The sequence below is a fragment of the Aeromonas sp. FDAARGOS 1408 genome, assembly GCF_019048665.1.
GTDB lineage: Bacteria > Pseudomonadota > Gammaproteobacteria > Enterobacterales > Aeromonadaceae > Aeromonas > Aeromonas dhakensis.
The window spans coordinates 449905-505515 of record NZ_CP077394.1 but is presented as its reverse complement, the minus strand read 5'-3'; the positions used below and the strand labels follow the sequence as shown (position 1 = coordinate 505515).

The 55611-nt window shown below is 61.7% G+C and carries 56 protein-coding genes, 2 tRNA genes, 1 pseudogene and 1 other annotated feature (2 of these 60 cut by a window edge); of the genes and pseudogenes, 19 read left to right on the top strand and 40 right to left on the bottom strand.

Going from position 1 to position 55611, the window contains the following annotated elements; all coding sequences use genetic code 11:
* Positions 1–580 carry the 3' portion of an outer membrane protein OmpK gene (locus I6L38_RS02615; protein ID WP_005303585.1) on the top strand. It extends 263 nt beyond the left edge of the window, so 580 of the gene's 843 nt are visible here — the last part of the coding sequence; its start codon lies off the left edge, out of view; its stop codon occupies positions 578–580.
* 102 nt (positions 581–682) lie between these two features.
* Here I6L38_RS02615 and I6L38_RS02610 read toward each other — a convergent pair whose 3' ends face one another.
* Positions 683–1165 (bottom strand): YajQ family cyclic di-GMP-binding protein, encoded by a 483-nt coding sequence (locus I6L38_RS02610; protein ID WP_005303589.1) that lies wholly within the window; start codon positions 1163–1165, stop codon positions 683–685.
* 357 nt (positions 1166–1522) lie between these two features.
* Here I6L38_RS02610 and I6L38_RS02605 point away from each other — a divergent pair, with 357 nt between their 5' ends.
* Positions 1523–2470 (top strand): ketopantoate reductase family protein, encoded by a 948-nt coding sequence (locus I6L38_RS02605; protein WP_042009230.1) that lies wholly within the window; start codon positions 1523–1525, stop codon positions 2468–2470.
* Between the two features lie 33 nt (positions 2471–2503).
* Positions 2504–3082: a DJ-1 family glyoxalase III gene (locus tag I6L38_RS02600; RefSeq protein ID WP_043171096.1), complete on the top strand. Its 579-nt coding sequence runs from the start codon at positions 2504–2506 to the stop codon at positions 3080–3082.
* Positions 3083–3182: 100 nt separating this feature from the next.
* Here the strand turns inward: I6L38_RS02600 and alsS are convergent, their stop codons facing one another.
* Positions 3183–4853 (bottom strand): acetolactate synthase AlsS, encoded by a 1671-nt coding sequence (gene alsS, locus I6L38_RS02595; protein ID WP_216989123.1) that lies wholly within the window; start codon positions 4851–4853, stop codon positions 3183–3185.
* Positions 4854–4880: 27 nt separating this feature from the next.
* Complete coding sequence (gene budA / locus I6L38_RS02590) at positions 4881–5660, bottom strand: acetolactate decarboxylase (protein WP_043171093.1); 780 nt, start codon at positions 5658–5660, stop codon at positions 4881–4883.
* A gap of 109 nt (positions 5661–5769) precedes the next feature.
* Here budA and I6L38_RS02585 point away from each other — a divergent pair, with 109 nt between their 5' ends.
* Entirely contained in the window at positions 5770–6654 is an 885-nt protein-coding gene (locus tag I6L38_RS02585; RefSeq protein ID WP_065018142.1) for a LysR family transcriptional regulator, read from the top strand.
* Between the two features lie 128 nt (positions 6655–6782).
* On the opposite strand, the gene I6L38_RS02580 is transcribed toward I6L38_RS02585, so the two are convergent.
* The 10 genes and pseudogenes from I6L38_RS02580 to I6L38_RS02545 form a co-directional block, all read right to left on the bottom strand.
* Complete coding sequence (locus I6L38_RS02580) at positions 6783–7484, bottom strand: DUF2931 family protein (protein ID WP_043171091.1); 702 nt, start codon at positions 7482–7484, stop codon at positions 6783–6785.
* A 187-nt stretch (positions 7485–7671) separates the two neighbouring features.
* A complete protein-coding gene (locus tag I6L38_RS02575; RefSeq protein ID WP_043171090.1) occupies positions 7672–8370 on the bottom strand; it encodes a DUF2931 family protein in 699 nt (232 codons plus the stop codon).
* Positions 8370–10322 carry a DUF2235 domain-containing protein gene (locus I6L38_RS02570; protein ID WP_043171089.1) on the bottom strand — a complete coding sequence of 651 codons (1953 nt, stop codon included), beginning with the start codon at positions 10320–10322 and terminating at the stop codon, positions 8370–8372. The genes I6L38_RS02575 and I6L38_RS02570 overlap by 1 nt, the downstream gene beginning before the upstream one ends.
* Entirely contained in the window at positions 10322–11122 is an 801-nt protein-coding gene (locus tag I6L38_RS02565; protein ID WP_043171088.1) for a DUF4123 domain-containing protein, read from the bottom strand. The genes I6L38_RS02570 and I6L38_RS02565 overlap by 1 nt, the downstream gene beginning before the upstream one ends.
* Positions 11119–11799, bottom strand: coding sequence for an ADP-ribosyltransferase (locus tag I6L38_RS22565; RefSeq protein ID WP_226014520.1), 681 nt, complete (start codon positions 11797–11799; stop codon positions 11119–11121). The genes I6L38_RS02565 and I6L38_RS22565 overlap by 4 nt, the downstream gene beginning before the upstream one ends.
* Positions 11800–11970: 171 nt before the next feature.
* Positions 11971–13902 (bottom strand): annotated as a pseudogene (locus tag I6L38_RS02560) (type VI secretion system tip protein VgrG); the annotation flags it as partial.
* 10 nt (positions 13903–13912) lie between these two features.
* Positions 13913–14152 carry a hypothetical protein gene (locus I6L38_RS22560; protein ID WP_226009464.1) on the bottom strand — a complete coding sequence of 80 codons (240 nt, stop codon included), beginning with the start codon at positions 14150–14152 and terminating at the stop codon, positions 13913–13915.
* 186 nt (positions 14153–14338) lie between these two features.
* Entirely contained in the window at positions 14339–14857 is a 519-nt protein-coding gene (hcp1, locus tag I6L38_RS02555) for a type VI secretion system effector Hcp1 (protein ID WP_010634822.1), read from the bottom strand.
* A gap of 230 nt (positions 14858–15087) precedes the next feature.
* Positions 15088–15858 (bottom strand): LuxR family transcriptional regulator, encoded by a 771-nt coding sequence (locus I6L38_RS02550; protein WP_042009218.1) that lies wholly within the window; start codon positions 15856–15858, stop codon positions 15088–15090.
* 564 nt (positions 15859–16422) lie between these two features.
* A tRNA-Ser gene (locus tag I6L38_RS02545) sits at positions 16423–16510 on the bottom strand.
* A 198-nt stretch (positions 16511–16708) separates the two neighbouring features.
* On the opposite strand from I6L38_RS02545, the gene I6L38_RS02540 reads away from it, so the two are divergent.
* A complete protein-coding gene (locus tag I6L38_RS02540; protein ID WP_043171086.1) occupies positions 16709–17458 on the top strand; it encodes a DsbA family protein in 750 nt (249 codons plus the stop codon).
* Positions 17459–17631: 173 nt separating this feature from the next.
* Here I6L38_RS02540 and galE read toward each other — a convergent pair whose 3' ends face one another.
* The 21 genes from galE to I6L38_RS02435 form a co-directional block, all read right to left on the bottom strand.
* Positions 17632–18657: a UDP-glucose 4-epimerase GalE gene (gene galE, locus I6L38_RS02535; RefSeq protein ID WP_201885090.1), complete on the bottom strand. Its 1026-nt coding sequence runs from the start codon at positions 18655–18657 to the stop codon at positions 17632–17634.
* 83 nt (positions 18658–18740) lie between these two features.
* Positions 18741–19760, bottom strand: a complete 1020-nt coding sequence (locus I6L38_RS02530; RefSeq protein WP_201885091.1) for a hybrid-cluster NAD(P)-dependent oxidoreductase — start codon at positions 19758–19760, stop codon at positions 18741–18743.
* 110 nt (positions 19761–19870) lie between these two features.
* Positions 19871–21520 (bottom strand): hydroxylamine reductase, encoded by a 1650-nt coding sequence (gene hcp, locus I6L38_RS02525; protein ID WP_201880276.1) that lies wholly within the window; start codon positions 21518–21520, stop codon positions 19871–19873.
* A gap of 289 nt (positions 21521–21809) precedes the next feature.
* Complete coding sequence (locus I6L38_RS02520; RefSeq protein WP_043171081.1) at positions 21810–22277, bottom strand: Dps family protein; 468 nt, start codon at positions 22275–22277, stop codon at positions 21810–21812.
* 125 nt (positions 22278–22402) lie between these two features.
* Positions 22403–22960 carry a DUF3833 domain-containing protein gene (locus I6L38_RS02515; RefSeq protein ID WP_043171080.1) on the bottom strand — a complete coding sequence of 186 codons (558 nt, stop codon included), beginning with the start codon at positions 22958–22960 and terminating at the stop codon, positions 22403–22405.
* Entirely contained in the window at positions 22960–23511 is a 552-nt protein-coding gene (locus I6L38_RS02510) for a chalcone isomerase family protein (protein WP_052248724.1), read from the bottom strand. The genes I6L38_RS02515 and I6L38_RS02510 overlap by 1 nt, the downstream gene beginning before the upstream one ends.
* Positions 23468–23686, bottom strand: coding sequence for a TIGR02450 family Trp-rich protein (locus I6L38_RS02505; RefSeq protein ID WP_005303669.1), 219 nt, complete (start codon positions 23684–23686; stop codon positions 23468–23470). Before I6L38_RS02505 ends, I6L38_RS02510 begins: the two co-directional genes overlap by 44 nt.
* Complete coding sequence (locus I6L38_RS02500) at positions 23683–24162, bottom strand: DUF2878 domain-containing protein (protein ID WP_043171078.1); 480 nt, start codon at positions 24160–24162, stop codon at positions 23683–23685. The genes I6L38_RS02505 and I6L38_RS02500 overlap by 4 nt, the downstream gene beginning before the upstream one ends.
* 2 nt (positions 24163–24164) lie before the next feature.
* Positions 24165–25421, bottom strand: coding sequence for a cyclopropane-fatty-acyl-phospholipid synthase family protein (locus I6L38_RS02495; protein ID WP_043171077.1), 1257 nt, complete (start codon positions 25419–25421; stop codon positions 24165–24167).
* The gene (locus tag I6L38_RS02490) at positions 25421–26203 is read right to left on the bottom strand and encodes a DUF1365 domain-containing protein (RefSeq protein ID WP_216989122.1); all 783 of its coding nucleotides are present in this window, start codon (positions 26201–26203) and stop codon (positions 25421–25423) included. The genes I6L38_RS02495 and I6L38_RS02490 overlap by 1 nt, the downstream gene beginning before the upstream one ends.
* A complete protein-coding gene (locus I6L38_RS02485; protein ID WP_025202100.1) occupies positions 26200–27459 on the bottom strand; it encodes an NAD(P)/FAD-dependent oxidoreductase in 1260 nt (419 codons plus the stop codon). The genes I6L38_RS02490 and I6L38_RS02485 overlap by 4 nt, the downstream gene beginning before the upstream one ends.
* The gene (locus tag I6L38_RS02480; protein ID WP_025202101.1) at positions 27456–28190 is read right to left on the bottom strand and encodes an SDR family NAD(P)-dependent oxidoreductase; all 735 of its coding nucleotides are present in this window, start codon (positions 28188–28190) and stop codon (positions 27456–27458) included. The genes I6L38_RS02485 and I6L38_RS02480 overlap by 4 nt, the downstream gene beginning before the upstream one ends.
* On the bottom strand, positions 28187–28615 hold the full coding sequence (locus I6L38_RS02475) for a nuclear transport factor 2 family protein (protein ID WP_054544256.1): 429 nt from the start codon (positions 28613–28615) through the stop codon (positions 28187–28189). Before I6L38_RS02475 ends, I6L38_RS02480 begins: the two co-directional genes overlap by 4 nt.
* Position 28616: 1 nt before the next feature.
* A complete protein-coding gene (phrB, locus tag I6L38_RS02470; protein WP_216989121.1) occupies positions 28617–30038 on the bottom strand; it encodes a deoxyribodipyrimidine photo-lyase in 1422 nt (473 codons plus the stop codon).
* Complete coding sequence (locus I6L38_RS02465; RefSeq protein WP_139725351.1) at positions 30035–30922, bottom strand: MerR family transcriptional regulator; 888 nt, start codon at positions 30920–30922, stop codon at positions 30035–30037. Before I6L38_RS02465 ends, phrB begins: the two co-directional genes overlap by 4 nt.
* A gap of 63 nt (positions 30923–30985) precedes the next feature.
* On the bottom strand, positions 30986–31930 hold the full coding sequence (locus tag I6L38_RS02460; protein WP_054544253.1) for a DUF523 and DUF1722 domain-containing protein: 945 nt from the start codon (positions 31928–31930) through the stop codon (positions 30986–30988).
* Between the two features lie 172 nt (positions 31931–32102).
* Positions 32103–32732: an outer membrane beta-barrel protein gene (locus I6L38_RS02455; RefSeq protein WP_005303698.1), complete on the bottom strand. Its 630-nt coding sequence runs from the start codon at positions 32730–32732 to the stop codon at positions 32103–32105.
* A gap of 183 nt (positions 32733–32915) precedes the next feature.
* Positions 32916–33464, bottom strand: a complete 549-nt coding sequence (locus I6L38_RS02450; RefSeq protein ID WP_010634841.1) for a DUF3157 family protein — start codon at positions 33462–33464, stop codon at positions 32916–32918.
* A gap of 94 nt (positions 33465–33558) precedes the next feature.
* On the bottom strand, positions 33559–34431 hold the full coding sequence (locus I6L38_RS02445; RefSeq protein ID WP_017784403.1) for a hypothetical protein: 873 nt from the start codon (positions 34429–34431) through the stop codon (positions 33559–33561).
* A 45-nt stretch (positions 34432–34476) separates the two neighbouring features.
* On the bottom strand, positions 34477–34755 hold the full coding sequence (locus I6L38_RS02440) for a DUF6482 family protein (RefSeq protein WP_005303707.1): 279 nt from the start codon (positions 34753–34755) through the stop codon (positions 34477–34479).
* A 24-nt stretch (positions 34756–34779) separates the two neighbouring features.
* The gene (locus I6L38_RS02435) at positions 34780–35379 is read right to left on the bottom strand and encodes an HAD family phosphatase (protein ID WP_005303711.1); all 600 of its coding nucleotides are present in this window, start codon (positions 35377–35379) and stop codon (positions 34780–34782) included.
* A 169-nt stretch (positions 35380–35548) separates the two neighbouring features.
* Positions 35549–35683: a sequence feature (Phe leader region), on the top strand.
* 38 nt (positions 35684–35721) lie between these two features.
* Here I6L38_RS02435 and pheA point away from each other — a divergent pair.
* Entirely contained in the window at positions 35722–36894 is a 1173-nt protein-coding gene (pheA, locus tag I6L38_RS02430; RefSeq protein WP_017763932.1) for a prephenate dehydratase, read from the top strand.
* Positions 36895–37000: 106 nt separating this feature from the next.
* Here the strand turns inward: pheA and I6L38_RS02425 are convergent, their stop codons facing one another.
* A complete protein-coding gene (locus I6L38_RS02425) occupies positions 37001–37429 on the bottom strand; it encodes an LPP20 family lipoprotein (protein ID WP_005303718.1) in 429 nt (142 codons plus the stop codon).
* A 14-nt stretch (positions 37430–37443) separates the two neighbouring features.
* Complete coding sequence (locus I6L38_RS02420) at positions 37444–38064, bottom strand: FlgO family outer membrane protein (protein ID WP_005303721.1); 621 nt, start codon at positions 38062–38064, stop codon at positions 37444–37446.
* Between the two features lie 195 nt (positions 38065–38259).
* Between I6L38_RS02420 and I6L38_RS02415 the strand changes: the two genes are divergently transcribed.
* The 6 genes from I6L38_RS02415 (at position 38260) to I6L38_RS02390 (ending at position 45772) form a co-directional block, all read left to right on the top strand.
* On the top strand, positions 38260–39414 hold the full coding sequence (locus I6L38_RS02415) for a flagellar assembly protein FlgT (protein WP_010634842.1): 1155 nt from the start codon (positions 38260–38262) through the stop codon (positions 39412–39414).
* Positions 39415–39464: 50 nt separating this feature from the next.
* Positions 39465–39541, top strand: a tRNA-Arg gene (locus I6L38_RS02410).
* Between the two features lie 377 nt (positions 39542–39918).
* A complete protein-coding gene (locus I6L38_RS02405; protein WP_216989120.1) occupies positions 39919–40815 on the top strand; it encodes a DMT family transporter in 897 nt (298 codons plus the stop codon).
* Between the two features lie 119 nt (positions 40816–40934).
* Entirely contained in the window at positions 40935–42872 is a 1938-nt protein-coding gene (locus I6L38_RS02400) for a methyl-accepting chemotaxis protein (RefSeq protein ID WP_216989119.1), read from the top strand.
* A 507-nt stretch (positions 42873–43379) separates the two neighbouring features.
* Complete coding sequence (locus I6L38_RS02395) at positions 43380–44825, top strand: OprD family outer membrane porin (RefSeq protein ID WP_017782051.1); 1446 nt, start codon at positions 43380–43382, stop codon at positions 44823–44825.
* 119 nt (positions 44826–44944) lie between these two features.
* Positions 44945–45772 carry an SDR family oxidoreductase gene (locus I6L38_RS02390; protein WP_216989118.1) on the top strand — a complete coding sequence of 276 codons (828 nt, stop codon included), beginning with the start codon at positions 44945–44947 and terminating at the stop codon, positions 45770–45772.
* A 144-nt stretch (positions 45773–45916) separates the two neighbouring features.
* Here the strand turns inward: I6L38_RS02390 and I6L38_RS02385 are convergent, their stop codons facing one another.
* Positions 45917–46249, bottom strand: a complete 333-nt coding sequence (locus tag I6L38_RS02385) for a DUF1904 family protein (protein ID WP_005303745.1) — start codon at positions 46247–46249, stop codon at positions 45917–45919.
* An 87-nt stretch (positions 46250–46336) separates the two neighbouring features.
* Between I6L38_RS02385 and I6L38_RS02380 the strand changes: the two genes are divergently transcribed.
* The 4 genes from I6L38_RS02380 to I6L38_RS02365 all read left to right on the top strand — a co-directional run bounded on the left by I6L38_RS02380 (position 46337) and on the right by I6L38_RS02365 (position 49860).
* The gene (locus I6L38_RS02380) at positions 46337–47230 is read left to right on the top strand and encodes a TraB/GumN family protein (protein WP_139398224.1); all 894 of its coding nucleotides are present in this window, start codon (positions 46337–46339) and stop codon (positions 47228–47230) included.
* A 167-nt stretch (positions 47231–47397) separates the two neighbouring features.
* Positions 47398–47547, top strand: coding sequence for a DUF3149 domain-containing protein (locus tag I6L38_RS02375; RefSeq protein ID WP_010634864.1), 150 nt, complete (start codon positions 47398–47400; stop codon positions 47545–47547).
* Positions 47548–47700: 153 nt separating this feature from the next.
* On the top strand, positions 47701–48279 hold the full coding sequence (smrA, locus tag I6L38_RS02370) for a DNA endonuclease SmrA (RefSeq protein WP_010634865.1): 579 nt from the start codon (positions 47701–47703) through the stop codon (positions 48277–48279).
* Between the two features lie 102 nt (positions 48280–48381).
* On the top strand, positions 48382–49860 hold the full coding sequence (locus I6L38_RS02365; RefSeq protein ID WP_216989117.1) for a carboxypeptidase M32: 1479 nt from the start codon (positions 48382–48384) through the stop codon (positions 49858–49860).
* A gap of 69 nt (positions 49861–49929) precedes the next feature.
* On the opposite strand, the gene I6L38_RS02360 is transcribed toward I6L38_RS02365, so the two are convergent.
* Positions 49930–50331, bottom strand: coding sequence for a VOC family protein (locus I6L38_RS02360; RefSeq protein WP_005303759.1), 402 nt, complete (start codon positions 50329–50331; stop codon positions 49930–49932).
* A 209-nt stretch (positions 50332–50540) separates the two neighbouring features.
* Here I6L38_RS02360 and I6L38_RS02355 point away from each other — a divergent pair, with 209 nt between their 5' ends.
* From I6L38_RS02355 to I6L38_RS02345, 3 genes are all read left to right on the top strand, one after another.
* Positions 50541–52124: an AlkA N-terminal domain-containing protein gene (locus I6L38_RS02355; protein WP_201882671.1), complete on the top strand. Its 1584-nt coding sequence runs from the start codon at positions 50541–50543 to the stop codon at positions 52122–52124.
* On the top strand, positions 52121–52600 hold the full coding sequence (locus I6L38_RS02350; protein WP_216989116.1) for a methylated-DNA--[protein]-cysteine S-methyltransferase: 480 nt from the start codon (positions 52121–52123) through the stop codon (positions 52598–52600). The genes I6L38_RS02355 and I6L38_RS02350 overlap by 4 nt, the downstream gene beginning before the upstream one ends.
* Positions 52601–52725: 125 nt before the next feature.
* A complete protein-coding gene (locus I6L38_RS02345) occupies positions 52726–53514 on the top strand; it encodes an SIR2 family protein (protein ID WP_139431484.1) in 789 nt (262 codons plus the stop codon).
* 177 nt (positions 53515–53691) lie between these two features.
* Here the strand turns inward: I6L38_RS02345 and I6L38_RS02340 are convergent, their stop codons facing one another.
* Positions 53692–54063 (bottom strand): ASCH domain-containing protein, encoded by a 372-nt coding sequence (locus I6L38_RS02340; RefSeq protein ID WP_139431485.1) that lies wholly within the window; start codon positions 54061–54063, stop codon positions 53692–53694.
* A gap of 104 nt (positions 54064–54167) precedes the next feature.
* Positions 54168–55611, bottom strand: partial view of a U32 family peptidase gene (locus I6L38_RS02335; RefSeq protein ID WP_216989115.1) — the 3' portion only. 416 nt of this gene lie beyond the right edge of the window; 1444 of the gene's 1860 nt are visible here — the last part of the coding sequence; its start codon lies off the right edge, out of view — the gene reads right to left on this strand; its stop codon occupies positions 54168–54170.

The following is a 55611-nucleotide window of genomic DNA, read 5'->3' as shown; positions in this document are numbered from 1 at the left end:
CCGTCACAGCGACAAGCACAAGGGTCAGAACCTGTTCATGAAGTTTGCGCCGCGTATGTCTCTGGATGCGCTGACTGGTAAAGATCTCTCCTTCGGTCCGGTGCAAGAGGTTTACATCGCCTCTCTGAACAACATCGGCGACAACCAGATGGAAAACATGATCGGTCTGGGTGCTGATGTACAAGTGCCTTGGTTCGGCAAAGTGGGCATGAACCTGTATGCTCGTCACGCCACCGAAAACCAGTTCTTCACCGAAGAAGAGGGTGAGTGGAACGGTTACTGGTTCGCCATGAACTGGTTCAAGCCTTTCTACACCTTCAGCAACGGCAGCTTCGTCTCCTATCAGGGTTACCTGGACTACGCCTTCGACCTGGACACCCACAACCGTGCTGACCGTACCAGCGACAACCTGGCTACCTTCCACGGTATCTACTGGCACTCCGACCGCTACGCCGTCGGTTACGGCCTGAAGTACTTCATGGATGCCTACGGCACCAAAGACGGTTCCACCGCCTACGACGGTACCCCGTGGAAGAGCTCTGGCTTCAGCCACTACTTCTCCGTTACCTACAAGTTCTAATCGAACGGGTATCAGGGATACAAAAAACCGGAGCAGCTGCTCCGGTTTTTTTATGGCTCGATGGCGGCTAAAAGGGAAAGCCACGCCCTCCCCGGCCATCCATCAGTCGCGGAAATTCTGGAACTGCATCGGCTGGCCTAGCTCGGCGCCACGCACCAGCGCCATGGTCTCCTGCAGGTCATCGCGTTTCTTGCCGGTGACCCGCACCTCGTCGCCCTGAATGGCGGCCTGCACCTTGATCTTGGAATCCTTGATCAGCTTCACCAGCTTCTTGGCAACTTCCTTGTCGATCCCCTGCTTGAACTTCACGGTCAGGTGGAAGCGCTTGCCGGAGTGAACGCTGTCACCCACGTCCATGGAGCTGTTCTCGATGTTGCGCTTGAGCAGGGCACCGCGCAGGATCTCGACCATCTGCTTGAGCTGGAAATCGGCATCGGCCTCCAGTTTGACCTCTTCCTTGTTCAACTCGAAGCTGGCTTCAACACCACGAAAATCGAAACGGGTCGCCAGTTCACGATTGGCGTTGTCGACGGCGTTCAACACCTCGTTCATTTTGACTTCAGAGACAATATCGAATGACGGCATAGTGGGCTCCTCATGTTGCGCTATAAGGGGGCAAATCTACCAGAATTACGGCAAATTTGCTGATTTCGATGGGACTGCTCTGCTAGAATCCCCTGCGCACAGGAATGGCGAGACCCGTTAGAACCTGTTCAGTATCTGTCGCGAGAGGTCGAAAGCCAGGTGAGGCGCAGCGCAGAAGCCCGCTTGTATATGAATAGATGGGCTTCCGGCTTCACATGCGCAAGCCTCGTACAAGCCTTGATCACGACCTCGCAGCAAGATCATGAACCCGTTCCAGGTGTCCGCCAGGCGACATCTTCACTTATCCCCGGCAGGTGGTTGACTGGAATGCAGCCCCTACCTTGATTGAGTCTCTCCATGCCAAGCGGATCACGCGATTACAACCTGACACACAGTCGACACACCCCCTCCCCCCAATGGACCCTGCTGGGCTGCGGCGCCCTGGGCGGTGTGTTTGCCTCCCTGTTGACTCAAAGCGGCCAGTCCACCCGCGTCTTGCTGCGCGAGCGCCACCGCGCCACCCTGCACCCCGGCATCGACTTCACCTCGCTGGAGGGCAACACCCAGCTCATCAACATCGAGCGCGGCTTCGTCGACCAGCCGGGTCAGATCCAGCGGTTGCTGGTGATGACCAAGGCCGGTCAGGTCATCGAGGCGCTGACCCCGTTGGTGGGCCAGCTGGCAACCGACGTGCCCATCGTGCTGCTGCACAACGGCATGGGGATCGCCGAGCAGGTGGTCGCGCTGTTCCCACACAATCCGGTCATCGCCGGGGTCACCAGCCACGGCGCCATGCAGAGCGGCCACTTCGTGTTCCGCCACACCGGCAAGGGCGAAACCTGGCTCGGCCCGGTCAACGAGGCGGCCAGAGCCCATGCCGCTCTGGCGGACGAGCTGGCGGCCGCCCTCGGCCAGGCTGGCTGGGATGAGCAGATCCAGGCGCGCCAGTGGCAGAAGCTGGCGGTCAACTGCGCCATCAACCCGCTCACCGCGCTCTACAAGCTCAAGAATGGCGAGCTGGCCGGCCCGCGCTTTGCCGATGCCCTGCAGCAGATTTGCGTGGAAGTGGCGGACGTGATGCAGGCCGAAGGCCAGCCCACCGGCAGCGATGAGCTGCTGCGCCGGGTCATGACGGTGGTGGAGCTCACCGCCGACAATTACTCTTCCATGTATCAGGACATGGAGCAGGGACGCGAGACCGAGATCGAGGCCATCACCGGCTTCCTGCTGGCCCGGGCCGCTTGCCACGGCATTGCGGTGCCGGTCAATCAGGGTCTCTATCAGGCCATCAAAGAGAAGCAGTGAGCCCATCGGGCTCGCCAATGCAAGGAGCAACGGATGAGCGTACTGGTACTGGTGGCCCCCGGGTCGGAAGAGATAGAGACGGTCGCCATCGTCGATACCCTGGTACGCGGGGCCATCGAGGTGGTGCTGGCCTCCTGCTGCCCCGCCGGGCAGCGCCAGATCAGGGCCTCCCGCGGGGTACAGCTGGTGGCGGATTGCCACCTCGACGAGCTGGCGGATCAGGAGTTCGAGGCCATAGTGGTGCCGGGTGGCCTGCCCGGCAGCGAGGTTATCCGCGATACGCCGCGCGCCATCGCCCTGCTCAAGGCGCAGGTGGCAGCGCAGCGCTGGCGGGCAGCCATCTGCGCCGCCCCCGCCGTGGTGCTGCTGCACCACGATCTGCTGGGGGAAGCCCGCGCCACCTGCCATCCCGGCTTTCAGGCCCGCCTGCCCGCGGCGCAGCTCAGTCACGCGCGGGTGGTGACCGACCAGGCCCATCACCTCATCACCAGCCAGGGACCGGGCACCGCCATCGAGTTCGCCCTCGAGCTGGTGCGGGTGCTGCGCGGTGACGAGGCTGCCTGTGCGGTGGCCGGCCCCATGGTGCTGCCCCCCTCCTCACCCATGCCCTGAGTAAATAGCCCTCTCGCAATGACAGAGCGCCCCTTGCCAATTGGCAAGGGGCGCTCTGCTTTGAGGCGAACTGCAAGCAGTCTGCCGGTTAAGCTCCAACTTAACTGAGCATTTCGGGCCTGAGCTGCTCCATCAGCAGGTGGTTGTCGCTGTAATCCACCGGGATGGCCACCACCGCCGGCCCGCTCACCGCCATGGCGGCGCGCAGGGTCGCCCGCAGATCCTCGGCACAGGTGACGGCAAACCCGGCCGCCCCGAACGACTCGGCATAGGCCTTGAAGTTGATGGGGCCGAAACTCACCCCTGAGCTGCGGTTGTACTTTTTCTCCTCCTGCATCGCCACCATGTTGTAGCCGTTATCGACCCAGATGATGTGCACTATGTTGGACTTGAGCCGCACCGCGGTCTCCAGCTCCATGCTCGACTGCATGAAGCTGCCGTCACCGGACACCGAGATGATCTTCTCCCCCGGGCGCACCATGGCAGCCCCGATGGCCCAGGGCAGCGCCACCCCCATGGTCTGCTGACCGTTGGAGATGAGCACCTGGCGGGCCCGGAAGCTGTAGAGGTAGCGGGCAATCCAGATGTGGAAGCTGCCCATGTCCACGCACAGGGTCATGTCCTGCCCGATGATGTCCTGCAGCTCCTTGACGATGCGCAGCGGATGGATGGGGGTGCCCCCCAGCCGGCCGGCATGTTCGGCGAGTTGATGGCGCTGGGCGCGGATCTCGCCGAGTAGGGCAGTAATGGCCGGGTCCCGCGCCAGCGGCTGATGCAGCATCCGGGTCAGCCGCGCCAGGTTGGCGCTGATGGAGCCCACCAGCTCCACCGCCGGGCAGTAGCTGCTGTCGATCTCCGCCGGCAGCGCATCGATGTGCAGCAACTGGCGCTCGCCGGTGTCGTTCCACAACACGGGATCGTATTCGATGGGGCTGTAGCCGATGCAGATCACCAGATCCGCATCCTGCAGCAGCTTGTCCCCCGGCTGGTTGTTGAACAGCCCCACCCGTCCGGCGAAGTCATCGAAATGGTGGGTATCCACCACCCCCGCCGCCTGATAGGTACCGGTCACCGGCAACCGGCTCTTGTCGAGGAAGGCGCGCACCGCGAGAGAGTTCTCCGGCCGGCTGGCCAGCAGGCCGAGCAATACCACCGGCTTGCGAGCCCGCGCCAGCAGGCTCAGCGCCCGATCGATGCCGCTCTCGTCGGCCGCTCCCGGCTCCGGGATGGCGCTCGGCACCAGGATGGCGCCGTCGGTCGGCTCGTTGATGATGTCCATCGGCAGGCTGACGAAGGCCGCCCCGGGCCGCCCCAGCTCGGCGCTGCGAAAGGCGTTGGCCATCACCTCGGAGAGGGCGGAGCCGGTGCCCACCTGGGCGCTGAACTTGGTGACCGGCCGGCACAGGCTGACGGTATCCAGGCTCTGGTGGGTCAGCTTGAGGCCATCGGCCCGCCGCACGGCACCGCCCAGCGCCACCATGGCATCCCCTTCCGAGGTGGCGGTGGCAAGGCCCGTGATGAGGTTGGCGCAACCCGGGCCCGAGGTCACCAGCGCCACTCCGGCCTTGCCGGTCAGCCGGCCGACGGCGGCAGCCATGAAAGCGGCATTCGCTTCGTGACGCACCACTATGGTTTCGATGGAAGAGTCCTCCAGCGCATCGAATACTCTGTCTATCTTGGCCCCGGGAATGCCGAATACCTGCTTGACCCCCTGCGCCTCCAGATGGCGCACCACCAGTTCGGCCCCACAGGCCCAGTGTTGATTTTCCATGATGTCACTCCTTGTTAAGCGAAGGGCTCAGCCTTCGGCGGCGCGGATGGCGCGGTCCAGATCGGCGGGATTGAGGTCGGCCTGCTGAAAGGCCGGATTGCGAGGCAGCTCGATGTTGAGGTGTTGCACCACCGACAGCTGCAGCTGGCCGTGGCCCATGGCGTAGTCGAGGATATGGCCGCCGCCCCGACGATCCTCGGTAATGAAGTGCTCGTGATAGCCCGCCACATTGATCCCCTGCACGAAGGGCGGGCAACGAAAACCGACCAGGGTGCCGCGCCGCTGGCTGAACGAGAACAGTGGCTGGGCCTCGATGGCCTCCAGCATGGGCTTGTAGGGGGGATGCTGGCAGGGCACGGTGCGCACCTGCGCCTGCTCGAACAGGCCGTCGAGCCGAAAGGCGACGAAGACGTTGTCGGTGCCCACCAACCTGTCCACCCACTGGTGGATCTCCTCGCGGCTCAGGGGATGATCGAAGCGGCGCTGCAGGCAGGGGCGAAAGTGGGTCATCACCGCAAACGGGGTCTTCTGCTCGGCCTTGGCCGGACGGGCCGAGCCGTCAGCCTTGAGCTGGTGGATCTGGCGCTCGAACGCAATCAGCTCGCCGTCGAGCCGGTTGAAGGTCCCGAGGCCGAAGTCACCGTGGCGCAACAGGTCGGCCATGGTGGTCTCCCCCTCATAAACCCCCGCCAGCAGTGCGCTCATCAGGGAACTCTGGTAGACCTCGCCGCCCCCCTGGCGAGCCTGCCAGCGAGCAAACTGCTGGCTGATCTCGATGGCGCAGTCACATGATGAATTGGTTTCCATTTGGATTTCACCTCCAATCCTGTTAGGTTGGCAAATCAGGATTCAATAGTGACCAAGATCACAATTTGATACCAATATCCAAACCCATCAGCTTCGAGACGTACCAGATATGGAATTCCGTTACCTGCGCTACCTGGTGGCCGTGGCAGACAAACAGAGCTTCACCCGCGCCGCCGAGGCGCTGGGCATGGCCCAGCCGCCGCTCAGCCAGCAGATCCGCAAATTCGAACAGGAGGTGGGCACGCCGCTGTTTCACCGGCTGACCCGCAGTGTGGAGCTGACCGAGGCGGGGCTGAGCCTCTATCAGGATGCCAAGGGGATACTGGCGCAGACCGAGCAGGCCATGCAGAAGGCCAGACGCATTGCTCGCGGCCAGCTGGGTTCGCTGCGCCTCGGCTTTGCCGGTTCCACCGTGCTGCACCCGAGCGTGTTGCAACTCATCCACGACTTTCGCCAGGCCTGGCCGGAGGTCAGCCTGCACCCCATCGAGAACAGCATGCCCAACCTGGTGCGCGACCTAGTGAGCGAGGAGCTGGATGCCGCCATCCTGCGCCTGCCCTGCAGCAGCAGCTCGGCACTGGCCCACCACCTCATCGACGAGGAGGAGATGCTGATCGCCCTCCCCCTGCACCATCCGCTGGCCGGCAGTGGCGCCATCCCCATCGAGGCGCTGGCACAGGATCCCTTCATCCTGTTCCCCCGCGAGCTCGGACCCGGGCTGCACGACGCCATCACCCAGCGCTGCCAGCGGGCCGGCTTCAGCCCCCGCCTCGGCAGCCAGAGCCCGCAGGTGATCTCTACCGTCGGCATGGTGCAGGCCGGCTTCGGGGTCGCCATCATCCCGCGCTCGGTCAGCGAGCTGCACCCCCACGGCGTCAGCTATCACCCCATCGCCGCCGAACCGCTCACCACCCGCATCAGCCTCGCCACCCGCCGCCATCCCCGTCAAAAAAGCCTGCAGCATCTGATTGGGCTGATCCCCGGCCACCATTGAAAGACAAACAAAAACCCCCATCGGCATAAGCTGATGGGGGCATTAGGGCTGTATTGCACTGTGTAAAAATATTGGCCCACTGAGTAATTCAACTCACCTTTATCGCTGGCCAAGATGAAACAGAATCGTTATTCAGCCACAGGATTCACATCGGTGACGGGTTGGGCTGCACGGTGGGCATCCATGATGGGAGCCCAATCCATTCCATTAGGAACTGGGTATTGCTTGAATAGCTCACCATATTTCTTGTCGAAATCATCCATACCATATTGGCGTGCTATCGGTACTTTCTGGTCATACCAATCATCGGTCACAACTTCGGCAATACCACGGGCGAGCAGTAGATCAGGGCTGAGTTGTAATCCCCCCCCGGTTAACATGACTTCGAAATAACCACCAGGAGCCAAACCAAAATAGAGGCGATTTCGTCTATCGTAACGTCCTTCGACTAAATACACCTGACGCATTTTTTGCTCTAGATCGGTAGGTAAATCCACCTTGATGCGGTAGCGCTTGCGATCATGGAAGGAAACCAACTCAATCACAGCTTTATCGGGGATGGAAACGCCATCGGTAGGCAGGCCTCCACCGCCCGCCCAATAATAACGATGTCCCTTGATTCTGTCGGTAAATAAACCTCCAGCCCCGCCTCCAGCCAAGCTGTCGGCATAAACCAGTTTCCCTCCAAGATAGAACTCCGTCTTGGTGTTCTTAGTAAGGTCTATATTGCTGCCCGAACCATAACGCCAAGCAAATTTAGGCAAAGGTTGTGGCGCCGCATTGGTCATCAATGACAGGCAGAACCACAACAATACAACGATATATTTCATCTTTTTGTTGGTACTTCCTGCTCTAGATGGAAGAGACTCATGCTCTCGAGCACCTTCATATTGTCAATATATCGGCGGCGCATGTCTTGGCGAAGCGCTTCAATCTCCTCTGGCGTGAGCTGTCGCGGGAAGATATCTGGTGATGTTGGCTTGGTACCCTTAGCCGGCACTTTCAACCTCCATGGTATTACCTTACTGGGTCGGTATCCGTCTTGGGTTGGGCGGTACGATAGGCATCCATGATAGGTGCCCAGTCCATACCACTGGGGGTAGGATACTGTTGATAGGCATCACCGTATGCTTTATCAAAATCGTCAAACCACTCTTTGTATACTTTGGTGACAGGATTTTCCTTGTCTTGCGAGGTTTGAATTTCGTTAGCAATCCCCCTGGCCAGCAAGATATCAGGCTTCACTTTGGCGTTGGTTAAAAACGCCTCCACATAACCACCGGTGGCCATACCTAAGCCAATGTTATCTCGGCGTACTTCACGCGACTCATCCCTCACTTTGATGCGATAAGGTTGCGCAATCATGCGTTCCAGCTCTGCTGGCAAGGCCAGGCTAATGCGATAGCGCTTTTTATCGTGGAATGAAATCCACTCCACTTCTACCCGATCGGGGGCGGGGTGAATATCTCGGCGACCAGCAGTTATCAACCAGCGATAGTCCCTTGCACGAAGTGATTCTGCATCAACGCGACTCGACGATCCGTTGGTTGAGGCATCTACCAATTGTCCCTGACGATAAAAAAGCACCTCCGTCACCCATATTTCATCAGCATTGGATCCTACCATATGGCGCCAGTCCAGTTGTTTGGGGCCTGTGGGAGCTGCTTGACAGGCTGCGACTAATGGCAACAGCAGCAGTAAGAGTATCCAGCGCATTAATAACCTCCCTTATCATTGCCAGTCAGCTTACGGATTTCTTTGTCACCAACCCTGTTGGGTGTGTTTACCAGTCCAGTGTCAGCGCTGTAGTGCAAATAACTTAGCCGCAACTTTTGGTACAGCTCGCCAGGTAAACTACGAGCCAAGTTGATCACCTCTCCGCGCCGTTTGGCCACATCAACCCATAGCTCATCGAGTTTGGCCAAGTTCACTGTGGGATACGAAAGTGCGCTATCCAAACGGTAGGCATTGTCACCTTGTGATATCCACGTCTTAAAAGGCACACCTGCATCCCGCGCCGCTTCTACCATCATGTGCAGCGGTATACGTGAATATTCCCCCTCCACCACCCGGTGCAGCACCACATCGACGCAGATGTTCCTATGGCCCCCTGATTGACTGCCCGTGATCGGCCCCAGTGGCCTAGGACGCACATTCAAATAGCCAAGTTGAGTTGTATCACGATGGCTAGCTAGGGACACAACGCCTTTGCCCCAGCCTTGTCCAGCCCGCATTTTGGCATAGGCAAGGGCATCTCGATATGATTGGGCATCGGTTGGATTGACGTATGGCATCGCATCGGAATTGAAAGTTGCGATCACACACTTTTCTGTAATTAACGGGGATACCGCATTAGGATCACGCAGGCTCCAGCGGCTGTAATAGCCTCCACCAATATCGGAGTGAGCGCCAGGAATAATGACCTCGGTAAAACCGTCCGCAATCGCGGTGCCTGCTGCATCGTCAGTGATACGGGTCAAGTCAAAGTGATAACGCCACTCATCAGCCGCCACGATATGCACCACCCGCTCGGCACAGTCAGGGGCCAGCGTCACATTACGTTTACCCCACAGATAGGAACTGACCACGGTATCAAACAACCCGACAAACTGAATACGCACATCATCGCGACTGGCCCAGTCAAAGCCCGCCTTCAAGGGAATATCGGGGTCAGCAGCCATGGCCTCCACCAGTGGGTGGTCCCCTTTCTTATCGATACGGTTTACAAACTGGCGAGCAGCAGAGGCGCCCCGGCTAAAGCCAAACACATCGAACTCGACCTTATGAATGCACTCAATAGTGGGCAATATGCTTTCAAGTTGTTCTTTTATCTCCGCAACAATCTGAGTACGACAAGCCTGTTCGACACGTGAGGCGCTGGAGGTATTACCTTTATCCGCACCAAGACCCAAGCTGGTATCATCCTCACCTTGGGTCGTGCCTATCCCCTCAACATAAACCTTCACGATAGGAGAGCGTTTGCTTGGGGGAAGATACAAGTCATGAGCTTTGCCAACATTGGTGACGTCGTTTTTCTCGCTGTTATTCAAGCCATCAGGTAACGCCCCTTCAAAACACTGTTCCAGCAATACTTGTTGCTCTTCCGGGCTGCATTGCGCCAAGGCTGTCTCCAATGCACTTTTCCCTTCCCTGTGCTTGAAGGTGTTGTTGGCCGTGCCATCAAAGAACACACCGATACGCAGGATATTCAGCCGATACCCCTTCACCTCAATCACGTAGGAGTGCTTGGTGAAAAAACGGGGAGGCTGGGCTTGTCCTGACTGATGCCCTTTCGGCAGTGGCTGTTCTGGCTCGGTGAGACAAAGGTCACCGGTGGTCACCTTGATATGCTCTCGTTTGACGTCGCAGTGCCCGAATAACTTGTCTGTATAGGCGGGTACCTGTGTAGTCTCACCCTCCTTGAGGGCCTCACGGGACTGCGCCGCCTTGAGCCAAGCTGGCGTCTCGATTTTTACTGTCACCGGACCAACTGCAAAACCTCGCACCAGAGTGGGTCCATCCTTCAGGGTGACTGTCTCTGACTTGCCGGTTTCGTCAGTCAAAGTGGCCTTGAGCCCCTTGAACGAACGGTTGTGCTCATCGCGAATGTCTACCTCTACCCAGTTATCATAACGTTCGCAAGGGATACAGTGGGGATCTGCCGCCATCAGGATGCTCCTGTCAATTCGTGATGTTTGTTCAGCCAGTTGGCTACCTGAACCAGTTCATCGTCGGTCAGCATCAATGGCCCCCGTATCTCTTCAAGAGCCAGATTGGCCTGCAAGGCCAAGGCGCCAGCCACCACACCATCGAGCACATCCTCTTGCAGCCCATCCTGATTGGCCAGTTTGAGTGTGGGTAAAATGGTCCCGGCCGGGTCAGGATGGCGCTCCATCATAGCCGTCATGGTCTGCCATAACCGCCGCCGCAAGATGTAGGCATGACGGTTCTCGTCGTAGAGTCCAGCCAGATGATGAGGCCGGATATGAAACCAGGGGGTTTGCAATGCGGGTTGGAACCGGGCATGAGGCGTGCGAGCGAAGGCCTTGCCATGGATCCAGAGCCCGGAACAGGGCCCCAGCACACTATCGCGTTCATCAGGGGTCATGGCGCTGAGCATGGGCAGGAAAATGCGTGGGTCAGAGAAACGAAACCAGACTGCTTCTCCCTCGCGTATCGCTTCTATCAGACTCTGCCAATGGCGGCGGATCAGCTCCACTGATTGGTCGCTGATCAGGTAGAAGCCGCTCAGAGCGGGATTGGCCATCATGAACTCAGTGGAAGGGGCAGGCAGCAACCAAGGCCCCAACGCAGAGTGCTCATCGAAAGCGGTACCGGCAAAAAGTGGATTGGCATTCTCTCCATCATAGGTATAGAAATCCGCCACGGCTGACTCTGCCTGGGCTCCATCGATGACGGCATACCTCTCACCCGCTTGCTCGCCAGCGAGCCAATCAAATAACGTCATAATACGGAAACCTCAATCAGTCGCTTGATCCTGCTGCGGTTATCCGATGCATTGTCAGAGGTTGGGATCGTATTGAGCAAGGTATCGAAATCACCGCTCGTGGAGGAAACTACTCGATCGACCCTTAGCCTGGTCTGCGTCGGAAACAGCATCTCAGCTTCGCCCTTGAAGTGCGCAGCGTCTCCCAGCAGACGGCCACCATGACCGGCAGGCAAGCGGATCTTCAACAAGGTATCGTTGACCCAGGCCTTGTCCGGTGAGGTACTCATGAATCCTGGCTCAACAACGATATTGCCCACCCCGGTGAACTGCTCTTTCAGGGCTGCAAGCTCCGGCTTGTCCAGCGCCAGCCCCCGGTAGACGAAAGACAACTCAGGTGAGGCCGGCAATTTGGCCAGACCAGCCTCCACATCGGCAACATAGGCCTTCATTGCCTTATCAAATTCACCCGTAGATGTCGGCTCATCATTCAAATAGCTGCGACTAAGCAGGGTATCGATGGCCTCTCGCTGCTTGTAGGGGCGATCACGCAAATAGTTATTGAGCAATGTGTACCCCTGCGCCGAATAGTATCTGAGTGCTTCATCCGCTTTGGATATCTCTACCGTCGCCCACTTCTTTGCCGGCTTTTTGCCTTCCCCTTTGACCGCAACAGGTGGCGGCGGCGGTGGCACCATTGGGCCTCCGGAAAGCTGGGGTGGAGCGGGCGGTGGAGCCGGTGGCCCCCCGGCAGGCGGAGGGGGCACAGGTGGCGGGGCTGCTGGACAAGGCTTGGCCAGCGGCGCCATGGACTCCATGCTCTTGTGGATGGCCGGGGCTGGTAACGTTGCTGGTGGTGGTGTTGGCACCTCGACATTACCTGGTAGAACGGGAGCCTTGCCATCCCAGCCGGAACCTGAACCCGGACTGCCGCCCGAGTTCATCTTGATGGAGCCGCCACTGAGGGTAACGCCGCTGGCATCGAGCTTCACAAAGCTGCCGCCCACCTTGAGGGTGAGCTCGGCCCCTGCCTCCATCACTATCTTCATGCCCGCCTTGTGGTGTACCTCGGAGCCCGCCTCCACCAGCAGGGACTGCCCCAACTTCTGGTGCAGGCTGGCATCGACCGTCAGTGAGTAGTCGGCCTTTATCTGGTCGCGCTTCTCACCCTCCACCGTCAGGTGGTCGTTGGCCTTGATGCGGGTCACCCGCTCATTGTCGATGTCACGATGCTCGTCGTGTTTGATATGCCAGGCCGCGTCGTTCTCGATAAGCACATTCAGGTCTTTCTGGCCGTGGATGTAAACCTCTTCCTGCCCCGCCAGGTCCTCAAAGCGCAGTTCGTTGAAACCCTCACCCTGGTGGGTCTCGGTACGCAGCACGGTGCGGGTCTTGTTGGCCGGTAACTCATACGGCGGCCGGTTGGTGGCGTGATAGGTGCGACCCGTCACGATGGGCTGATCCGGGTCCCCTTCAAGGAAACTCACGATAACCTCGTGGCCGATGCGCGGGATGGCCATCATGCCGTATTGACCACCCGCCCAACCTTGCGATACTCGCACCCAGCAGGAGCTCTGGTCGTTGCTCGACCCGTAGCGGTCCCACGGGAACTGCAGCTTGACCCGGCCGTGCTCGTCGCAGTAAATCTCCTCCCCTTCGGGGCCCACCACCATGGCGATTTGCGGGCCATCCACCATCGGCTTGTGGGGTGCTTCCGGGCTGCCGATGCGCGCTCGCCAGGTGGTGCTGGCTTTCACCACCCCGAACTCGTTGTGGTAGACGGTGGGGCCGCTGCCCCCCTCCTCTTCCAGCGCCTGCGGCTGCAAGCCGGTGTGCTGGATGCGCACGATTTGCCAATCGGTGTTGAGGCTGCCGTTGGGGTGTTCGGTGAGGGAAAACGTCTGCCCCGGCTGCAAGGCGGCGCAGTTGGACTTAGCCTGGCCCGCCACCGCATCGTTGCGCAGCGCATCGAGCCTGTGCTGGGCAAAGGCCTTGCCGCTCGGGTCTTCTTTATAGCGACCTGGAAAATCGAAGTGCTGGTAGGTGTCGCGCTGATGCTCGAGCTCTGCGCCCTGTTTCTTGTGGGAGAGACCGTAGGCGGGGGTCTTGAAGCTGTAGTCCTTGAGCTCCACATCCGAGGGGCGTACCACCTCCCGGTAGTGGAACTGGCGCACATAGGGGCCTTGCTCCAGCGAGCGGTTACCGAGGTTGAAGAAGAGCTCGGGGCCGGCGGTCAGGGCGGCTGCGTCGTCGGCAAACACGATGCGGTGCTTGCCCGCTTCAAACTCGTGGAAGTAGAACATCCCCTCTTCGGCAGCGAGGCGGTTCACGAAATCGAGATCGCTCTCCCGATACTGAACGCAGTATTCCCTCTTGGCGTGCTCGTTTTTCAGCGCAAACGCATAGTCGGTGATGCCGTGCTCTTGCAACAGGATGCTGAGGATTTCATCGGGCTTTTGCGCCTGGAAGATGCGGGAGTTCTGGCGAAGTGACAGCCGCCACAGCGCCGGCTGCACCAGAAGCTGATAGCGGGTCCGGCGAAAACCGCTGTCACCCTGCGCGAAGTCACTGACCACCCCGCACACCCGCCGCTGCGGCTCGCCGTTGTACCACACCAGCAACTCGCACGGCTGGTCCAGCACGGCGCCAAAGTCGATGTCGGGCTGGGCGCTTGCCAGCTCCAGGCGCAGGTTGAACGGGCGGTTGAGCGCCTCATCCAGTGCAAACTCCGCCACCACGAAGGTGCTCTCGGGCAGGGCCCCCACCTTGACGGTAAATTGTAATCCTGTGCTGTCTGCCATGAAGCGCTCCTTAACCTGCCTGTCCGCTGCCCGAGCCAATCACCACGCCAATGACGGTGCCAGTCACAGTGATGGGGTGGCCGCCACACCGTAAAGTACGCAGGCGACCAGAGATGCTGTGCGGACGGAGGGAATTGTCGGATTTATCGTAAGGGGCCAGCGGCTTGCCATCGATTCTGGCAACTGTCGATGGGGGAATCCCATCCTGATCGGTGAGCATGTCACCGGACGATGCAATGGTGGAACACATGATGACTGGCCTCTGTTGTGCTTTGCAATAAGGTCGGCTCGCAGCCATATGGCAAAACACAAAAGCTCCGACCGCATCCAGCTGAACGGGTCGGAGAAAGCTTGCACTGGCCTGACGACAGCTGACACTGCCATCACCAGGCCATGGGGTGCACTACAAGGAATAACGGCAATCAGAGATCGAGAATTAGGCCTCGATCGGTGCGCGCCAGTCATCCGCACCGGAAGTACCGGCAACAGTGTGCTCCCAGTCAATCTTGCGATAGGCCAGAGAGACCTGGATCAGCTGGGTGAAGTCAGACTTTGCCGGATCCTGGCAGTGCGGCATCTGGCAGTCGATGTCGACGATGGTGGCATCGGTCAGCACGGTAGAGAAGAAGTGCTCCTGCTTGCCCTCGACGGAGGTGCGGTACCACTTCAGGGTCACTTTCGGCAGCATCTCGCCGGAGGCCAGGGAGTTGTACATCAGCGGCACGGCTTTGTTCAGGGCCACGGTGAACTTGAACGGCTTGTGGACACGCTGACCAGCAGGCTGACCGGATTGCGGATCGGTCGGTACGGTGACGACGTGCTGGAACTCTTGTACCAGCATCTCGTCTTCGTGGCCCTGCACGAAGATGTTGCCGACGGAATCGGAAGTGAAGGCACCGGCGGTGATATTGCCCTGGGTTTTACCTTCGATGCTGATATAACATGGAGTTGGCATGAGTATGCTCCTGATTGGTTGAACGGTAATGACACTCGACCGAACCAGTTAGCAGCGACCATGCCACTCTTTTTTATCCATATTTTTCAAAGCATTAACTAACAATCAAGCAAGCCGGCCTGATGCGTGGCGCAAAAAGTTGCAACCAGCAGGTTATTGCACCATAAATTCTTGCACATGCAGTGGAACATCTTGCCATCTACGCAACGAGTTGCTTGCCACAAACAGAATCACTGCTCCTCATCCACATTGGCCACCAGCGCCATCTCCACGTTCAACCTGACCATCCCCTGTTTCAATGCCCATGAGATGGCCTGGCTCTTGCTGCTCGCCCCCAGCTTGTTGACCACATTGTTCAGATGAAACGTCACGGTACGGGGCGTGATCCCGAGGATCTGGGCAATATCGCTCACCTGCTTGCCCTCCGCCGCCCAGCGACACACCTCCAGCTCCCGCAAACTCAACGCATCGTGCGGTGACTGCCCCGCCAGACAGACCCGGGCCACCGCCTCAAAGATATGCATGGAGAGCCAGCTGATAAAGGGCACCGCAGAGAGCCATTGCTGGCTGGTACGAGGCGTACTGGTAATAAAGGAGAGCAGGCCGACATGGCCGTTGGCACCGTGCCAGGGCAGGGTGATACCGTCGCGAATGCCGTACTCGCTGGCCAGCTGCATCACCTCCCGGCCCTGTTCATTACAACGCTCATCATCGTTCACCACATCGGCCCAGAGAATGGGCGTGCTTCTGGTCATGGCGCACTTGACGATGGGGTCGATGGCAAAGAAGCCGCTGCCGGTGTAGGTATCCACCCAGGCCTGTGGGCAACCGTTGAAGATGATGACGTCCGGACGCTGGATGGTGCTGGGGAAGATCAGGGCAAGGCGAAAATAGTCGAATCCCATGCGGCCGCTCAGTTCGCGCAGCAGGGTCACGATGGCGCGCTCGTCAGCCGCCGTCTCGAACTGACCGATAAGCTCCAGCGCGTGCAGGGTATTCATTTCCGGGGTATGAGGATCATGCACAAGATAAGGTGGCCAAACATGGAAACATACTGAATGTTAACAAGCGTCAATAGATGACACACCCCGGCACACAGGAAAATCAGAACTGCCCCACACTTTATGCTATCGAACCGTAATTTTTGTAATGAAATGCTACAGAAGAACAAGATTGTTCCACCAGCGACCAGTCATGACTCCTACGGATGTTAATCATTGCAACATTCGTCATGGCTGACCTCTCACCGGCGGACCAACAGTCCTCTACGCTTCCTGCATCAAGCTGCAGAAGGAGTCCAAGTTGTGGCGGATGAGCCAGCGAGACGGGATCCCCACCGAACTGTGCGAATATCAGGGCCAACGGAGACGATCAAGACGCTGGTTGCCCGGTGATAGTCTCGCAATGAACGCGAGCAAACAGGCAGGAAAATCGCAAGCGTCAGCCTTGGCCAACGGCCTGAAAAACGTGAATAAAGATGGCTTGCCCAGTCAGAGGCGGAATGACAGCGGGGATTTGAATAGCAAAAAGGCCATCCTTTCGGATGGCCTTTTTGGCTCAATAAATGGCGGAGGAGGTGGGATTTGAACCCACGGATGGTCGCCCATCGCCGGTTTTCAAGACCGGTGCATTCAGCCGCTCTGCCACCCCTCCGCGACAGTGCGGCGAATATTACCCATGGCGATTGCCCTTGTAAATCCCCTCGACGCTCGTTTGCCGATTTATTGGGCTAAATGACGCACAAAGCCGTCAATTTGAGCATAACCAGCGCTTTTTCAACCAGATAACTTGACTTGAAAACAGACTCACCCACTATAGTCAGCATCCCGAAATCCCCAGCAAGATGGACTTATGAAAATCAAACATGCCCTGCTTTGTGCCCTGACGGGTGCCACCCTGCTTGCGGCGCCGGTTCAGGCGAGCGAACTGACCAAGAGCGACGTGGAACAGATAGTGCGCGACTATCTGGTCAAGAACCCGGAGATCCTGGTCGAGATGTCCAACGCCCTGCGCGCTAAGCAGGAGAGCCAGCAGGCCGAGAGCGACAAGACCTTGATCAAGGCACATGCCAAGCAGCTCTATAGCAACCAGGACCCGGAAACCGGCAATCCCAAGGGCAGCCTGACCGTGGTCGAATTCTTCGACTACAACTGCGGCTACTGCAAACGCGCCCACCCGCTGATCAAGCAGCTGCTGGCGGAAGACAAGGACATTCGCTACATCTACAAGCAGTTCCCGATCCTGAGCGAGACCTCCTACTTCGCCGCTCGCGCCGCCCTGGCGGTACAGCTGGGTCAGCCCGACAAGTACCAGGCCTTCCACGAGAAGCTGTACGCCCATCAGGGCCCGCTGGCCGACGAAGCACAGGTGAAGCAGCTGGCGGAAGCAGCTGGCGTCAACTGGAGCAAGGTTGAAGCCAAGATCAAGGATGGCAGCATCGATCAGAATCTAGGCACCAACCGGGCGCTGGCCGAAGCCATGAGCATCTCTGGCACCCCGGCCTTCATCATCGGCGATCAGATCCTGCGCGGTGCCCCCCGTGATCTGACCAGCCTGAAAGGCTTCATCAAGGATGTGCGTGCCGGCAAGAGCATTCAGTAATCCCGCTCAGGCACATAAAAAACGCCCCGGCATGCCGGGGCGTTTTGCTATTCAGGCTGCAAACCATCAGGTCTGATGGGCCGTCGCGAGAAGCTGTCAGCAAGGCGAAGAGCAGCACAGGGACCCGGGTTTATATGAATAAATGAGGTTCCCGAGCAGCACATGACCCTTGATCACGGCTTCGCAGCAGGGCCATAACCGTTCGGGTTCTGGCTTTGCCAGCGCCAGGTATCGATCATCATCCGCTCCAGACCGCGCTCGGCCTGCCAGCCCAGCTCGGCACGAGCCTTGTGCGGCTCGGCCCAGCACTCGGCGATGTCGCCGGGGCGACGGGGCTTGATCTGGTAGGGAATGGTACAGCCGCTGGCCGCTTCAAATGCCTTGATCATCTCCAGCACCGAATAGCCCTGACCGGTCCCCAGGTTGTAGGTAAAGACCCCGGTATCCGACGCGATGCGCGCCAGCGCTTTGAGGTGACCGATGGCGAGATCCACCACGTGGATGTAATCGCGCACCCCGGTACCGTCCGGTGTCGGGTAGTCGTTGCCAAACACCCCCAGCTCCTTGAGCTTGCCCACCCCCACCTGACTGATATAGGGCAGCAGGTTGTTGGGAATACCGTTGGGATCTTCCCCGATAAGGCCGCTCTCGTGGGCACCGACCGGGTTGAAGTAGCGCAGCAGCACGATGGCCCAGCGGGGATCGGATTTGGCGAGATCCTGCAGGATCTCCTCCACCATCAGCTTGGAGCGGCCATAAGGGTTGGTGGCGCTGGTGGGGAAATCTTCCCGCAGCGGTACCGAGGCCGGATCGCCGTAGACGGTGGCCGAGGAGCTGAATACCAGCCGGAACACGCCGGCTTTTGCCATCTCTTCACACAGCACCAGGGTGCCGGTGATGTTGTTCTGGTAATAGGTGAGCGGGATCTGGCTCGACTCGCCAACCGCCTTGAGCCCGGCGAAATGGATCACCGACTCGATCTGGTGATCGGCAAACAGCTGTTGCAGGCAAGTCCGATCCAGCACATCCCCTTCGACGAAGATGACCGGCTTGCCGGTGATCTGCTCGACCCGCTTGAGAGACTCGGGGGAGGAGTTGGAGAGGTTGTCCAGCACCACGACCTGTTGCCCGGCGTTCAATAACTCAACCAGGGTGTGGGAGCCGATATAGCCGGCGCCTCCTGTGACCAGAATTGTCATTTTTTATCCCGCGTTCTGTTGAAACTGGGTGGAGTTTACCCGCCCAACCTCAGCAGGAAAAGCATGAGATACCAATGAAGCCATCAATAGTCGATGCTGACATCCCCCCTGACTGTGCAGGAGCAGGCCAGTGCCACCCCACTCTCCAGATCCTGCGGGCTCAAGGTCATCACGCTCTGGCGCTCGATCTCACCTTCCGTGGTACAGCGACAGGCGCCGCATACCCCGGCCCGGCAGGCGGCCATCATGGTCTCCCCCGCCCCCTCCAGCGCCGCCAGCAGGGTCTGCCCCGGCAGTATCTTCACCTTCTTGCCGCTCTTTTTGAGGGTCAGCCAGAAGTGGTCGCTGCCGGCCGCAACTGGCGCCGTGCTCGATGTTGCAGCAGGCAGGCCGAACGACTCCTGGTGCAACTGCGCTGCCGGCAGGCCGAGCCCGGCCAGCATTTCGCTCACTGCCTCCATGTAAGGGGCTGGGCCGCACAGATAGACGTGGCGACTCAATAGATCCGGTGCCAATTCCTTCAACATCTCCGGTGTGAGCCGGCCAACCCAGGGATAAGCCGCCGGCGCCTCTTCCCCAACTTTCTCCAGCACTAAAGCGTGGCGCACACCGGCATGGGTCGCGGCCAGCGCAGCCAGTTCGGCTGCGAAGATCACATCCTCCGGCGAGCGGGCACTGTGAATGAAGCGGATGTCGGCGTCCGGCCGCTTGGCCAGCTCGTCGCGCAGCATGGCCCACATGGGGGTGATGCCGGAGCCGGCGCTCAAGAGCAGCGGCCGCTCGCAGGGCAAGGCCGTCAGATTGAAGTCGCCGAACGGGCCATCCACCCGGATCTCGTCCCCCACCTGCAGGGTCTGGTGCAGATGGTGGGAGACCAGCCCGACATCCTTGATGGTGACCTGCCAGAAAGGGTCCTGCGGGCTGGAGGATAGGGTATAGGCACGGCAGTGGGGCTTGCCGTCAATCTCGGTGTGCAGCGTCACGCACTGGCCGGCCAGCACGGCGGGCAGACTGCCCGTCTGCGGCACGAACTGCCAGCTCGCCACGTCGTGGGTATCCGCCCGGCGGCCGATGCACCTGAGGGTGAGGGAGGTGGAGGTCATCGCAAGGCTCCTCTTGTTGAAAATGTTGGAAAGGGGTCGCTAAAAAAAGGCGAGCCATCAGGCTCGCCAAAGGCTTACAACATGCTGAGCGTGTAAGGCTGTCTCTTTGCTCAGGCCGCCAGGATCTCGGCCAGATCGGCTTCTGCAGTGGTGGTGCCCTTGAGGCCAAATTGCTCCTCCAGCACTTTGAGCAGGGCCGGGGTGAGGAAGGCCGGGGCGGTCGGGCCGGTACGGATGTCCTTCACGCCCAGCGCCAGCAGGGTGAGCAGGATCACGATGGCCTTTTGCTCGAACCAGGAGAGCACCAGGGTCAGCGGCAGATCGTTGACGCCACACTCGAACGCTTCGGAGAGCGCCAGCGCCAGCTGGATGGCAGAGTAGGCATCATTGCACTGACCCACGTCCAGCAGACGGGGAATACCGCCGATGTCGCCGAAATCGAGCTTGTTGAACTTGTACTTGCCGCAGCCCAGGGTCAGCAGCAGGCTGTCCTGCGGGATCGCCTTGGCAAACTCGGTGTAGTAGGCGCGCTCGGCACGGTCACCGTCACAGCCACCGACCAGGAAGAAGTGGCTGATTTCGCCGGCCTTGACCTTGTCGATCACCGCAGGGGCAGCCTGCATCAAGGCGTTACGGGCAAAACCGATGGTGATGAAGTGCTCCAGCTCAACGTGCTTGAAGCCTTCCAGCGCTTGCGCCTTGGCAACGACGGCGGAGAAATCTTCCCCTTCCAGATGGGTCACGCCCGGCCAGCCGACGATGGAGCGAGTGAAGATGCGATCCGAGTAGTTGCCCACGTTCGGGTCGATAATGCAGTTGGAGGTCATCACCACGGCGCCCGGGAAGTTGGCAAACTCCTTCTGCTGGTTCTGCCAGGCGGAGCCGTAGTTGCCCACCAGGTGCGGGTACTGCTTGAAGAAGGGGTAGGCCAGCGCCGGCAGCATCTCGCCATGGGTGTAGACCTTGATGTCCGTCCCCTTGGTCTGCTCCAGGATGAGCTTGAGATCCACCATGTCGTGACCGGAGACCAGGATGCACTTGCCCGGTACCGGAGTAACGCGTACCTGAGTCGGCTCAGGGTGGCCGAAGGCGGTGGTTTCACCGAGATCCAGCATCTCCATGATCTTGAAGTTGAGCAGGCCAATGTCCATGGCGCACTTGAACAGCGGATCCAGATCGCTCGGATCCGTACCGAGCCAGCTCATGATGCGGTGGAATTCGGCGGCTACCTCGCTGTCTTGCTGATCCAGCACCCGGGCGTGCTCCATGTAGGCGGCGGCGCCCTTGAGGCCGTAGAGGCAGAGCAGGCGCAGCCCCATGATGTCTTCGTTGACCTCGTTCTTGCCGCGGTTGACCGCGGTCTGCGGTGCCTGGGCCAGCTGGGCCAGCAGATCGGCACCCGGCTCGAAACGGGCGGCAGCAGGAAGTGTGTCGGCCTGCACCGCCAGCGGTGCCAGCTTGGCAGCCAGCTGCTGGCGATAGCTCAGCGCCTGATTGACATAGGCCACGATGCGGGCGGAGTCGAAGTTGACGTTGGTGAGGGTGGCGAAGAAGGCCTTGGGTACGAAGGCATCGATCTCGCTGTCGACGATGCCGTGCTCGCGGGCGGCCAGCGCCCAGGCGCTCAGCCCCTGCAGGGTATAGATCAGCACATCCTGCAGATCAGAAGTTTCAGCCGTCTTGCCGCACATACCTTGTGCATAGGCGCAGCCGTTGCCTGCCGGGGTACGAATTGTCTGTTCACATTGCACACAAAACATCATGCCTCTCCTAATTGGACATTTCAGTTGTTTGTTTTGTGGCGATTCTATTCCCCTCGTGGAAAACTTAATAGGCATTCAATTTGACAATTCAGTTTTCATTGATGCAGATCAAAAACAAAAAAAGCCGCCCAAACAGGGCGGCAAGCGGGTGGATAAAAGGAGAGACAACTCAGGTTTGCAACAGAACACGGTAAGGGAACGGGTCGGGCTGGCGTCTGGTCAGGTAGCACCTGCCCTTGACTTCATCAAGCCGGCATACTTCGTATGCATCCGGCTTGGTTAACTATCAGGCTAAATAAGCACGCAGCATCCAGACCAGTTTCTCCTGCTGCTGCACATAGTCGGAGAGAATGGACGCGGTCCCTTCATCACCGGCATCGGCGGCCTGCCCCAGGATGCGGCGCTGGGCCACCAGCAGTTTGCGGAAACTCTCCAGCAGGGATTCGACGCAGGCACGACCGTCGTGCAGCCCCTTCTGCTCGGCAATGGCGGAAACGTTCAGGTAATCGCTGAAGCTGTGCAGCGGTACGCCATCCAGGGTCAGGATGCGCTCGGCCAGAGCATCGACCTTCAGCAACAGGTCGTTGTAAATCTCTTCAAACTTCAGGTGCAGCTCGAAGAACTGGTTGCCGCGGATGTTCCAGTGGAAGCCGCGAACGTTCATGTAAAGGATCTGGTAGCTGGCCAGCAACTTGTTCAGTTCGGCGGCCAACGCTTGTGATTGAACGGTATCAAGACCAATCGGACTCTTCATGTTTCACCTCCAGATTTGACGACCTGGTCATCTTAGAACCCATCAGACTCGAAAGGTAATCGTTAAGACCTAACTGATTGATAGCGAGCGACTATCGTCCGCGTTGCCGACCTGGCGGGGCGCACTCATTCAGGCTGCCGCTCGATGTAGAGGATCACCTCCCCCAGCTGGATGCCGAACTTGCTGATGGCGGCCCGGTTGATCAAACGATCCTGGTCGAGCAGGTACATCCAGTCATCGAAACTCACCCGAACCACGCTGCCGTCGGGCAGCGCCAGATCGAGCTGATAGCGCCAGTTGAGGGCAAAGCCGGCCGTCTTGCCTACTGCCTCCCCCACCACGTCGGCGGCCGTGCCGCGCCAGTGACCATCCGCCCCCTTGCTCAAAAACCAGGTGCGGGTCTGCTGGCGCCCGTCGTCAAAGTAGAACTGCTCGAACAGCTCCCCCTTGCCCCCCTGCCAGCGGCCGCGCATCTCTACCCGAAAACGGCTGGTCACCTCGCCGCTGCGATCGGTCACCAGACCATGCGCCGTCAGCTTGCCATCGAAGAAGCGGGCGAGATCCCACTCGGGACCCCGATCGCGATACTCCTCCAGACTGCTGCCACAGCCGGCCAGCAGCAGGAACGGCAACAACAGCAGGTAGCGCCAGGTGCGGGTGTACGACATGAACCTCTTTTGCATCAGAACTCTCCTCGCAGGCTGCGGGTAAGCGCCGGATCACGGCTCCCTTCTGCCAGCCAGATGGCGAGGAAGGCCGCCGAAAATTGCGGATCGGCGAGGGTGCCGAGCGGCTTGTCCCGCCACCAGAAATGGCCCGCGCCGCCCTTGTCGACATAGAAAGTAAGCCGGTCACCCGCCTGGACATCGGGCCAGAGTGCGGCGAGCCGGCCAAGCCACTCCTGGCGCTGCTGCTCGCTGCCAAGCCCCAGTCGCTGCCACTCGGCGGCGGTGGCGCGCAAGAGATCTTGCCGTTCGATGGTTCTGGCGTAGGTGAGGCTGAGCGCCTGAGGATAGTGACCCGGCCGATAGCGGCCGTTCTCGCTGTAGAGGGTGGCGTCATAGAGCTTGAACCAGAGCCAGCTCATCTCGCCGCGCCCGACCGGGTGCAGCTGCTGCCAGGGGGTGATCAGGGCTTGCCCGGTCTGGGCGAAAGGGGTCAGCGGTAGGCTCAATCCTGCCAGCAGCAGGCTAATTCCACCCCATGTGCCAATGGGCAGGATCTTCGAGTTCATGCCAGTCCATCTCCTGTTCCAGCAGCGTGTTGATGTCCTGCATCACCACCTGCTGCAGCTGCCCCTGCGCATCGCGCTGACAGGCCACCACCAGATAGAAACGCTCGGTCAGCTCGTGCTGGCTCTCTTTGGTCCACTTGGAAAACAACAAGGTGTCGGTCGAAAAGGTGTTCATCTCGCTTCACCCTCCAGCTTGACCGTTACCCACAGGAGTACGGGTAACCACCACATCCAGATCACCGCCAGCAGTGCCGCACTGATCCCGATGCCCCAAGGTAAGTGTACTGCCCCCATGGCGGCGCCTGCCACATAGGAGGAGCTGCCGCCGACCATGCCGAACAGCCCCTGCTGCCAGCGCGGCAAGGGCCGCAGCCAGCGCAGGCCGTGGGAGAGAGTCAGGGCAAAGCCGCACCAGAGCAGCACCAGCCAGAGCGGAAAACCGGCGTTGAAATCAAACAGCCCGAGCTGCCAGAGCAGGGCATCGAGCAGGCTGCCGGCCAGGGCAACCAGGATGAGCCGCCAGTCGTGCCAGCGGCGCGGAGAGCAGAGAAAATGAAGCAGCAGCATTGCCAGCAGCGGGCCCGGCTGCCACCACTTCACCGCCAGCAACCAGTAGAGGTTGAACCCCAGCAGATGGGCCCACTGCCACATTATCATCGACCGCCGACGGGCAGATCTCCACTCCAGCCGAGTGGGCCCGGTTTGGCCGCTTCCAGCTGCACCAGGCTGATGGCGCGCTCCCAGAATCCCCCTTCGCAGTAGGCAAAATAGAAGTGCCACAGCCGGATGAAGTCCTGGCTGTAACCCAGGGCTGGCAGCTCGGGGGCCAGCGCCAGGAAGCGCTCGCACCAATCAGCCAGCGTGCGGGCGTAGTGGTGGCCGTGATCGTGCAGCCGCACCAGCTGCATGTCGGTCTCGCGCGCCAGCAGACTCGCCATCTGGGAGACGCTCGGCAGGCAGCCACCGGGGAAGATGTAACGCTGGATGAAATCAACCCCGCGCAGGTACTGGGCATGACGTTGATCGGCAATGGTGATGGCCTGAATGAGCAGGCGGCCACCGGGTTTGAGCAACCGCGACAGCTGGCGGAAATAGTCCGGCAGAAAGGCGTGCCCCACCGCCTCGATCATCTCGATGGAGACCAGCTTGTCGTAAGTACCCTCCAGCTTGCGGTAATCCTCCAGCAGCAGGGTGATGCGATCCCCCAGCCCCTCCCGCGCGATCCACTCCTTGGCATAATCGTGCTGGGCCCGGGAGATGGTGGTGGTGGTCACCCGGCAGCCGTAGTGACGGGCCGCATAGACGGCGAGGCCGCCCCAGCCGGTACCGATCTCCAGCAGATGATCGTCTGGCCCCAGCTCCAGCCGCTCGCAGATGGTGCGCAGTTTGGCCTGCTGCCCCTCTTCCAGGCTGGCCTCGGCATGGGGATAGATGGCACTCGAGTACTGCATATGGCTGTCGAGAAAACCCTGATAGAGGCTGTTGCCGAGATCGTAGTGGGCGGCGATGTTGGAGCGCGACCCGGTCAGGGTATTGCGGTTAAGCCAGTGACGCACCTTGTTGAACGGGAAGCTGAGCCAGCCGAGGCGCCGCTCCAGACTGTCGAGCAGCGGCAGGTTGCGGGCCAGCAGCCGCACCAGCACCACCGGATCCGGGCTGGTCCAGAGGCCCTCCACCCAGGTTTCTCCGGCAGCGATGCTGCCCCCCAGCAGCAGGCGGCGATAGAAGGCCGGATCCTGCACCACCAGCTCGGCGTGCAGATCGGTGCCCGCCACGCCAAAGCTGTGACGCTCAGCGCCATCCCGCAGCAACAGTTGGCCGTGTTCGAGGCGCCCCAGCAGATTGAGCAGCAGTTGCCTGGCCCCCTTGTCGATGAAAGAGGCAGAGAGGGTTGATTGCACAAGTTCCATTAGCGGCTCTCCGGATGGGTAAATATCGGTGTTCGTTTGATAAAAAGACGCAGGGCCTGCCAGTAGATCCCGAACAGCACCTTCATGGTCATCCAGGGCCAGCGGGTCAGTAGGGCCGCCAGCCCCTTGCGCGACAGCGGCGCCCGGCGCAGCGCCAGGGTGGCGTCAAACAGCTTGGCTTCACCGGATACGGGGTGGCTCTCGATGTGGATCAGTGTCTCCTGCGCGGGCGGGCGAATGCGCCAGTGGTAGCGCATCGCCAGCCCCATAAAGGGGGAGACGTGAAAATCCTTGTCGTGGGGGGCCAGCGCCGCCAGATCCAGCAGGTAGTAGTGACGCTCGTTCCAGGGGGTGTTGGAGACCTCCGCCAGCAGATAGCGCGCCTCCCCCTGCCGGTAGCAGAAGTAGAAATTGACCGGGCTGAAGTAGAAACCGAGGCAACGCACGTTGCCAAGCAGCAGCACTCGCCCCTCGGGTTCGGCATCGCCACCCAGTTCGCTCACCTTCTGCCACACCGCCTGCTTGAGCGGCCCCTCGCTGCCGCGCAGGTAGTCGTCACGTCGAAACGAGAGCAACCCTGCTCGCTCCACCCCGAACCAGCGCCCGCGATCGAGTTGTGGCAGCTCGTCGAGATCCAGTCCCAGCATGAAGAGGCTGTAGGAGAAGGCATGGGCGCGCGGTGCGAAGCGACGATGGCGCACCGACCCCTGCCAGATGGCGCTGAGGGTGCCGGTCATGGCCTCGGCAGTCGCCTCCTGGCCTGCCAGGACTGCATCCTTCATAGCTCGGCTCCAAAGCGCCTGGCCACGTCCAGCGCGCTGCGCACCCCGTCTTCGTGAAAGCCGTTGTACCAGTAGGCGCCGCAGAAGTGGGTGTGTTGCTGGCCGCAGATCTCGGCCCGCCGCTGCTGGGCGGCGATAGAGGCTTGATTGAACACCGGATGGTGGTAGACGAAGCGGCGCAGCACCTTGCACTCGTCCACCTTGCCTTGCGGATTGAGGCTGACGCAGAAGGGCTCTGGCGAGCTCACCCCCTGCAGTATGTTCATGTTGTAGCTCACCAACGGCCGCGCCTCGTCGTTGCCATCGAGCTGATAGTTCCAGCTGGCCCATGCCTTGCGACGGGTAGGCAAGCAGCGCGCATCGGTGTGCAGCCAGACGTCGTTGGCCTGATAGGGCATGGCGCCGAGAATGGCCTGCTCCCGCTCGCCCGGGTCCGCCAGCAACGCCAGCGCCTGATCGCTGTGACAGGCGAGGATCACCTCGTCAAACCACTCCTCGCCATGGCTGCTCTGGGTCAGCACCCCGTCCGCCTGGCGCCGGATCCCCTGCACCGGGCAGGCCAGGCGAATGTGAGCCTGCCAACCGGCCGTCAGCGGGCCTATGTATTCCCGCGAACCACCCGGGATCACATACCACTGGGGGCGATTGGCCACCTCGAGCAAGCCGTGGTTGGCGAAAAAACGCAGAAAGAAGCTCAAGGGGAAGGCGCGCATATCGGCCAGGGTTGATGACCAGATCGCCGCCCCCATCGGCAGGATATAGTGGCGGGCGAAGTAGTCGCTGAACTCCCCCACTTGCAGAAAATCCCCCAGGGTCAGCTCGAGGCCGGCCCCCTGCTGTTGCCCATCGGCCAGCCAGGCCCGCGCCTCCCGGTTGAACCGCAAAATCTCGCCAACAAAACCGTAGAAGCGCGGGCTCAACAGATTGTTGCGCTGGGCAAACAGGGTGTCGAGGTTATGGCCGTTGTACTCCAGCCCCTGCGGGCTTTTCACCGAGAAGCTCATCTCGGCCGGCTGGCGCGCCACCCCGATCCGTTCAAGCAGCCTCAAGAAGTTGGGGTAGGTGCGATCGTTGAAGACGATGAAGCCGGTATCGATGGCATAGCGGCGCCCCGCCTGCTCCACATCGACGGTGGCGGTGTGGCCACCCAGGGTCGGCGCCGCCTCGAACAGGGTGATGTCGTGCAGCTTGTGGAGCAGGAAACCGGCGGTCAGGCCTGAAATGCCGGAGCCGACGATGGCGATCTTTTTCTTCATGAAGGGCGTCCTTTCGATACGAGTGTGCGGCCAAGGCGCAGCCAGAGCCCCGTAGGCAGCGCACCGAGCAGGCGCAGCAGCCAGATGAAGCGGCGGGGAAAGTGGATCTGGTGGCGACCGGCGGCGAGCCCCGCCATGATGGCGCGGGAAGCCTCTTCCACCGGCACCAGGCAGGGCATGGGAAAATCATTTTTGGCGGTGAGCGGGGTCTGGACAAAGCCGGGACGGATCAGGGTCACCCCAATCCCTTTGCCGACCAAATCGAGGCGCAGGGTATCCGCCAGATAGTCGAGGGCCGCCTTGGAGGCGCCATAGGCCTCGGCCCTGGGCAACGGCAGCCAGCTCACCGAGGAGCTGACGATGGCAAGGCGCCCGCCCGCACCCAGCAGCGGCAAGAAAGCGGCCAGGGCATGGCCGGTGGCAACGAGGTTGGTCTCGATGACCCGGGCAAACAGGGTGCCGTCAAACCCCTCGTTCACCGCCATGTACTCGCAGTTGCCAGCATTGAGGATCAGCAGGTCGATCCATGGCAAGCCGGCGGCCGCCTCGCTCACGGCGTTTGCAGAGCGCCCGTCAAACTGCAGCGGCGTGATGCCGTGGCGCCCCAGTGCCAGCAGCCGCTCGCCATCGCGCCCGCAACCCCACACCTGCCAGCCGGCGCGCCGATAATCAAGCGCCAGCTGATAGCCGATGCCGGAGGTGGCGCCGGTGATCAGCACCCGGCCGCTCATGCGCCCAGCCTCATCTTGATGGTGCGCACCACGGACCCAAGCAGCGGCAACTGCTCGTAGAGCATGGCGCCCATATCGAAGTAGTCGCGATGCAGGCACACCTTGCCCGTCTCGTCGAACTCGAGGCGAGTGGCCCCCTCCACCGTCACCGGGGCGCCGCCGCGCAGCCTGGGATGGGAGAAGGTCATGGTCCAGCCGAGCCAGGCCTGGCGCCCCTGTTGCAGCTGGCTGGTGATGACGAAACGGCAGTAGGCCAGGCGCTGATAGAGGGCGGCAAAATAGTCGGTGAGCGCCGCCAACCCCTCGATGCGGTGAGCAGGGTCGGTAAAGACCACCTCGTTTGCGTAGACCTCGGGCAAACGGTGCAACTCATCTCGGTTTAGCTGCTGATAGAGGGCCACAAAGCGGGCCAGCGACTCATCCATGCTATTTCTCCAGGGCGCGAAACATCTCGATGGCTCTCACCCGGGCAACGGCGTGGTCCACCATGGGGGCCGGATAATCGCGCCGCCCCTTGAGCCGCAACCAGTCGTGGGGCTGGTGCAGATAGGCGGCAGGCAGATCAGCCAGCTCAGAGACCCAGATACGAATGAACTCCCCTTGCGGATCAAACCGTTGCCCTTGGGTGGTGGGGTTGAACACCCGGAAATAGGGCGCCGCATCGGCGCCGGTGCCCGCCGCCCACTGCCAGCCGCCGTTGTTGGCCGCCAGGTCGCCGTCGATGAGCCGGCTCATGAAGTAATCCTCCCCGAGCCGCCAGTGAATGTGCAGATCCTTGGTGAGAAAGCTCGCCACTATCATCCGCAGCCGGTTGTGCATCCAGCCGGTGGCGTTGAGGCAGCGCATCGCCGCATCGACGATGGGGTAGCCGGTACGTCCCTCACACCAGGCGGCGAAGGCATCCGGATCCCAGCTCCACGGCAGGGCCGATGTCTCCGGTTTGAAGGGCCGATTCATGGAAAGGGTCGGGATCAGCACCAGCAGGTGGCGATAGAACTCGCGCCAGATGAGCTCATTGAGCCAGACAAAGCCAGGCTGGGCCTTGGACTGGGGCCGGTAGCCAAGCCGCTGCTGGAGCGCCGCCACGCACTGGCGCGGGCTGATGATGCCGGCCGCCAGATAGGGGGAGAGCACGGAGGTACCCGCGATGGCAGGAAAATCCCGGGTCTCGCCATAGTCGAGCACCGCCTGCTCCAGAAAGTCATTCAGACGGCGGCTGGCCTCGGCCTCCCCCACCGGCCAACGGGGGTCCGCCGTCAGCTCGCCAAGGGCGGCATCGACGAAGTCCCGCTCGGCCAGCGGCTGCCACGGCAACGGCTCCCCACGGGGTGTAGGCACCCGATGAATGGCGAAACCATCCTCGTCGAGGGCTTTGAGCCAGGCACGGCTGAAGGGGGTGAAGACCTTGAACATCTCGCCAGAGCCGGTCAGCACCCGCCCGGGCGGCAATACGCAGCAGCCGTTGAACCAGTGACAACCAATCCCCTGTTCTGCCAGCGCGGTTGTGACGGCCTGATCCCGGCGCAGCTCGTCGATCTCGATGGCCTGATTGGCGTAGAGCTGGGTTACCCCCAGCTCGCGGCCAAGATCTGCCAGCGCCGCCGGCACCTCTGCAAAAGTTTCAACCCGCAGCAGATGGAGCGGGATGCCGAGCGCCGCCAGCTCGCGGCCCAGCGCATCGACCTGGGCCAGTAGAAAACGCTGACGAACGGGGGCCAGCTTGTGCTGCCGCCACTGGGTGGGAGAGATGATAAAGAGCGCGGCGACCGGTTCATCATTGGCGCAACCGTGACGCAAGGCCGGGTTATCGGCCAGGCGCAGATCATTGCGAAACCAGACCAGCTTCATGATTTTTTCCTCCCGCGTCCGCCGGCACCTGCCGCCGCAGGCATGTCTGCCATCACCTCGGCAAGGCTCGCCTGCCAACCATGGGCTTGCAGCCACTCACCATCGTAGAGGCGCCCCAGCTCGCCAAAGAAGCGGGTAGCGGCGGGCCAGTCGGCAGCCAGCTCCTGCTTGCCAAGGCCGGCCCCCATCAACACCAGCCAGGGGGTGACGGCGCGCCCCTCCAGCAGGCTGGCATGGCGCGGCTCCACCGCCCCCAGCAGTTGCACCTCATGGCCCTGACCGATCAGCTCGTAGGCGGCCCAGACCAGATCGAGCGGGCCCACTTGTCCCCAGCTCGCCAGGGTGACCGGTACGCCCTTCTCCTGCTCGATGAGGTGGCGGGCGAAGCGGGTATGCAGCCAGCCCAGCCACACCTGTTGCAGCAGCTCGCCATCGGGCCGCTCGCGCCACAGCCCGAGCAGCCGCTCCACCAAGGGTTGCAGTACCCGGCTGCGCACCAGCTCGAACGGATAGCTCGCCAGCAGGTCGTTGAGCTCTGCCTCCGCCTTGCGCTGGTTGAAGGCAAGCAGCGCCTGACTGAACTGCTCCAGGGTCTGCTGCCAGTGATCGCTCACCGGCTGGGCCTGGGGTTCGCTCAGGAGCCCCTTCACCTGCCCGATGCTCACCCCCCGCTCCAGCCAGCTCAGGATCTCGCCGATCTGGCGAATGTCCTGCTCGCTGTAGAGGCGGTGGCCTTTCTCGGTGCGGGCCGGTTGCACCAGCCCGTAGCGGCGCTGCCAGGCACGCAGGGTCACGGCGTTGACGCCGGTGAGGCGGGAGACCTCGCGAATGGGGTAGATCCCCTCCTCCGGCGAAGGAGAAGCGGCGTGCGGTAAATCAGACATAACGGCATCCAGCAAAGGTTGAGGGAGAGGCCCCGGCCATCCGCCGGGGCCTGCACCGGATATTCAGAGCCCGTAGCGCAGTTTCAGCGTGTCGGGATGGGGATTGAGGTACACCTGCTCGGCGAGATAGGGATTGGGGTACTCGCGCAGGTAGTGGCGGATCAGGGTGAGCGGCACCAGCAGCGGAAAGACGCCGGTACGGTACTTGTCGATGGTGTCGCACAGTTCCTGCTTCTGGGCCGGGGTCAGCACCCGCTTGAAGTAGCCCTGCAGGTGCATCAGCACATTGGTGTGACTGCGCCGGTTGGCCCGCAGGGTCAGCGCCGCCATCAGCCCCTTGATGTAGCTGTCGGCCACCTGCTGCAGGTCGGCCCTGGCCAGGTTGCCAAGCAGCTTGCCGAGCGCACGGTAGTGGGTGGTGGCGTGGGAGAGCACCAGGTACTTGTAGCGAGAGTGGAAGCGGATCAGCGCAGAGGCGGTGATGCCGCGCGCGCAGAGCTGCTGCCAGTCGTGGTAGGCAAAGACCCGCAGCACGAAGTTTTCCCGCAGGATGGGATCGCACAGGCGGCCATCCTCCTCCACCGGCAGCAGGGGATTGGCCTCCATCAGCGCCTTGGCAAACAGGCCGACCCCCTCCTTGGCACTCCCCTCGTTGTTGGCGCCATAGATGCGCACCCGCTCCATGCCGCAGCTGGGGGATTTGGCGCAGAGGATGTAGCCGGAGATGAAGTCGAGCTGGCGCGCCTTCTGCTCACTGAAGGCGATGAGCTGGTCAGTGACATCGAAGCTGCCGTTACTCGCCTCGGCACGGATCTCGCCGTTACGCTTCACCAGCCGGATGGCGGCGCGGGGTGCCCCGAGGCCAATGGCCATCTCGGGACAGACGGGGTGATAGTCAAAGTGGGCACCGAGATCCCGCTCGCAGAAGCTGGAACGCTTGTGGCCCCCGTCGAACCGAACCTCCTGCCCCAGCAGGCAGGCGCTGATACCAACCTTGATCTTGTACATGTCATCACTCCTTGTATAAGTCTGAATCAGTTATAGCAGTTATACAAAAAAACGGAAGTTGTATAACTATTGCGGACTGATACGGCGCAAGGGTGAAGGGTGGATCAACCGGAAATGAAAAAACCCATGACCGAAGTCATGGGTAAAAATGAAGACACTACAGGAAGGATGATTAGAAGCTGTACTTCACACCCAGGCTGGTGATGGAACCCTGTTGCAGATCCCACTTACGATAGGTGTAGTCGGCGGTGAGGGCCAGGTTCTGGCTCACCTTGTAGGCAGCGCCCACTTTGAAATCGTGCATGTCGTCGGTCATGTTGGCGTAGCGGTAGGCGGTGGAGAGCTCGACGGCGCCGATGTCGTAGCGCAGGCCGGCCTCACCGTACATGCTGCCGCTGTTCTTGCGGGTGATGACGTCCCAACCGCTGTCTTTGACGTTGGCAGCCACCTGACGCTCCATGGTATAGCCCATCAGGCCCGCTTCCCCATACAGGTTCAGACCTGTGCTGAGCGGGGTGTAGACACCCAGACCCAGGCTGGAGATGCCCATGCTGTCGTTGCCATCGTTGCGGGAGGTGTACTCGCTGCCCAGACGACCGTAGAAGTTGGAACCGAAGCTCTTGGAGAGATCCAGGTTCAGACCGCCGAAGTCGCGGTTGTTGCTATCTTTGCCGCCAATGTAGTCGGACTTGGTGTGCGCCCAGGTCAGACCGCCTTTGGCATAGCTGAAGGCATCCTCAGCCAGAGCGGAAGTAGAAGCGAAACCGGCCAGAACCAGAACAGAAAGTGCAACTTTTTTCATTTTGATGACTCCATCGTTGAGCTAGTTGAGACCTAGCTGGAATGGGGTCATTGTGCAGAGGACGGGGAGAAATGCCGAGCGGCAAGCTGTTGCCAAACCATGTCAGATGTAAGCAACTGTTGCTGGCGGTTACCGGGTTAACAATCAAGACAGGCTCCACGAAGGAGCCTGTTGCATGAGGGATCAGCGGAACTCCACTTCCTCAATCTCGACCCGCACCAGGGGTTTGCCGGTCAGCCCGGCCGGGCGCGGCACCTCCAGCACCATGGAGGGGCGCTGCTGGCCCTTGCGCAGATAGGACTCCGGCAGACGGTTCTCGCCAACCCAGAAGCGGGCCTCCTGCTTGACCAGCTGGGCCCCCTGCTCGCTGAACAGGGTGATGCTGCCGCGCACCCGCACCACGTTGCGGGTGCCGGTGTTGCTCACCATGAATTGCAGTTGCAGGGGATCCGAGCCCTCCAGCTTGGCGAGCTTGACGCCGATCCCGTCCTTGACGGCCTGGGCCAGCAGATCCGGGTTGTTCATCGCCTGCTCGGTCAGCACAGGTACGGCCACCGTGCCCTGCACCGCGCTGCCGTCGGCGGCGGGCTTGAGCAGCAGGTATTCCCAGGTGAAGTCATCGTTGAGCTGCACCTGGCGACCATCCGGCAGGGTCACCTGGGTGAGCGGGGCAGCCTGTGCCAGCAGGGGCGACAAGCAGAGGGCAACCAGCAGACGGGACAAGGGTTTCATAGGGTGATGACTCGCGTCGATGGAAAAGGGCGTCAGTATAAAGAGTCCGCCGCACCTTGCCTATGACCGCACTCACGTTCCTGCCCTCGGTTGCCTAGACCACCAGCTCCTGCCGCTCCTCCGCCGGCATCATGTCCAGGGTCACCAGATCGAAGGCCGTGCTCTTGAGGGCGGTGAGGATATCCGGCTGCAGATCGAACGCCCGGGCTCGCAACCGGGCCGGCAGTCGTACCCGGGCCAGGGTGGTGGCCCGATCGCCCAGGGTATGGAAAAACACCTGTGCCTCCTCCAGCCCCATGTCGGCCAGCATCTGCTCCGCCATGTCCACCATCCGCAGATGACGGCGATCCACCAGCTCGGGATCGGAGAAGCGGTGGCTCAGGCAGCCATGGGCGCTCTTGCCCCAGCGTCCCAGCTGACGCTTGTTGAAGCCGTAGCGAAAGTCCCTGTGGGTCATGCCCTGTTTGGCGAACAGCCAGAGGGTGTTGTCCGGCAGGCTGCCGAAGCGACGCAGATACTCCCGCAGCTCCTCGACCGGCGCGGGCAGCAGCATGGGCAGGTGGCTCCAGTCGGTTTCCAGCGCGGTGAGGTGACAGATGTAACGCACCGGATCGATCACCTCGTTGAGGTGGCGCAGGTGATCGCAGAAGATCATCTCATCGGTCTTGATGACCCGCTGCTCGATGCCGTAACGCTGGCAGTAACGCTTGGCGCGGGCCACTTCCTTGCGGCTGCGGGTCGGGCTGTCCAGGGTGATGGCGCGGATCCGGATGCCGCTGGCGCGGCACAGATCCATGCTGTAGCAGGACTCCAGTCGACCGGAGAAGGAGACCGCCAGTTCGCCGTAGCCAGCCAGGGTCTCGATAAGCGACTGCTCCCTGGTCTGAAAGGTCTGATCGTATCCTCGATTCAGCACAACGATATTGGCATCCATAACAACGGCACCGGATGATGAATTGGGCGCCATTGTGCAGTAATAATCCTGAATAAACCCTTAAAGAATACGGATAAACTAGAATTTAATGATTATTTCATACCAATTATCATCATATTCATCCAGTTGAGTGTCATAAATCCGCAGTTTCGCCTGATGAACCTGGTGCATGCGCAGAAAACCCTCGGCCTGCTCGAGGGAGGCGAACGTCAGCCTGCCCCCCTCGCTGTCGGTGAGGCACTGCATCTCCCCATCCACCTCGACGCAGAGCTGATAACCGCTGCCATCCAGACAGGCGATCAGCAGCCCCGCATCCGGATAGTGACTGAGCCAATTGCGAAACCTGCCGTGTTCCATAACTTACCCCGCGTTCCCGCCCGCTCAGGCCGGCAGGTAACCCTGTGCCACCAGCTGCTGGCGACAACTGTATGCATCGGTAAACACCAGGCCGCCGATCCCCTGCGTCTGTGCAGCGGCCACGTTGGCCGGGCTGTCATCGATGAACAGGCACTGCTCGGCCCGCAGATCGAACGACACCAGCAGATAGCGGTAGATATCCGGCTCCGGCTTCATCATCCGTACCCTTGCCGACACCACCTTGCCGCTGAAGAAGCGCCAGAAATCCTGATGTTGCTCCAGCCAGTCGATGCTGGCATGGCCCATGTTGGAGAGTGCGTAGAGGGTGTGCCCCTCCCCGTGCAGTGCCTCTATCAGGCTCAGCATAGCGGGATCCGGCACAAGGGATGGCGGCACCGCCTGCAAAATGGCCAGATTCTCCGCCGTCGACAGGCCGGTTCGCGCCTGCGCCTGACGGGCCATGGTGTGCAGCGACAGGGTCCCCCGGTCCACTTCCAGCCAGTCGCCATGGTTGAACAGTTGCTCCGCCAGCTGCTCCGCCCCGTGCGGCCCCCGTACCGAGCGCACGATACCGACCGGATCCCAGCTCACCACCACTCGTCCCAGATCGAAAATAATCGCCATTCTCACCTCCAGCTCTCTGCATCATTGCGACGGCAAGCGGGTCCATCCGACACGCATCTGCCCCCGCCGGCTCACGCCCCTACCCTGCCCCGTTCGCCACCCACGGGCAAGTTTTACTTGCATCGCACGGTCAAATCCCTTAATGCTTATGCCGTTACCTCAAGGACACACTCATGCACGCACCATTCTTTTTTGCTTTCTCGTTTATCCGGCCCTCATGAGGGAAGGCCAGTCGTCACGTGAAGCACTCGCGTAAACAGAAAGCAAAGACGAATCGAGCCTCCCCTAGCGGAGGTTTTTTTTTGCAGCCACCACAATCGATTACTTGGATAGGGAACCATCATGGCAACGCTCGACGAGATCAGACAAGACATCACCCAGTTGGATCAGGAGCTGCTCGCCCTGCTGGCCAAACGCAAGACCCTCAGCATCGAGGTCGCCCGCGCCAAGCAGGCCAACCCGCGCCCGATCCGCGATCCCCAGCGCGAGCAGGATCTGCTGGTCGCCCTGATCCAGAAAGGGCGCGGGCTGGGGCTGGATGCCCAGTACATCACCCGCATCTATCACACCATCATCGAAGACTCGGTGCTCTCCCAACAGGCCTATCTGCAGAGCCTGCTCAACCCGGAGCAGCAGGAGCCGATGACCAGCGTCGCCTATCTGGGGCCGCGCGGTTCCTATTCCAGCCTCGCCGCCCGCAAGTACCTGGCCCGCTACAAGGATCAGGTGATCGAGGTAAACTGCCAGAATTTCCGCGAGGTGCTGGATGCGGTGGAGTCGGGCCGCGCCGCCTTTGGCGTGCTGCCCATCGAGAACACCAGCTCGGGCTCCATCAACGAGGTGTACGACGTGATGCAGCACACCAGCCTCTCCATCGTCGGTGAGCTCACCTACCCCATCGAGCACTGCATCCTCACCGCCGTGCCCACCGAGCTGTCCCGCATCAAGACCTTCTACGCCCACCCGCAGGTGTTCCAGCAGTGTTCCCATTACCTCAGCAAGCTGGAAGGGGCGCGCCACGAGATCTGCGACTCCTCCTCCAGCGCCATGATGAAGGTCAAAGAGCTGGCGAGCCCAGAAGCGGCGGCCATCGGCAGCGCAGCCGGCGGCGAGCTGTATGGGCTGGACGTGCTGGCCGAGCAGCTGGCCAACCAGAAGGAGAACTACAGCCGCTTCATCGTGGTGGCGCGCAAGCCCATCGACGTGGCGCCGCAGATCCCGGCCAAGACCACCCTCATCATGTCCACCTCCCAGAAGCCGGGCTCCCTGGTGGAAGCGCTGCTGGTGCTGCGCAACAACGAGATCAACATGACCAAGCTGGAATCCCGGCCGGTGCAGGGCAACCCGTGGGAGGAGATGTTCTACCTGGATGTCTCCGCCAACCTCAACACCCCGTCCATGCAGGCCGCGCTGATGGAGCTGACCAAGATCACCCGCTACATCAAGGTGCTGGGCTGCTACCCGAGCGAAGACGTCAAGCCGACCACTGTACCGCCGGTGCTGATGGGCGGCTGATCCACCAAGGTTGGGCCGGCCCGGGTATCAACCGGCCGACACCGCCCATGAAAAAGGCGACCCTCTGGGGTCGCCTTTTTGTCGTCCATTCGCCGTGGGCACGCCGTCAGAACTGGCCTGCCATCAGCTGGTTGATGTTGTAGAGGGCGCGAGTATCGAGCTCCATCTCGGTGGCATAGGTGTTGCCGCGGGGATAGGAGGCCACCACCCTGGCGCCACGCACCATGCCCGCCACCGACACGTCCAGCGAGTTGGAGGTCTGGGTCAGGTCCTTGTAGCTGCTCTGGCCGCGCACCTGCTGGCCGTTGAGCTGCTCGGCCAGCTCGCGGTAGGCGTCCATCTTGGAGGCGCGGATGGCCTGCAGCATCTTCTCGGACTGGGAGGGGCCGGGTTGGATGTCGATCACCGCGTAGCCGACCGCCTTGAGTACCGGGAAGTCATCCGGCTTGTTGTTGCCGCCGTAGTTGACCACCCGATTGCCGCCGCTGCACGCCGTCAGCAGCAGGGCCAGCAGGCATCCGAACAGGATTCTCATTACGTCTACTCCTTTCAGGGCGTCAGGTTGACCAGATGGCCGCCGGGACGCGCCTGGCTGTCACGCATCAGGTAACCGCGGTTGATCGAGGCCCGGCCAAACGAATTGTTGGCACCGAACAGGTATTTCTGCGGGATCATGCTTTGTGCCGTGGTCTCCACCATCTTGGTACGCAGGTCGATGATGCGGGCGTTGACCAGGATCCCCTTGCTGTTGCGGCTGAAGGTGCCGACCAGGATGCGGGAGATGGGCAACCGGGGGGAGAGGTCCTTGTAGTTGCGGCTCAGCACGAAATCCCCCTGCGGCGTCACCTTGATGCTGCCGGTCAGCTTGAAGTCCACCACCACTTCCCCGCGCCGGTTGAGCTCGTAGATGAAACTCTCCTCAATCTGCTGGCCCATCCAGTTGGTGTCCTGCAGGGTATCGAGATCGACGAAGGAGGCGACCGCGATGGGCTCGGTCAGGGTAGTGAGCGACTTGCGCTCCATCAGCTGATCGGTCATGCGAGCCACCAGCCAGTTGAGTTCCATCCCCTGCGCCGCCTGGCGCGGATCACCCAGATCCCGGTTGATGGGGTCGGTGCCGCAACCGGCCAATGCCAGAGCGAGCGCCAACGCCGTGATGAGTTTGTTCATGGATACCTTTCCTGTATCTGCACCTGATTTGTTATCGGTTCGACCGGCCAAAGCTTGAGCCGGGAATGAGGCATGGATCTTGCTAAATATTCGCGGTGTGCTGTGCAACCGGCACGGCTCTGTGATCTGTATCGGCCGGCGACCTCACTTCGACAGGGGTGAATCGCGCCGACCCGCATATTCAAGGTGTTTGTCATGAAATTACCGCTGCTGTTAACCCTGCTGCTGGCCAGTCTGTCGGCCCGGGCCGAGATCATCGAGGCGCAGGGCAGTGCCGCCATCCTAGGCGGGGACGAGGTCTACGCCCGCGAGCAGGCGACCCGCGATGCCTTGCGGCAGGCCCTGCTGGCGAGCGGCGCCGCCGTCTCCAGCATCCAGCGCCTGGAAAACGGCAGCCTGCGCTCCGAGCAGATCCAGATCCGCTCCGGCGGCGACATTCGCCAGTACCGGCTCAAGCGGGAAGAGGTGCGCAACGGCCGCATGTACATCACAGTGATGGCCGACATCCAGGCCGAGCGCCAGATCTGCCAGACCCAGCACTACGCCAAGGATTTGACGCTGGTGCGGCTGCGGCTGCGCTACCCCGAGCAGGCGAGCTACGGCGCCCTCGACGACATGCCCGCAAACCTGTCACGACGCATGTTCGAGGCGCTGGCCAGCGCGCCGCAAGGGGTGGCCGTGCGCCAGTGGCTGGACGAAAACCTGCGCATCGACCCGCTCCACCTGCAGCAGGGGGATCGCAGCGCCCTCGAGGAGATCAAGGCGCTCAGCCTGCGCACCGATAGCCAGTACCTGGTGCTCGGCAGCATCGACGATCTCTCCATCGAGCCGCAGGGCAACCAGCTGACCAGCTGGTATGAAGATCCCATCCGAAACTTTCGCATGCAGCTCTATCTGTTCGACGGCATCAACGGCAGCCTGCTCGGTCGCAAGGAGTACCAGGGCCGGGCCAACTGGACCTTCGCCAAGCGGGATCAGGTGGGCAGCAGCAGCGGCCAGTTCTGGCAGTCGAGCTACGGCCAGGAGGTCAACTACCAGTTGCAGGAGGCGGTGCAGGATCTGGTGGCCCAGCTCAGCTGCGCCCCGGTTACCGCCCGGGTGGTCAGCCAGAACGAGCGTGGCCCCTACATCAATCTGGGCCGCCGCAACGGCGTCCGGCTCGGGGATCAGTTCCGCATCCAGCACGATGCCGATTTCATCGACCCCTACGGCAAGGCACGCATGCTGCGCAACCCAGCCGACGGCCTGTTCGAAGTAGTACAGGTATTCGAGGATGGCGCCATCATCAGCAGCCAGAACAAATATTCGCCGTTTAACATCCAGATCGGCGATCTGGCAGTATTGGAATAAGAATCAAGGGTTTAAAAGGGAGCCGCTTCTTGTATAATGCCGGCCACAAGGTTCCCGTAGCTCAGCAGGATAGAGCGGTCCCCTCCTAAGGGACAGGCCACTGGTTCGACTCCAGTCGGGAACGCCATACAAAACAAGGGGTTGGCATCGTCATGGTGCCAACCCCTTGCTCGTTTTTGGCCCAGGCCGCCGTTCGGCCGATGGCGGTTGCGTCGGCAGCCCGCCGCAACCTAACCTGCCCGAACTAACCTGCCAGCCCCATGGCGTGGCCCTACTGAACCTGCTGTTTGGTTCTGGCGGCACCTGGCTGGATCCCTTTGCTGCCCCTGCTGGTGCTGGCGCTCATCATCTGGGGCGTGCGTCGCCAGCAGTTGTCCGCCATCAGCAGCGCGGTGACCGACAGCAAATAATCGCACTGCCACACCACCGAGGTATGGCCACCAGGGAGGGCCGGTCTGCTAGACTGGCCCTCTTTTTGTTCATTCATCTGCAAAGGAGTGTCGGATGTCTGCTGCTTCGTGGTGGGACAAGTCCACCGGGCTGGCGCTGCTGACCATAGTGCTGTGGGCCTCGCTGGCGGCGCTCACCTCCCGGGTCACCAGCGTGTCGCCGCTGGTGCTGGTGGGGCTGGTGCTGTTTTTCTGCGGGGCGGGCGCCCTGCCGTTCTGGCGTCAGTGGCGGGCTCGTCCGGTCAACTGGCTGGTAACCATCAGCGCCCTGCTGCTCTACCACCTGCTGCTGTTCATGAGCTTTCGCCACGCCCCCGTGCTGGAGGCGAACCTCATCAACTACCTCTGGCCGCTGTTCATCATTCTGTTCACCCCCTTGCTGCTGCCGGGTCACCCGCTGCACGGCCGTCACCTGCTGGCCGGCGCCCTGGGTCTGGCCGGCTCGGTGCTGGTGATGGTGAACGGCGAGCTGCAGCTGCAACAGGCCTATCTGCCGGGCTATCTGCTGGCGCTGGGGGCCGCCATCGTCTGGGGCGCCTACTCGGTGCTGTCGCGCCGGCTGCCGCCGGCCCCGGCGGTGATGACGGCGGCGGCCTGCCTGCCCGCCGGGCTGCTGGCGCTGCTACTGGCCTGGCTGCTGGAGGGACCGCTGCCGGTGGCTCAAATTCCGGCCGGTGACTGGGGTCTCATCATAGGGTTGGCACTCGGTCCCATGGGGGCGGCGTTCGTCACCTGGTATCTGGCGCTGCGGGACGGGGATCCGCGCCGGATCGGGGCGCTGGCCTATCTGACGCCGCTGCTGAGCACCCTGCTGCTGGTGCTGCTCAACGGCGAGCAACTGACCCCCCGCCACCTGCTGGCCGGCGCCCTCATCATGGGCGGCGCCCTGCTCGGCCTGCTGGGCAAGCCCCCTGCCCGCCAGCAGCAGGAGGCCCCTGCCCCCCAGCCGTAAGCCAGTCCCCCTCGACAGTCAGTCCGGGCCGCCGGGTTGACTGTCATAAAAGCGCCATCTCTGCTGCTTAAGCTCACGCCGACGCCCATCGCCGTGGTTCAACAAGCAGGAATGCTGCCGTGAAAATTGCCCATTATGCCTCCCTCTCTTCTCTCGCTCTGCTGCTGGTCGCCGCCGTGCAGGTCGCTGCCCTCTGGCACGGCTGGCAACAGCTGAACCAGGCCGAGCAGGCCCAGCACCAGCACGAACGGCTGCAGCAGCGGCTCACCGGTACCCTGCAGGGCACCCTGCGTGACTACCTCGCCAGCGGCGATCCCCTGCGGCTGACCGAGGCCGAAGGGGTACGCAAACAGGCGCTCGCCCAGCTCTCCCAGCAAGATGGGGCGCTCACCGCCCCGCTGCGCACCCTGCTCGAGCAGATGGGAGCGCGCATCGACAGCGACTATCTGGCGGCGGGCAAGCTCTCCGGCAACAGCCAGTGGCTGCTGCAAAATGCCGAGAACGAGCTGACCGATCAGGCCAGGGCGCTGCTGCGATACGGTCAGCAAGGGGCGACGGGGAGCGACCCGGCCAGCGCCGAGCGCTATCGCCAGCTGGCAGGCGACCTGCTGGCGGCCCTGCCGGGGCTCGCTCACCTGCGCCAGAACTACATGGAGCAGGCCAGTCCCAAGCTGCTGGAAGGATTGCAATTCGAGCTGGCGGCCCTGCAAAAACAGGCCGAGCAGCTGGCGGCCCTGCCGAGCCTGGCGCTTTTCGAGGCGCCTCCCGCCGATGAGTTCACCCTGGGGGAGCCTGAGCGCAAGGAGCTGGGGGATCTCCCCAAGGCCGAGCTGATCTCACTGCTCAAGCGCTACCCGCAGGAGCTGGAGAACAGCCGCAAGGCGCTGCAACAGCAGCAGCAGGCACGCCAGGCTGTGCAGCAGGACATTGACCAGATGCTGCAGGCCACCGGCCAGATGGGCAGCGAACTGGCCGCCGCCCGCCAGGCGGTCAACCAGCGGCTGGCCGCCATCCTCGGCAGCCTGGCACTCTGTCTGGTGCTGGTCGCCCTGCTGTTTGCGCTGGTGCAGCGCCGCTGGCTGGTCAGGCCGCTGCTACGCCTGCGCGCGGCCTTCCTGCAGCTCGACGAGACCGGGCAGGCCGAGACCCTGCCAGAGGGGCGCGAGCGCAACGAGCTGGCCGACATCGTCGCCAGCTACAACCGCCTCATCCTGCGCCTGCAACAGGATCAGCAGCAGAAAGAGGGCCAGCTGTCGGCGGTGTCGCAAAGCCTGCAGGGAATGGTCAACCAGGTGCAGGAGATCCATCACAGCACCCGCACCACGGAGCAGGCGGTGGACGAGAGCGATCTGATGATGAGCGAGCTGAACCAGCTGGCCGGCGAGGTGCACCAAGTGGCCGCCGAGATAGCGCAGCACGCCCAGCACAACGAGCACTCCATGAGCCAGAGCGAGCAGCTGGTGGGGGGCATGTTGCAGGCCACCGCCCAGACCGGGCTCGCCATCGACGAGAGCGGTGGCGCCCTGGCTCAGCTCAAGCGCTCGGTGGAAGATGTGACCGCCATCGTCGACGTGATTGGCCACATCTCCCAGCAGACCAACCTGCTGGCGCTCAACGCGGCCATCGAGGCGGCGCGGGCCGGCGAGCAGGGGCGCGGTTTTGCGGTGGTGGCCGACGAGGTGCGCCACCTCTCCGCCGATACCCAGCGCTCCCTTGGCCAGATCACCGAGATCCTGACCAGACTGACCCAGGCGGGAGATCAGCTCGGCACCGTGCTGGCGCGGATCACCGCAGAGGCCGCCGCCCAGCGTCAACAGGCGGAGCAGCTGCGCCAGACCACCCAGGCGGTGCGGGAGATGGCGCGCAGCACGGCGGTCATCGCCCTGCAGGGGGCCGACAACGCCAAGAGCCAGGAGCACAAGCTGGCCAGTTTTGCCGATCTCATCGGCCGCATCAGCCAGCACGCCCGCCAGGGCAGCCGCCTCTCGGTGCAGGTGTCGGAGCACATCCACCACCAAGCCAGCCAGATCCCGCGCATCCTCGGCCACCAGGCCTGAGCCGTGCCGGTTCAGCCGGCGCCCCCAACCCGGCCCCTGCCATCGCGCAGGGGCTTATCTTTTTTTGTGGCACAAAATTATCTGTTATCCGCAGGTTAACGAGGAAAGATCCCTCTGCACAGTGCGATCCGTCCGGATCGGCCGGCAATTTCATCTGAAAACGTTGTCATCGCCGTTATGAGCGGGCTGGGAGTGTCCACAACGAGCATCATGATTATTTGCACTCGGTCATATTTTTGAAACTTGGTGGGAACTTTCCATTGATATTTCGCACCGCGAACGTACTCTTGAGCTGTCCGATAGCCAAGTATCGGAACACAAAAAAACAAAATATGTGATGAACAGAACTGCACCCACCGCAGATGTGCCAAGACGTCGCGGCCGCAGCCGAAATACTCGAACTTTTTGCCCTTCGGGGTCTTGATTGCAATGCCAATACCGAGCGGCGGGCACCTGCCTGACTGCCGGACAAAAAAGCTAAGTCCATAAAATCAGGAGCAATACAAAATGGAAAAAGTGATCTTCAAACGTGCCGCATTGAGCGCAGCCGTCGTTGCTGCCATGCTCGCCCCCGGTATGGTGTTGGCTGCCGACGAAGCAGGTCCCACCTATGCAGCCGCCGCCAGCAAATTCTATGAAGAAGGCAAACTCAACGGTGGCCTCTTCTACTTCCAGCGTGATCGTCAGCGTATCGACGGCGACCCCACTGCCAAGAACAAAGAAGGCAAGTACCAGTCCAACCTGAGCCACGCCACCACCCAGGCTTCCCTGAACTTCAACTCCGGCTACGCCTGGGACGTGGTGGGTATCGATGTGGGCGGTTTCGGTGCCTATGACCTGGCCGTGACCGAGAACCACCCGGTCAACCAGGAGAACGAATTCTCCTTCGCCGGCAACAAATGGGGCGAAAACTACAAGGACGGTTCCCCGGAAGGCGGCTTCAGCCTGGCCAACGCCTCACTGAAGTTCAAGGCGCTGGACGGTGCCCTCACCGCCAAGGGCGGTCTGACCCAGCTCTACGTACCGGGCGTGATCGGCGTGAACTGGTCCTATCAGCCGGGTACCTACCGTGGTGGCCAGATCGAGGGCAACTTCGGCGGCCTCTACCTGACCTACGCCATCGCCGACGAGTACAAATCCCCATGGTACAAGGAGACCCAGAAGTTCTCCCGCGCCAAGGCATGGATGGATCCGTTCGCCGATGAAAACGTCATCGACTATATCCAGGGCGTAGCGGCGCGTTACACCTTCGAAAACGGCACCTCCATTACCGGTTCTTACGGTAACTCCGAAAACTACATGGACAGCTACCACTTCAAGCTGGCCCACAAGTTTGACGTGCTGGGCGGTCTCTCCACCAGCTACCAGTTCTACGGCTCCGACACCGAGACCTATCAGAAGGGCGGTGCCGACATAGAGACTTACGACGGCCTGGCATGGCAGCAAGCGCTGACCGCCGCCTGGGGCATGGGCCCGTACGGCTTCCGTCTGGAAGGTCTGTGGACCAAGGCCGAGGGTAACGAAGGCAACTACCTGCCCCGTCTGACCCGTGGCTACGGCAACTCCCAGGGCGCGAACGAAATCTGGTGGGATTCCCGCTCCGACTGGAACGCCAACAACGAAAAAGCGCTGTTCTTCGGCGTGACCCGCTCCCTGGATGACCTGGTGGGTGCACCTGGCTGGTCCGTCGGTGTCTCCGGTGCCTACGGCTGGGATATCCAGAAAGGCGACGGCACCAAGGCCACCAACGGTGAAGATACCGAATGGGCAGCCAACTTCGACGTCATGTACACAGTGCAGGATGGCAAGCTGAAGGGCACCCTGTTCAAGCTGCACTACACCGATTACAACAACGACATCAGCCAGAGCGGCGGTTGGACCGAATACCCCAACATCTTCGCCTCCGAGAAAGACGTCAAGTTCCACATCATCATGCCGTTCACCATCCTGTAAGCAGGTGGTTGAAGTTAGCAAACCGGGCCGATTGGCCCGGTTTTCTTTTTTCTGATCAGCGGGTTAACATGCAAAGCCGCAGGCGCTTCTGCCTGCCCCGTCACCACAAGGATGCGACCATGTCCCGCTTCGTTCTGATCACCGGCTGCTCCAGCGGCATCGGCCTGGCCGCCGCCAAGGCGCTCGGCCAGCACGGCTACACCGTCATCGCCTCCGCCCGCAAGGCCGAGGACGTGACGCAGCTGCGCCAGCTGGGTTTGCTGGCGGTCGAGCTGGATCTGGCCAACGAGGCCAGCATAGAGAGGGGCGCGGCCGAGGCACAGGCACTGGCCGGTGGCCGCCTGTATGGCCTGTTCAACAACGGCGCCTACGGCCAGCCCGGCGCGCTGGAGGATCTGCCCACCCAGGCGCTGCGCGAGCAGTTCGACACCAACCTGTTCGGTTGGCACCACCTCATTCGCCAGCTGCTGCCGGCCATGCTGGCGGCCGGCAAGGGGCGCATCGTGCAGAACAGCTCGGTGCTGGGGCTGGTGGCCATGAAGTATCGCGGCGCCTACAACGCCAGCAAGTTCGCGCTGGAAGGGTATACCGATACCCTGCGCCTGGAGCTGGCCGGCAGCGGCGTGCAGATCAGCCTGATCGAGCCAGGCCCCATCGACACCCGCTTTCGGGCCAATGCCCGCGCCGCCTTCCTGCGCCACATAGATCCCGTCGCCAGCCGCCATCAGGCCACCTACCAACAGACCCTGAGCCGGCTGGAGCGTGAAGGGGGGGCCCGCGGTTTTACCCTGCCAAGCGAAGCCTGCATCGCACCGCTGTTGCACGCACTCGGCAGCCCGCACCCCAAACACCGCTACCCGGTCACCTTCCCGACCCGGCTGTTCGGGGTGCTGCGCCGCCTGTTGCCCAGTCGCCTGCTCGACCGGATCCTGGCCAAGTCGGCCTGACGACAACCGCTTCGCCACCCGACACGCCCGCACACTACTGGCAACCAGAGGCGACGACGCGCATCGTCGCCTCTCGTCTCATCTCCACCAACCGGCATCAGAATGGCTTGAATCAGCCAAACCGCCATCCCTGGCAGTACCCGCTCAGTAGTGCTGGCCGTTGCTGTAATAGCAGCTCTTGACGATGGGCAGCACCTGCACCACCACATAGGTCTGCTCCCCCAGCACAGCTTTCAGATGGCGGGTGATCAGCGCCGCAGCCGCGTCCTGCAGCTCCTGCGGGCGTTCGAACCAGACCAGCTCGACGAACGGAAAGCCGGCCTCGCGCTCCCCCTCGCGCACCCAGTGGCTGTCGATGCACTCCAGGGTGACGAACTCAGGTTTGCCCCCGGTGAGGGCACAGAGATCCGCCAGCAGGGGGGTGCTTATCTGCTTGAGGGTGTCGACGGAGACGGCCCGGAAACGAAGGTGGGGCATGGGAAAACCTCTTGGCTGTGACAAATGAGGACTTATCATAGGGGTTATTGTGACGAAGAGAAGCCATCCGCTGACATAAGGTGCCCCATGAGACTCCATCGCCTGCTGCTCCCCTTCCTGCTCTGCCTGCTGCTGCCGCTGAGCGCCTTTGCCGACCCCGCCTTCTATCGGGTCAGCAAGGGCGATCAGCAGCACTGGCTGCTGGGCTCCATCCACGCGGGCAAGCCCTCGCTCTATCCGCTGCCCGACCCTATCGAGCGGGCCTGGCTGCAGAGCCGCGCCCTGGTGCTGGAGGTCGATCTGACCCACATCAGCCAGCAGCAGTGGCAGGAGATGGGGGCCATCACCCGGCTGGTGGACGGCAAGACCCTCAAGGAGCACATACCGCTCGACCTCTACCGGCGCACCATCATCGCCGCCGGCCAGAACGGCCTGACCGAGAACATGCTGGCCCCGCTGCGCCCCTGGTTCGCCGCCATCACCCTCACCCAGGCGGCACTGGAGCGCACCGATTTTCGCAGCGCGCTCGGGGTGGATCAGCACTTCGCCAAACAGGCCACCGACGGCGGCAAGCCCATCATCGGCTTCGAGACCCTGCTTGAGCAGCTCGGCTACCTCGCCAGCGTCGGTGACAACCAGACCCTGATGCTGGAGAGCACCCTGGACGAGCTGCCCGAGCTCGAGCGCGGCTTTGGCGAGGTGATGAAGGCGTGGGAAGAGGGGGACGAGGCGACCCTCATCAACCTGCTCAAATCGGAGATGGCGCCGCCCAAACTGCAGGCCTGGCTGGAACAGACCCTGCTGGCGGAGCGCAACCACAACTGGCTGAAGAAGTGGTCCACCCTGCCGAACGAGAGCTTCATAGTGGTAGGGGCGCTGCATCTTTACGGCGACCAGGGGCTGCTCGCCCTGCTGGAACAGCAGGGCTGGCGCATCACCCCGCTCACCGAGCCAGGTCCGCGCAAGCCTGCCCGCCAATAGGCGTCGACGGGGCCACACCGGCCTCGTCAGGGTCTTGAACTGGGAGGAGGCTCACAGAACCGGCTGCCGATTAAATAACCACAAGGGGACTTGATCGAGATCATCTCTTTGCTCCCAAAGAGGTATCTATCATGCCTGTCATCAATGGGATGACAGGAGTGCACGAGATGGATTTTTGGATGAACCTGATGTTCGGCAACAGCGTGGGACTGATGTCCATGTTGGTGATTATCGGTACCTTCCTGCTGATCAGTTCCTACGCGGCTTATTTCATCTACAAGGTGATGAACGCCAAGCCGCCGAAAGAGGGCCAATAAGCCTGCGTCAGGCGATCCCCGATCGCCTGATCCCGCCCTCGCCTCCCCTTTGCTCAGGGTCTGAGCAGACCCGCGCCACTGCCGTGCCCGCCACTTTCAGATCCGCCCCCGCCCGCTATAATGGCCGCTCATTCCACCTGCGGGGAGCCTGCCGTGTCTCAAAACGACGAACTCTCACTGTTTCGCAATGAAGTGGCCGATGTGCGCCCCATTCGCAACGACCATGTCCGCCTCCAGACGGCCAGCAGCCCGACCGACGCCCAGCTGGCGCGGCGCCAGGCCGCCACCGCCGAACAACTCGCCCTGGATCACCTCAGCATGGAGGCGGTCGAGATGCTCGACCCCCACGCCATCGTCGGCTTCAAGCGCGACGGGGTGCAGGAGGGGGTCTACAAGAAGTTGCGGCTCGGCAAGTACGAGCTGCAGGCGAGCCTGGACCTGCACCAGAAGACCCTGAACGAAGCGCGCCAGAGCCTGGTGCAGTTCATTGCGGATTGCGAACTGCGCGACATCCGCTGCCTGCTGATCCTGCACGGCAAGGGAGAGCGCAGCACACCGCGCGCCCTGCTCAAAAGCTATGTCAGCGCCTGGTTGCCACAACTGCCGGCGGTGATGGCCATGCACAGCGCCGAGCGTCGTCACGGCGGCGGTGGCGCCCTCTACGTACTGCTGCGCAAGAGCGAGCGCAAGAAGGCGGAGAACCGTGAACGCCACCAGAAGCGGCTCGGCTGAGCGGCGGCTCGCGCCGGCCGGTAAGCGGTGGTAGCATCGAACGGCCCCGAGCATGCCAGGTACGGGGTGTACGCCATCAGGGACGATAACAAGGATAATCCCATGTCATATCAGAAACTTGAACAACATCAGCAACAGCTGCACCGGCTCTCCCACCTCTCGGCCATCTGTGGCTGGGATCAGGCCGCCATGATGCCGGAGGGGGGCAACGAAGCCCGCGCCGAGGCCATGGCCGAACTGGGGCTGCTGATCCACCACAAGCGCACCGCCCCCGAGCTGGGCGACTGGATTGCCAAGGCCGAGAGCGAGCCGCTGGACGAAACCCAGCGCGCCAACCTGCGCGAAATCAAGCGCCACTGGCAGGATGCGAGCCTGCTGCCCGGGGATCTCGTGGAGGCGCTGTCGCTCGCCGGCAGCAAGTGCGAGCACGCCTGGCGCCGCCAGCGCAAGGAGAACGACTGGGCCGGCTTTGCCCCGAACCTCGCAGAAGTGGTGAAACTGTCGCGAGAGGTCGCCTCCTTGCGTGCCGAGGCGCTCGGGGTACGCCCCTACGACGCCATGCTGGCGCTCTATGAGCCGGGCATGACCAGCGCCCGGCTCGACGAAATCTTCGGCGATCTGACCGGCTGGCTGCCCTCCCTCATCCAACAAGTGAGTGAGCAGCAAAAGAGCGAAACCATCCTGATCCCGCAAGGCCCCTTCCCCATCGCCGCCCAGCAGGCGCTCGGCCAACAGGTGATGGGGCTGCTCGGCTTCGATTTTGCCCACGGCCGGCTCGATGTGAGCAGCCACCCGTTCTGCGGCGGGGTGCCGACCGACGTGCGCATCACCACCCGCTACAACGAGCAGGAGTTCGTCTCCAGCCTGATGGGCATAGTGCACGAAACCGGTCACGCCCGTTACGAGCAGGGCTTGCCGCGCCAGTTGCTGGGCCAGCCGGTGGCCGAGGCGCGCTCCATGGGCATTCACGAGAGCCAGAGCCTGTTCTGCGAGATGCAGCTCGGCCATGATCCCGCCTTCCTCACGCTGCTGGCGCCGCACATTCGCGCCCACTTCGGCGAGCAGGCGGCGTTGGCGCCGGCGAACCTGGTCAAGCTCTACAATCGGGTCGAGCCCGGCTTTATCCGGGTCGATGCGGACGAGGTGACCTACCCGGCCCACGTCATCCTGCGCTACGAGCTGGAGCGCGATCTGATGGAAGGTCGCATCGAGGTGGCAGACATCCCCGCGCTGTGGGACACCAAGATGCAGCAGTGGCTGGGGCTCTCCACCCAGGGCAACTACCAGAATGGCTGCATGCAGGACATTCACTGGACCGACGGCTCGTTTGGCTACTTCCCGAGCTACACGCTCGGTGCCATGTATGCGGCGCAGCTGCGCTTCGCGCTCGAGCGGGAGCTCGGCAACATGGGCGAGCTGATCGCGGCGGGCCGCCTGCCGGAGATCTTTGCCTGGCTGGGTCGTCACATCTGGTCCCAGGGCAGCCGCTACGGCACCGACGAGCTGGTCAGCCGCGCCACCGGCGAGGCGCTGAATCCGCACTGGCTGCGCCGCCATCTGGAACAGCGCTATCTGAAGTAGGGCCAGCGCGCCCACCAGCAGATAACAAACGGGGCCTTGCGGCCCCGTTTTTCATGGTGACGCGACGCGTCAGCGCCCGTCCGGCACGCCAATAAACTCGCGCAGCTGCAGGATGTTGCCCTCGGGGTCGAACGCATTGCGCACCACGAAGCCTGGGCCGGACCACTGCTGCGGCAGCAAGCCTCCGCCGAGATCGGCCGCTTTCGCCTCCGCCCAGGCGAGGCTCGGCACGGTAAAGAACAACTTGATGGCACCCTGCTCGCGCAGCTGCGGCGGCGTGGTGATGACCACCTGCTCGGCATAGGGAGCAGGGATCGCGTGCAGCAACAGCTGGATGTCGGCGTTTTCCTGCACGATCAGCTCGTCACTCTGGCTGCGGATCTCCATCTGCAGCAGGGTGCGATAAAAGTGGCTCAGCAGGCCGGGATCCCTGGCGTAGATCAGGGCGCCGGCACGTGCGGGTCCTGGCATGGCTCTCTCCTCCTTGGATGTTGTCAGCCCAGATTCGCACACTTTCCCCCTCAAACCGATCTGTTTTTCATGCCCTGCAGTCACGTGCGCGGCATCGGCTTTATTTCAATTGCTGTCCGTTTCTGGCTAGTCATCGCCTTCGTTCCTGCTTAGTCTCTCACTCATCCGGGCCGCCGTGCCCGCCCCGTCTTCGGCGCAAGGAGCCACCGATGCCAACAGATCACGCCATGACGATGCCGCCGGCCCCAGAGGATGAGTCAGGCCTGCCGCTCAGCGCCGAGCAGTGCCATGCCGCCCGCCTGGCCCGCGATGCGCGCTTCGACGGCCGCTTCTTTACCGGCGTGCTCTCTACCGGTATCTACTGCCGCCCTGTCTGTCCGGCGCGGCCACCGCACGAGCACAACGTGCGCTACTTCCAAAGCGCCGCCGCAGCGGAGCAGCATGGCCTGCGCCCCTGCCTGCGCTGCCGGCCTGAGCTCGCGCCCGCCGCGCCCGGCGATCTGCCGCCGACACTGGCACGCCTGCTGGCCCGGATCGATCGCGGTGAGCTGGCGGAAGGCTCGCTCACTACCCTGGCGGAACAGGCCGGCATCAGTGAGCGCACGCTGCGCCGCCAGTTCGAGCAGCACCTCGGCGCTTCGCCAAAACAGGTGGAGCAGACGCGCCGGCTGCTGCTCGCCAAGCGGCTGTTGACCGAAACCCGGCTGCCCATCACCGACATCGCGTTTGCGGCGGGCTTTGCCAGCATTCGCCGCTTCAACGACGCCTGGCAGCAGGCATATGGGCTGGCGCCGCGGGCGCTGCGTCGTCAGAGCGAGCCAACCGGCGACGCCGCCGCCCTGACGCAGGCTGCGCCACAGAGCGAGGAGGGGGCGATGCTCACGCTGCAACTGCCCTACCGCCCCCCGTACGACGTGGCGGCCATGCTGGCGTTCTACCGGCTGCGCGCCATTCCGGGGCTGGAACGGGTAGATGGCGAGGTGTATGAACGCCTGCACCGGGTCGGCGATCGGCTCGCACGGGTGCGCATCAGCCAGGGCAAGGGGCACAGCCTGCAGCTCAGCGTCCATGATCTGCCGCCCGCCGCGCTGCCTGATCTGCTGTATCGGGTGCGCCGGATGTGGGATCTCGATGCCGACATGCAGCGCATCGGTGCGCGGCTCGGGCAGGATCCGCTGCTGGCACGCCTGCAGGCACGCTGGCCGGGCGTTCGGCTGCCCGCCGGCTGGGACGAGTACGAGGTGATGTTGCGCGCCATCGTCGGCCAGCAGGTATCGGTCAAGGGGGCCATCACCATACTCGGGCGGCTGGTGGCGCGCACCGAGGCGCAATTCGGGGTGGCGCAGTTGCCCACACCCACCCAGCTGTACGAGTTGAACCTGGACGGTATCGGCATGCCCGGCAGCCGGATCAGAACGCTGCAGGGGCTGGCACAGGCGCTGGCCAGCGGCGAGTTGAACTTGACCTGCGCCAGCGATGAACAACTGCTGGCGCTACCCGGCATCGGCCCCTGGACGGTCGCCTACTGGCGGCTGCGCTGCGGACTGGACCCGGATGCCTTCCCCGCCTCGGATCTGGTATTACAAAAAGCGCTGGGAGGCGGCACCAAGTTGCCGGTAAAGGAAGTACTGGCCCACAGCGAAGGGTGGCGACCCTGGCGCGGCTACGCGGCGAGCTGGCTGTGGCATGCCATGAGCGAGCAGCCGACACTGTTGACCGAATCGGCACTGCTGACCGAGCCGACACAAGGCGGCGCAGCAAGCGACAAGCAAGCAGAGGAGACAACCCCATGATCCGCTATGACATCTTGCCCAGCCGCTGCGGCGATCTGCTGGTGGCCATTGACGAGCTCGGCCTGCTGCACGTGGACTTTGTGGCGGGGCTGCGCGCACTGCCCGAGATGCGCGACTGGCAACAGGACAAGACGGCGCTGGCCCCTTTTCTCGCTCAATTTGAAGCCTACTTTGCCGGCCGCCTGCAACGCTTCACCCTGCCGCTCGCACCAAGAGGCACGGCGTTTCAGCAAGCGGTCTGGCAGGCCCTGTGCGACATCCCCTACGGCGAGACCCGCAGCTACGGCGACATCGCCCGCGCCATCGGCAAGCCCAATGCGGTGCGGGCGGTGGGGGCTGCCAACGGCAGCAACCCGCTCTCGATCATCATTCCGTGCCATCGGGTGATCGGCCAGAACGGCAGCCTGACCGGCTATGCGGGGGGACTGGAGATTAAAAAGGCGTTGCTGCAACTGGAGAATATCAGTGAAAGATAATGTAATGCCTATAAGCCATAGACACTATCTATCATAAAATAATATCCACCACAGATTTACGATTTCATCGACTTTTCTAACCCGAGTATAGTGGCAGAACCATATTTATTAAGGAGAGATTAAATATGGAGCAACTACTATCGGCCTTTAGACAGGGCAACGTCATTCTTTTTGTTGGGGCCGGGGTATCGATGAACCTTGGTCTTCCATCATGGTCAACCCTGCTCGACAAGATCGCCAAGGATCTTGGCTATGAGCCTGAAATATACAAATCTTTTGGCGATCACTATGCGCTGGCAGAATATTATCGTTTACAAAAAGGCAGCATAGGCCCTTTAAGAAGCTGGATGGACAGAGTTTGGCATTCACCTGACATTGATATTTCAACGTCCAAAGTCCATGAATACATTGCCAAAGCTAACTTTCCGATAATATACACCACCAACTATGATCGCTGGATAGAGCATGCCCTTGCATATTATGGCAAGCCATTTACCAAAATCGCATCGGTATCAGACTTTACCAGGATCAAAAGTGACAAGGTACAAGTTGTAAAATTTCATGGTGATTTTGATGATGACAAGTCCATTGTCATTGATGAGACCAGTTATTTTGAACGACTTGAATTCGAAACACCACTGGATATAAAACTGCGTTCGGATGTGCTGGGTAAATCAGTGCTGTTTATCGGATATAGCTTGGCCGATATCAACCTGCGGCTTTTATTTTACAAACTTTCCAAATTATGGAAAGCCAACCAGGCGGGTGATGCCCAGCCGAAATCGTATATTTTCTCGGCCAAGTCGAATCCGGTACAAGAGGCCGTCCTTGAGCAATGGGGGATCAGCATGATCTCATCTGAAAAAGAGAACCCAGGAGAGGCATTAGAGGCGTTTCTGAATAAATTCCAATAATTGAAAATCTTGAAGGCACCTCCCCGCACCGGCAATCCAGCAGGGGTGCCATCCCTGTACATGCCGCTCGCACTGCGCAGCATCGAAGGGGCTGTGCGGCCACCTCACCACCTCCGATAACACTCTCCATGGGTATCAACCCACAAGCCGATGCCTGTTCCTCTGACCAGCCCTGTTTTAGCCGCAATGTGCGCCCAGAACGCCCGAGCCGTCTACCTCATACAACTTCCTCTGCGCCGGCACCACGGGCCCATCGACCACAGGACGCACGTTGGACAGCCGCCATGCAAAGTAACCCGGCTCCCAGCCCCCGGAGCAGGCGGCCAACACCTCATCGGGTTGCCACTCATGGGCCTCCTCGATATCAACCAGGGCGACCGCTCGACCGGCCGAATCCCCAGGATGATCGGCGCTGAGGTATCGGCCATTTTCAACGATCAGCAGGTCGCGAATGGGCAGTGAGGGAGGCAACCACGAGCGAACTTCGAGCGTCTTCTTGCCCGAAGCAATATTGGCGCCATGGGGCGCCACGATGGAGAGTGCGAGCATAGGTCCTTCCTTGCAGCTTGCTGGGGATCCCTGGCACAGGATGATAACTCAATTCCAAATGGGCCACACTGCCCGAGCCATGGAACCTGGCGGCATCGTGCTTCTCAGCGTTTCAAACTCCCCATCACATGCATTTCACAGCGGTGACAGTCAAAGCGCAGGCGGAAGGTGTCCTTGCCCATCTTGAGTTCCAGCGGCTCGGCCTTGAGGCCGGGCACCTCGTTCGGGCAGAGGTTCTGGCTGTAACGGATACAGTGTTTGGTGATCATCAGCACCACTTCCCGCTCCTCCTTGTTCGCCTCATAGGCGGGGGCGATGCGCTCCACCCCGTGCTCGCGGAAGAACTGCTCGGCCGCGCTGTTCAGCACGTTGCCAAGGTAGGAGAGACGGTGCTGGGGATAGTGGATATCCCGCAGCGCGATGCGCCGCTCGGGACGCTGGTAGCCGGCCAGACGGGCAGCCTCCAGCGCGGCGATGCCATCCCGGCGCAAACCGTTGAGCATGGATGAGGCAATGAATAGCGGGTGAGTAAACGCCAACTCAACCTTGCGCGCCACGAACAGGGTATTGCCGAGTTTGCCGAGCTGATCGCGCGCCTGTTGCAGCGCCCGCTCCGGATTGTCGGCCGGCTGTTTGTCACAGGGGAGCGTGACGGCGGCGCTGATACCCTGCTCATCGGTGAGCGTGAGGCGCAATCCCTCATCACACTCTGCCAGCACCATATCGACCCGGATGCGGCGATCGGCGCTCGCCTTCTCCAGCACCTTGCTGAATGCCTGATCGTGGTTGCGGTAGATTTCTGTGCCCACCTTCAAGCCAGGCATGCGCTCTGACAGGAGTAACTGCTTACCTTCTACTTTGTTCAGGCGCATCCCCACCAGCTCGTTGTTCGGCTTGAAGAAGCCGAGACCGTCGCCGTTGTTGAGGGTGACCTGCTTGCCGTCAATCTCGATGCCATCCCTGGTGACACTGGTAACCCGGCCCAGCGGCTCGCCCACATATTTCGGGCTCTTGGTGGAGTCGATCCCGGGCTGGCGACCATGGAGGAAGTAATCGGTGCTGCCGCGGTTGAAGCTCTTTTTCGGATCCGGTGTGAAGCTGTAGCTGCAGCGGCCGGCCGAAGCGGCCACCAGATCGCTGCGGCGCTCCAGAATGGCGTCGAGCTTCTGCCGATACCAGGCCGTGACATTTTTGACGTAGTCGAGCCCCTTGAGGCGCCCCTCTATTTTGAAGGAGCGGATCCCCGCTTCGATCAGCGCCTCCAGGTTGTCGGTCTGATCCATGTCCTTGAGGGAGAGCAGGTGGCTGTCGGCCACCAGCACCTCGCCATCCGGCTTTTGCAGCGAGCAGGGCAGGCGACAGAGCTGGGCACATTCGCCACGGTTGGCGCTGCGGCCGGTACGGGCATGGCTGATGTTGCACTGACCGCTGTAAGAGACGCAGAGCGCACCGTGGATAAAGAACTCCAGCTGCACATTGGTCGCTGCACTGATCTCGCGGATCTGCGCCAGTGACAATTCGCGCGCCAGCACCACCTGAGAGAAGCCC

Coding starts and splice junctions, on each gene's coding strand:
- I6L38_RS02605 (WP_042009230.1), top strand. CDS start 1,523: ATGCCAAGCGGATCACGCGATTACAACCTGACACACAGTCGACACACC.
- I6L38_RS22560 (WP_226009464.1), bottom strand. CDS start 14,152: ATGTGTTCCACCATTGCATCGTCCGGTGACATGCTCACCGATCAGGAT.
- I6L38_RS02550 (WP_042009218.1), bottom strand. CDS start 15,858: ATGAATACCCTGCACGCGCTGGAGCTTATCGGTCAGTTCGAGACGGCG.
- I6L38_RS02340 (WP_139431485.1), bottom strand. CDS start 54,063: ATGCTCGCACTCTCCATCGTGGCGCCCCATGGCGCCAATATTGCTTCG.
- I6L38_RS02385 (WP_005303745.1), bottom strand. CDS start 46,249: ATGCCCCACCTTCGTTTCCGGGCCGTCTCCGTCGACACCCTCAAGCAG.
- I6L38_RS02495 (WP_043171077.1), bottom strand. CDS start 25,421: ATGGAACTTGTGCAATCAACCCTCTCTGCCTCTTTCATCGACAAGGGG.
- I6L38_RS02375 (WP_010634864.1), top strand. CDS start 47,398: ATGGATTTTTGGATGAACCTGATGTTCGGCAACAGCGTGGGACTGATG.
- I6L38_RS02505 (WP_005303669.1), bottom strand. CDS start 23,686: ATGAACACCTTTTCGACCGACACCTTGTTGTTTTCCAAGTGGACCAAA.
- I6L38_RS02435 (WP_005303711.1), bottom strand. CDS start 35,379: ATGGCGATTATTTTCGATCTGGGACGAGTGGTGGTGAGCTGGGATCCG.
- I6L38_RS02515 (WP_043171080.1), bottom strand. CDS start 22,960: ATGCAAAAGAGGTTCATGTCGTACACCCGCACCTGGCGCTACCTGCTG.
- I6L38_RS02475 (WP_054544256.1), bottom strand. CDS start 28,615: ATGGATGAGTCGCTGGCCCGCTTTGTGGCCCTCTATCAGCAGCTAAAC.
- I6L38_RS02530 (WP_201885091.1), bottom strand. CDS start 19,760: ATGACCTCCACCTCCCTCACCCTCAGGTGCATCGGCCGCCGGGCGGAT.
- I6L38_RS02500 (WP_043171078.1), bottom strand. CDS start 24,162: ATGTGGCAGTGGGCCCATCTGCTGGGGTTCAACCTCTACTGGTTGCTG.
- I6L38_RS02455 (WP_005303698.1), bottom strand. CDS start 32,732: ATGAAAAAAGTTGCACTTTCTGTTCTGGTTCTGGCCGGTTTCGCTTCT.
- I6L38_RS02425 (WP_005303718.1), bottom strand. CDS start 37,429: ATGAGAATCCTGTTCGGATGCCTGCTGGCCCTGCTGCTGACGGCGTGC.
- I6L38_RS02585 (WP_065018142.1), top strand. CDS start 5,770: ATGGAATTCCGTTACCTGCGCTACCTGGTGGCCGTGGCAGACAAACAG.
- I6L38_RS02445 (WP_017784403.1), bottom strand. CDS start 34,431: ATGGCGCCCAATTCATCATCCGGTGCCGTTGTTATGGATGCCAATATC.
- I6L38_RS22565 (WP_226014520.1), bottom strand. CDS start 11,799: ATGGTGCCACCGCCGCCGCCACCTGTTGCGGTCAAAGGGGAAGGCAAA.
- I6L38_RS02360 (WP_005303759.1), bottom strand. CDS start 50,331: ATGCCAGGACCCGCACGTGCCGGCGCCCTGATCTACGCCAGGGATCCC.
- I6L38_RS02565 (WP_043171088.1), bottom strand. CDS start 11,122: ATGACGTTATTTGATTGGCTCGCTGGCGAGCAAGCGGGTGAGAGGTAT.
- galE (WP_201885090.1), bottom strand. CDS start 18,657: ATGACAATTCTGGTCACAGGAGGCGCCGGCTATATCGGCTCCCACACC.
- I6L38_RS02580 (WP_043171091.1), bottom strand. CDS start 7,484: ATGAAATATATCGTTGTATTGTTGTGGTTCTGCCTGTCATTGATGACC.
- I6L38_RS02610 (WP_005303589.1), bottom strand. CDS start 1,165: ATGCCGTCATTCGATATTGTCTCTGAAGTCAAAATGAACGAGGTGTTG.
- I6L38_RS02490 (WP_216989122.1), bottom strand. CDS start 26,203: ATGAAGGATGCAGTCCTGGCAGGCCAGGAGGCGACTGCCGAGGCCATG.
- phrB (WP_216989121.1), bottom strand. CDS start 30,038: ATGAAGCTGGTCTGGTTTCGCAATGATCTGCGCCTGGCCGATAACCCG.
- I6L38_RS02465 (WP_139725351.1), bottom strand. CDS start 30,922: ATGTCTGATTTACCGCACGCCGCTTCTCCTTCGCCGGAGGAGGGGATC.
- I6L38_RS02420 (WP_005303721.1), bottom strand. CDS start 38,064: ATGAACAAACTCATCACGGCGTTGGCGCTCGCTCTGGCATTGGCCGGT.
- I6L38_RS02380 (WP_139398224.1), top strand. CDS start 46,337: ATGAGACTCCATCGCCTGCTGCTCCCCTTCCTGCTCTGCCTGCTGCTG.
- alsS (WP_216989123.1), bottom strand. CDS start 4,853: ATGGAAAATCAACACTGGGCCTGTGGGGCCGAACTGGTGGTGCGCCAT.
- I6L38_RS02600 (WP_043171096.1), top strand. CDS start 2,504: ATGAGCGTACTGGTACTGGTGGCCCCCGGGTCGGAAGAGATAGAGACG.
- I6L38_RS02440 (WP_005303707.1), bottom strand. CDS start 34,755: ATGGAACACGGCAGGTTTCGCAATTGGCTCAGTCACTATCCGGATGCG.
- hcp1 (WP_010634822.1), bottom strand. CDS start 14,857: ATGCCAACTCCATGTTATATCAGCATCGAAGGTAAAACCCAGGGCAAT.
- I6L38_RS02395 (WP_017782051.1), top strand. CDS start 43,380: ATGGAAAAAGTGATCTTCAAACGTGCCGCATTGAGCGCAGCCGTCGTT.
- pheA (WP_017763932.1), top strand. CDS start 35,722: ATGGCAACGCTCGACGAGATCAGACAAGACATCACCCAGTTGGATCAG.
- I6L38_RS02520 (WP_043171081.1), bottom strand. CDS start 22,277: ATGAAGAGTCCGATTGGTCTTGATACCGTTCAATCACAAGCGTTGGCC.
- I6L38_RS02405 (WP_216989120.1), top strand. CDS start 39,919: ATGTCTGCTGCTTCGTGGTGGGACAAGTCCACCGGGCTGGCGCTGCTG.
- I6L38_RS02450 (WP_010634841.1), bottom strand. CDS start 33,464: ATGAAACCCTTGTCCCGTCTGCTGGTTGCCCTCTGCTTGTCGCCCCTG.
- I6L38_RS02540 (WP_043171086.1), top strand. CDS start 16,709: ATGAAAATCAAACATGCCCTGCTTTGTGCCCTGACGGGTGCCACCCTG.
- I6L38_RS02485 (WP_025202100.1), bottom strand. CDS start 27,459: ATGAAGAAAAAGATCGCCATCGTCGGCTCCGGCATTTCAGGCCTGACC.
- I6L38_RS02460 (WP_054544253.1), bottom strand. CDS start 31,930: ATGTACAAGATCAAGGTTGGTATCAGCGCCTGCCTGCTGGGGCAGGAG.
- I6L38_RS02415 (WP_010634842.1), top strand. CDS start 38,260: ATGAAATTACCGCTGCTGTTAACCCTGCTGCTGGCCAGTCTGTCGGCC.
- I6L38_RS02365 (WP_216989117.1), top strand. CDS start 48,382: ATGTCATATCAGAAACTTGAACAACATCAGCAACAGCTGCACCGGCTC.
- I6L38_RS02355 (WP_201882671.1), top strand. CDS start 50,541: ATGCCAACAGATCACGCCATGACGATGCCGCCGGCCCCAGAGGATGAG.
- I6L38_RS02345 (WP_139431484.1), top strand. CDS start 52,726: ATGGAGCAACTACTATCGGCCTTTAGACAGGGCAACGTCATTCTTTTT.
- I6L38_RS02570 (WP_043171089.1), bottom strand. CDS start 10,322: ATGGCGGCAGATCCCCACTGTATCCCTTGCGAACGTTATGATAACTGG.
- I6L38_RS02575 (WP_043171090.1), bottom strand. CDS start 8,370: ATGCGCTGGATACTCTTACTGCTGCTGTTGCCATTAGTCGCAGCCTGT.
- I6L38_RS02390 (WP_216989118.1), top strand. CDS start 44,945: ATGTCCCGCTTCGTTCTGATCACCGGCTGCTCCAGCGGCATCGGCCTG.
- I6L38_RS02510 (WP_052248724.1), bottom strand. CDS start 23,511: ATGAACTCGAAGATCCTGCCCATTGGCACATGGGGTGGAATTAGCCTG.
- I6L38_RS02350 (WP_216989116.1), top strand. CDS start 52,121: ATGATCCGCTATGACATCTTGCCCAGCCGCTGCGGCGATCTGCTGGTG.
- I6L38_RS02480 (WP_025202101.1), bottom strand. CDS start 28,190: ATGAGCGGCCGGGTGCTGATCACCGGCGCCACCTCCGGCATCGGCTAT.
- budA (WP_043171093.1), bottom strand. CDS start 5,660: ATGGAAACCAATTCATCATGTGACTGCGCCATCGAGATCAGCCAGCAG.
- hcp (WP_201880276.1), bottom strand. CDS start 21,520: ATGTTTTGTGTGCAATGTGAACAGACAATTCGTACCCCGGCAGGCAAC.